We start from the raw sequence: 57012 nt of genomic DNA, 5'->3' as shown, positions 1-57012 counted from the left end.
CGCAGCTTCTGCAACCCGTCCGCCATGGCGGCGAGCGTCGCCGTCACCGCGAAGGCCCGGCCCCGCCAGTCCATATCCAGGCCAGAAACGGCCACATCGATGCCCCGGTGCAGCAGGGTGCGCACATCCTCCACCAGATCGCCCTCATAATGCGGGGTGACACAGAACTGCACCTCGTCGATGAAGACGGCCTTGATGCTGTCAGGCACGGCGGGCATGCGGGTAATGGGGATGGCGTCAAAGCCGATGCCGTCATGGTTGACCACGCGGCTTTCCGCATAGCGCACATCGAAGGCAGGCTTCAGCAACATGATGTGGGAGCCGGTGCCGTGCGTGTACCAGATGGCGCGCTTCAGGATCTCCGTCGATTTACCCGAAAACATCGGTCCGCAGATCACTTCCAGCTTTCCGTACCGCATGCCTGTTCCTTGCCGCTTGAACCCGTCCGGGGTCGCTTTCCATAGCCGAGATCACATGATCGTGCCATGAAAACACCATTGCGTGGGATGGGGTTTGGGACGATGCGCGGCTGGACCGACGGCTATGTGACTGAAATCGGCTATACGCACGGCTTTCATGCCGAGATGCAGCCATGGACCATCGCAGCCGCCCTGGACGACCGCAGCCCCATCCGACCCGGCCAGCCCTTTGACTATTGCGAACTGGGATTCGGCCAGGGCTTCCATCTGGCCTTGATGGCCGCCGCCAATCCGCAGGGGCGCTTCTGGGGCAACGACATCAACCCCGTCCATGTCGCCCATGTGCGGGGACTGGCCGCCCAGGCCGGCCTGACCAACCTGACGCTCAGCGGTCTGGGCTTTGCCGATTATGGGCGCAGTGACGTGCCACTGTTCGACATCATCGCCCTGCATGGCGTCTGGTCCTGGGTCGGGCCGCAGCAGCGGGCGGAGATCGTGGCGTTCCTGAAGGCCCGGCTGAAGCCCGGCGGCGTTGTCTATCTGGGCTATAATGTCCTGCCCGGCTGGGCTGCCCATATGCCGCTGCGGGAACTGATGCTGGCATCGGCACGGCGGGGGGAGGGGGACCTGGCCGACCGTATCCCCGCTGCACTGGAACTGGCGGACCGGCTGCGTGATCAGGGGGCGGCCTATTTCACGGCCAATCCTGTGACGGGCCCCCGTCTGGATCGGCTGATGGGGCGGCCCGTCTCCTACCTGGCCCATGAATATTTCAATGAGAGCTGGTTTCCGACCTATTTCACCGACCTGTCCGCCGCTCTGGCGCCCGCCGGATTGACCTTTGCCGTCCAGGCGCGGGCGGCCGACCGCTGGGAGGAGCCGGCCCGTCACGAGGCCATCCTTACCGCCGGGGGGAAGCTGGCGACCGACGATCCGGCCTTCGCCGAACTGCTGCGGGATTTTCTGAGCAACCGTCCCTTCCGTCGCGACCTGTTCATCCGCGATGCTGGAAAGGTGCCGTCACCCCGCGGGGAGCGGCCCTGGGTGGCCCTGGGCATGCCACGCGATCTTCCCCGCAGGGCCAAGCCCGCCACCCTGACCATCGAGCCCCCCTACGACGACTGCCACGCGCTGCTGACGCGCCTGCAGGGCGGTGCGCTGGGGGAGGGGGCGCTGCTGGCCGGTCTGGGCGAGCGGGGACCGGCGGCGTTGGCTGTGTTGTGGGCCCTGGCCCTGGTGGCGCCGGCCCTGCCGCCCGAGGGGCAGGAGACGCGACAGGCGGCCTGTGCGCGGCTGAACGAGGCCATCATGGCCGATGCGCTGACAGCCGATCGGATGGGCGCCCTGGCCTGCCCTGTCACAGGTGGTGCGGTTGATGCGACGCGTATCGAACAATTATTCCTGCTGGGGCAGCAGCGGCGGGAAGATCCGGCCGCCTTTGCCTGGTCGGTGCTGAAGGCAGCCGGCCAGCGCGTGTTGCGCGATGGCCGCCCCTTGCCGACGGATGACCAGAACCGGGCGGAATTGACGGAGCAGTGGGAAAGCTTTGCCCGGCGACGTCTGCCTGTGCTGCGAAATCTTGGTGCGGCGCAATAGTTTGCTGCCCGTCCAATGTCGGCATGCGTGAATTTTTGAGGTAATCCTTAGGAAGGCAGTGGCATTTCTTGCCAGTGCGATGCAACATGGCAGAGCGCTAGATTCAGCCTTCTCCCCCCACCAGATTGGAGAGACGCCGCCATGCCGCGCAAGTCTGCCAAGTCCGAAGCCCTGACTGTTATTGAAGCCGATCCGGTCCCGCCGCCGGCCAAGAAGCCGCGGGCACCCGCCAAGCCCCGCACCAAGAAGCTGTCGGTCGACACCACCCCGATCAGTGTCGAGCCGACCATCGCGCAGGTTGCTGAAGAGGCCTATCTGCTGTGGCTTTCCGAAGGCCAGCCAGAGGGCCGGGATGTCGAACATTGGTTGACGGCGGAACAGATCGTCCGCAGTCGCTTGTCACTGCTTTCGGCCGCCGTCCACGTCGCCTGACCCTTTCAGCAGCCAGGCTTGCAGCCAACCCCCGTCCCTGGCGGGGGTTTTTTCACGTCCAGCCCGGCCATCCTTGCCGTTTCCGGGAATTTCCGTCCGGCAGAAATTGCCGCCGGCCCGACCCCGACGGGTCAGCATTGCAGTGAATCCTTTAAAAACAACATATTAGGAAGTTGGCCCGTCCATTGCATTGGTGATGGCGGGCCGGTCATGGGGATCGGTCCTGACGCAATGTCGGCATTAAGGAACCGGTCCGATGACCAGCCTGTTTGGCGTCCTCAACAACTCTACCAGCTCGCTCCGGATGATCCAGGGGCAGTTGGAAGTTGTTGCCGACAATGTGGCCAAGGCCGACGATCCCAATCGTACCCGTCATTCACTGCAGCAGACCACCGACAGCATCGGCGGCGCCGGCATGGCGGAATACAAGCGTGAAGTCGATGTGGCGCTGCGTGTGCAGCTTGAACAGACGATTTCCGAAGAATCCGGCGCCACCACGCTGTCCAGCTATATGCAGAAGGTCACCGACCTGCTGGGCACGACGGGCGGAACGCCGGCCGTCTCCGACAGCCTGCAGAAGTTCGAGACAGCCTGGAAGGAACTGGCGGCCAACCCCGAGAACACCATCTCTGCCAATCAGGTCGTCATCTACGGTGAAGACCTGTCGCGGGAGATCCGTCAACTGAGCACCGGTGTCGCGGATCTGGAGCGGCAGCTCGACACCGATATCTCCAACGCGGTCACCAGCCTGAACTCCTCCCTCACGGAGATCGATCAGCTGAACGCCGATATCATCGCCAGCAAGGGTGCCGGCGACCCCACCATGTCGATGGAGGATCGCCGCGACCAGCTGGTGCGTGAAGTGGCCAGCATGATGAGCATCCGCACGGTGGAACGGGCTGACGGCAAGCTGTCGATCTTCACCACCGGCGGTGTCTCTCTGCTGGATGCCGCACCGGTCAAGTTCACTTACGAGAAGGGTGAACTGCGGTCCACTGCCTCTGAGTCCGCCTTGAACGGCCGGATCAGCGACGGCAAGCTGGGCGCGCTCATGGAATTGCGCTCCGACGGGTCAACTGCGAATCCTGCCCAGGCCGCATCGACCCTGGCCGGGGCCGAGATCATCCGCAAGCTGCGCTCGCAGATCAACGGCGTGGCCCAGGCCTTCCTGGGCACCACCAAGGCCGGGGAGCCGACCAGTTTTGCCGACGCCTATAACAACGCCAGCCCGGTTGGCGACGGCGAGCTGTCCAGCCGGTTCTTCATTGGCGACAGCGCCGGCAACATCAACATCAATCCCAGCCTGTTGAACGGCGATGCGCAGGTCAAGATTGCCGCCGCGGCCGGCGTTTCGGAAGCCATCGGGGCATCCGGCCGCACCCTGACGGCCGATGGTCTGCGGGTCACGGGTGCCACTTACGGCTCCATGGTCAACACCATGATCTCGCAGTGGAGCGCCAACGCCAAGGTCGTGTCCGAACAGGCGACCATCGCCACCGATTTCAAGGAGCAGCTGGACGGCCGGTACAAGAACAATACCGGCGTCAACATGGACGAGGAGATCGCCATGTTGCAGGTGCTTCAGCGCAACTATTCCGCCGCCGCCCGCGTGATGCAGACGGTCAACAACATGTTGGACGCCATCGAGGGGATCCTGCGATGACTAGGATCAGCAGCTACGGCAGTTATCTGAACACCATCCGCACTGTGTCGGGTGGCCAGAAGAACATCGACATGCTCTCCGAACAGCTGACGACCGGCAAGAAGGCGACGGATGTTGCCTTCTACGGCACGCAGAGTCAGCGTCTTCTGGATCTGAAGTCCGAGGTGGTACGTCGCCAGGCCTATTCGCAGACGATCGAGCAGACCTCCTCGCGGGTGCAGTCCTACAACACCATCATGCAGCGCATGTCCGACATGGCGACGGAACTGGCCAGCACGACGCGCATTCCGGAGGGCCCTGGCGCCGTCCGTGTCAGTTCGGTCAAGAACGCGACGTCGGGCGCCATGCAGGTGTCGGTCGACCAGACCAACAGCCGCTTCATGGCCGAGGCGACCTATACGGTTTCGGCCGTGCCCAGCGAGAAGGGGCCTGCCGGCAGCTTTGACGTCACCGTCACCGACGGGCTGGGCGGCAAGGCGACGCATACGATCAACCTGAAGCAGGTTCCCCCGCAGGTCGATGCCGACCGCTTTACCATCTCCGGCGGTCCGGGCGATGGCGCCGTGATCAAGCTGAACGTCGACAAGCTGGAAGGTCCCGGCACGTCCAGTTTCGACGTGTCCTGGCCGGAAATGGCATCGACCAAGGAAATCATCCGTGGGATGACGGAAGAGCTGAAGTCGCTGCTGAACGAGCGGGTGGGCGACCGCTACATCTTTGCGGGGTCGCGCTATGGCACCCGCCCGGTCAACGATCTGATCTCGGCCAAGCAGGTCAGCCGTGTGACGCTGGTGGGCCAGCGGGGCGACCCGGGCGAAACCTATGAGATGGTGCTGAACGGCAAGCGGTTCTCCTATACCACGACGGGCAAGGAGCAATCGCTGGACGAAGTGCTGAGCAACAGCAAGGGAACCGGCATTGTCGATCAGATCAAGGCCTACAACCCGCCCTTCAACGTCACGCCCTCCATCTCCAATGGCATTGTCACCTTCACGGCGACCGATCCCAAGGAGAAGTTCACACTGACCAGCGCCGTCTTCGATAACGGCACACATGCGAACACCATCGAGCCGGCTCCCCTGGCCCTGAGTGCGGGCACGGCACCCTATACCGTGCAGAACGCCGGCGAGACGACCAAGCAGGTCGACAATATCAAGCTGCATGGGCCGGAGGCCGACGTCGGCGATGTGTTCAACATCTCCATCGGCGCCCGCACCATCGTTCAGAACGAAGGGGCGCCCGAGCAGGTGATCATTGCCGGCCCCACGCCCTATTCCTACGTGATCAGCGCCACCGACGTCGACATCCTGAACGGCACCACGCCGGTGCCTACCGACGCGCCGGGCCAGACCCCGTCCTATACCACGCCGACATCGATGTCGAACTGGGTGGCCCAGCGCATGGCGGTGCAGATCAATGCCGACCCGGCCGGTACCGTCGTGGCGTCCATCGACCCGGCCGACGACACCAACATCATCCTGACGGCCAAGGAAAACAATTCCCAGTTCCAGACCGAAGCCAGCATCAACAATGCCGGCAACAAGCCGATGTTCATTACCAACACCGTGCCCGATCTGGCCGAACAGGATGATTTCGGCGGCATCGTCGACCCGCCGGGCCTTCCTTACTACGATACCGAATATTCCAAGCAGCAGGACAGCAGCGCCGCCAGCGACGTCGCCAACATCCAGGTCGATGACGGCATCACCGTCAAATATGGCGTGACCAGCACCGATCCCGCCATCCAGAAGCTGGTATCGGCGCTGCGTGACCTGACCGCCATTGTCACCCGTCCTGGCGAATACAGCACGCAGATGCGGGAAGTCCGTGACCAGTTGACGGACGCCACCGGCTCGCTGCGCGCGGTACAGGCCCGTGTGGCCAACGCCTATACGACGATCGAAACCGTCAAGACCCGCCATGAAGAGGCAATCACGAAGGCCAGCAACGAGTTGGGGGACATCCAGGGCATCGACGAGAACGAAGTCGCCGTGCGCCTGCAAGCCACCATGAACTCGCAGCAGACCGCCTACGCCGTGGCCGGAAAACTTCAGACCCTTTCCCTTATCAACTTCCTCAGCTGATCCACACCTCACTCAACAGGAGAACCGACATGAACGCCTATGTTTCGCAGAACGACGTCACCGCCGCCTTCGCCCCCGCCAGCAGCACCTCTCCCCAGGACGAGGCGATGCGGACCCGCCTGTTCGACCAGTTCAACAGCTTCTGGGTCAATGCCGTGCGTGACGGCGTGCCCTATGACATGGTTGGCACCATGGCGGTGACGGCGGCCATCTATGGCCTGCTGGCCAAGCACGGCGTCGAAACGACCGCTGAATTCCTGGAAGGCATGGCCGGAGACGTGCGCAGCGGTCTGTTCGCCCTGCCGGCCCGCACCAACTGATCGGGCTTTCTACGATCCATATCGTACCAAGGGCCATAATTTGTGACCCCTGGTACGGCGGCGACCGCCGCCGCGCGGCACATGCCGCGTAGCCCAAGCCAACGGATGTTGGCGCCGGCGATTGAGGGGCGGGAAATATTGACCATCGGTCGAGATTTCCCGCCGCTGGTATCAGTCATGTTCAGCGAAGGCCGCTCCCCTCCGGGGGGCGGCCTTCGGCCTGTTCAGTGCCCCGGCAAAAGCCGCTGGTCGGGGGCGGCAATTTCCGCCGGGCAGTCCCGGCCCTGTTGAGGGGACGGGCAGGCCGTGCCCAGTGGGAATGCCCGCTGGATTTCATTGAAAACAATGACTTAGGTTGTTTTTGGTGGTTGGCACGGAAACTGCTTAATAGGCTGCGACACGCCATTACTCCAACGGGAGCCGTTCCATGAGCATCTTCGGATCCTTGACCACCGCGATTTCGGGCCTGCAAGCGCAGTCGTCCGCGCTGGGTCATATCTCGGACAATATCGCCAATTCGCAGACTACCGGTTACAAGCGCGTCGACACCTCTTTCAGCAGCCTGGTTCTGCAGTCGAACGCGACCGTCCACAATCCCGGTGGCGTGGTGGCCCGTCCCAGTTATGCCAACAGCGTCGCTGGCAATATCCAGACCGTGGACCGGACGACCAACCTGGCCATTCGCGGTCAGGGCTTTTTCAGCGTCAGCCGCCTGAACGAAGTGAATGGTTCATCGGTTCCGACCGACGAACGGTTCTATACCCGTGATGGCAGCTTCGAGCTGAACAAGGAACGCATCCTGGTCAACAATGCCGGCTTCGCGCTGAACGGCTATATCTATAACGAGGCGACGGGGTCCTTCTCCACGGCGGCCACCCCCATCCAGGTGACGGCCGATATCGACAGCCCGGTGCCGACCAAGACCATCGAACTGCGCGCCAACCTGCCGACCAATCCCAAGGAAGGCCAGGCCATCCCGCCGACGACGATCCAGGTCTATGATGCCACCGGCACGCCGCGCAACATCACCCTGGGCTGGCGTCCCGGCCAGACGGATGGTGCCTGGCGTCTGACCGTGGATACGCCCGACGCCGTCGGCAGCAAGCCGCTGGCCGGCGACCTGGAAGGCTTCGACGTCACCGCGCAGTCGACCAGCCTGACCCAGGGGCAGACCCCCCGGCAGCAGATCGAGGAAGTGCAGTTCACGTCCCCCAATGGCGATGGTGCCTTCAAGGTTGGTGATACCTACCAGGTTACCGTGAACGGCCAGACGTTCAGCGAGTCCGTCAGTCCCGCCAACGCCTCGCAGCTGTCCAATCTGTCCGGTGTGGCCCAGTCGCTGGCCGACAAGATCAATGCCTCCGTTCCCCCGTCCGGTGTGACAGCTACCGTCGCCAATGGCCGGCTGCGCATCGCCGCCACCACGGCGGGCAAGGAATTCACACTCGCCACCTCGGTCATCAACGCGACGCCGACGACCAATACGGCCAATGCGCCGGTGACCACCGCCGCGACGGCCAATCAGCAGCAGCAGTCGGTCGTTACCTTCGCCGGCACCTCCATCGATATCGGCGATGAATTCACGCTGAATGTCGATAACAACACAGCCAAGACCTACACGATCAACGTCACGGCGGCCAATATCGGCCAGTTGAAGGATCTGAACGGTGTCGTGCAGGCACTGGCGGCGCAGGTGAATGCCAACTCCGCCACGGAAAAGGTCATCGCCTCCGTCACCGGCAACACCCTGACGCTGCGCGGCACCACGGTCGGCGACAGCTTCAGCGTGGGTGAGCAGTCGGGCACCACCACCACGGCACCGTCGCTGACCGACGCCCAGGTGACCGAGATCAGCTATCCCAACCGCAACGTCACCGAGACGGACAGCAATATGTCGGTGACCATCAATGGCACCACCATTAGCTATACGCCCACCGTCGGCCAGACCATGTCGGATGAACTGAACCTGTTCATCAACGACATCAATGCCCAGGCCCTGGGCGTAACCGCCAGCGTTTCCGGCAACCGCCTGGTCCTGACCGCCGACGCCGTGAATACCGCGTTCACGGTCAGCGGCCGTGACCGGTATATGCAGGCCAACGTGTCCAACGCCCCGCCCGCCGATAACACCACCTATGTCAGCCCGGTTCAGGGCAACATTGCCGGGTCCCGTCAGGACCAGCGCATCTCTATCACCGGCGTGCCGGGCGATGTTGGCGCCACCTACTCGGTCACGCTGCGCAGCCCCACCACCGTGCAGGTTGATCCGATCGCGCTGCGCGGCACCACCACGCAGGCGGCGTCCGCCAGTGCCTCGCAGATCACCGAGGTGTCCTATCCGAACACGGCCCCCGAAGTGGGTGACGTGCTGAGCGTCACCATCAATGGCGCCGCCTACAGCTATGGTCCGCTGACCCAGGCCGACCTGGACGGCCTGCCGACGCAGCCGCCGACGCGTGAAGAGGCGTTGACCAACCTGTTCCTGCCCGCCATCACCAGCCCCGATGTCTCTGCCTCGATCACGCCGGGTACGACCACCATCACCCTGACGGGCGCCACCGACACGCCCTTCCGCGTCACGGCAACGGACAGCGCGGTCACGGACCCGTCGTCCCAGTTCTTCGACTTCTCCTCCACCACGGCCACGCCGGTCGTTGGCAACCGCTATGCGGTGACCATGAATGGCACGACCTATGCCATTCAGATCACGGAGCAGAACAAGGGCGACTTCCCGGATGTCGCCAGCGTCATGAACGGCCTGATCACCAAGGTCGGCAATGATTTCGGTGCGCCGTTCACGGCATCCGCCGTGAAGACCGACGGTGTGACCACGGGTATCCTGCTGACGGCCAAGGACAAGAACATTGCCCTGGACGGCGCGCAGGAAGTGGCGGCCAACTTCAACCGGACCATCACCTACACCACGACGGGCGAGGAAGTGTCGCTGGACGAGATCGCGGCCAATCTGGCGGCGAAGGTCAATCAGGAAAGCGGCATTCCCGTGCAGGCGACCTCGGTCGGTGGCGTCATCACCATGACGGGCAATCAGGATGGCGTGGCCTTCCTGGGTGAGCCGACCTCCACCGCAGGCACCACGCCGGCCCATATCCTGCTGAATTTTGGCGGTACGCTGCCGGATGGTTCGGCCGCGAAGGCCGGCACGCTCTCCTCTCTCAGCTCCGCCAATGTCGGCAGTGGCAATGCCACGGTGAGTGCGGTGACCGAAGCCGGCCAGCCGGCCCAGATCACCTTCACCGTCGATTATGGCAATGGCCCGCAGCGTATCACGCTGGATATCGGCACCTTCGGCGAGGCCACCGGCCTGACCGAGTACGAGGGCAACACCATCAACGTGACCTCGCTGCTTCAGGACGGCAGCCCGCAGGGTACCTTCAAGGAGGTGGAGGTGCGGGAGAATGGCGATGTCGTGGCCAACTACGACAATGGCCGGCGCCGCGTGATCGCCCAGGTACCCCTGGTACTGTTCAACAACGCCAATGCCCTGTCGCGTGAAAGCGGCGGTACCTTCCAGGAAACGGCGGAAAGCGGTCGCGCCCGCTTCACCTCCACCGGGGTGAACGGCGCCGGCAACATCGCCGCCAGTTCCATCGAAGGGTCCAACGTCGATATCGCCCAGGAATTCACCAAGCTGATCGTGGCCCAGCGTTCCTATACGGCCAATACCCGCGTCATCACGACCACCGACGAAATGCTGACGGAGACGATCAACCTGAAGCGGTAACCCTATGGGCGGCAGCGGCCCCTTACCCCCGCTGCACGGCGTGTCGATCCCGGCCCCCCTCCCGAGGGGCCGGGATTTCGCATTTTGGGATGATAACGGCGCGCTGGTCTGTTGCCGCGACGCCGGATACACTGGAGCCTTGTCCACCCGGGTCCACTGTTCGACACCATCATGGCCAGCCTGTCCGGCATCAGCAGCGGGTTTCACACGACATCGCTTTACGCGAAGCCGCGCACGGCCGCCGCGGGGGCTGGTGCCTCCGCCGCGGGGGCCGCTGGGGCAGCGGCCGGCGGGACAGAACTGACGCAAGACCAGCAAGCGCAAGTGCGCGAGCTGCAAAAGACCGACGCCCAGGTCAAAGCGCACGAACAGGCGCACAAGGCTGCCGGTGGCCCCTATGCGGGGGGCATTCAATATGAATATACGACCGGCCCTGATGGGCGGCGCTATGCCACCGCGGGCGAGGTGCCGATCGACACGGCGGCTGTTCGTGGCAATCCTGACGCCACCATCGCCAAGATGGAGGTGGTGAAGCGCGCGGCACTGTCACCCCAGGATCCCTCGCCTCAGGACCGGGCCGTTGCAGCCAAGGCCGATGCCGTCAAAGCCCAGGCGCAAAACGAACGTAACCAGGGTGCCGGCGCGTCAGCCGAAGCGGCATCTGACAGTGAAACCGGCTTGGGCCTCCTGCAGCAGCAGGAAGCCGCCAATGCGGAGCAGACCCAATCCGTCCCCGCCGACATCTCGCAGTACCGCCAGGCCACAAAAAATTATGCCCGGGCGGGCAATAATGTCCGTCCGGGCCTGTCTGTAACCGCGTAACGGGCGGTTTTCCGCGTCTGATGCGTGCCGGTGCCGGTCAGCCGAACAACGCACCCGACAGCTTGGATGTACCCGACGCGCCGATCTGGTAATCGGCGGATGCGGTCAGCATGCTTTGCAGTTCCAACTGGGCGGCCGACTGCTGCGGCACCCCGTCGCCCGCCTTCGGCTGCTGGGCGATTGTATCGAAGTCCTTGCGATAGACGCCCTGCGACAGCTGCACCGCATAGTTCTTGGCGGGCACGGCCTTGCCGCTGCTGTCCTTTGTGGGGGTAAAACCATCGTTGGTGACCTTCACATAATAGTCACCAGAGGTCATCTTCAAATCACCCTTCTGCATGGCCGCAAAATTGCTGCTGGCCTTGCCCTGTCCCTGCTTGCTGTCGGCGATGACCGAGCCATAGCGTGTCAGGACCTGGAAACGCAGTCCCTTGTCACCCAGGGTACCGATCTGCACCTCGCCTGCCGACTGCACCTTGAACTTGAACACATCGCCTTTGTCATCGGCCTTCAGGGCGCTGTAGACATTCAGGCGGGATGTGTCCTTGACCAGCGTGCCCATGTCTGTGGCGGCGCCATTGGTGGAATAGGGCGACTTGCGGACCTGCTTCTGGAAGCTCTCGACCTGAATCTGTGACTGTGCCGCGGCCTGCTTCTGCTGCTTGGCCGTGGCGGCGGCATAATCCGCCAACTGCTGTTCAATGTCGGAAAGCTTTTTTGTCGTGCTGCTGGCGGCGGAACTGGCCGTGCTGGCGGAGGAGGTCGTGGCAGTGCTGCCCGTCGAATAGAGCGACGAACTGTTGGCGGTAAGGACCGAACTGCTGCTCACGGACGAGACCATGACCCGTCTCCTTCTCACTGCCGCGTCAACCGCCCCACGGTTGACAACAATAACCCCTTATTCTGCGAACTCTACCGCAGAATTCCATAAAATGCAAACTATCTCGAAGCCATCCAGCGCCCGGGGCCGGGCGAAAAATGGGCTGCCCTGTCGACCCCGTCTGACCCGGTCGCGGGTCAGATCGAGATGCTGACCCGGCCGGCACCCGCCGGTGCGGCTGCCGGTTTCGGAGCCTGGGCTGGTGCGGGCGCCGGATTGGCAGTGGCGGCTACCGGAGCGGGTGCCCCCGCGGAACCCGGACGCTGCGACAAGCCGGCCGCAACGGCCCGGTTGATGTCGATCAGGCGATCCAGCTTGTCGACATCAAGATCGACCAGACGATCAAAGGTCTGACGGTCGACAATGATGGACAGGGCCAGGATATTTTCCCGAACATCCTTGGGAAGCGGGCATTCCGGATCCACCATGGAGGTCTGGAAGATGGTCCACAGACGCTGATTCAAGGACAGTGCCTGCCGCAGCATCTCCGGATTTTCCGGAGTCTGGCGGGCATGGATCAGACGCCGCGCCGCTTCGGTGAGGCCCCAGGCCTCAACATCGCGGGGGTCGTCGGAAGTGGGGCGATTGCTGTAACCCGTCGCAGGCTTCATAACGCTTGCCGTGCCTTTAGAACGGTGGGGACATGGGAGGCATTATTCCACATCGGCCTACGCCGAACAAGGATAATGGCCTACACTGACGTGGGATCGCCGACGCATCGGGATAGTAAAGGGGCAGAAACAATGGGGGAAAATGCCAGGCCGTTGACGCCGGAGGAAGCTGTCCGGCTTCACCAGGCGGGGCAGGTGGCTGCGGCGGCGGCGGCTTACCGCTCCCTTCTGGCGCGTGACCCGCGCAATGCACAGCTTCTGAACCTGCTGGGCGTGGCAACTTTGCAGCTGGGCCAGCCGGCCGATGCGGTAAGCCTGCTGCGTGACGCTGTGCGCCGTCAGCCGACGATGGCGGACTTCCATGACAACCTGGGAAGCGCGCTGCGGGCGACGGGGGAGATGGCCAAGGCGGTGACCGCGCACCGCCAGGCATTGAAGCTGAAACCCGATCACGGGCCGTTCCGGTATAATCTGGCAAATGCGCTGGCAGCCATGGGGGCCCATCGTCAGGCGGTGGAGGAATACCGCCATGCGCTGGTCCAGCGACCCCAGCATGCCGGCATCCGGTTCAATCTCGCCAACAGCCTGCGGGCGCTGGGCGAAATGCCGGCGGCCGTTGGCGCCTTCCGCGATCTTCTGGCCCAGGACCCTACCCATGCGCAGGCCTGGAACAATCTGGGCTCGACCTTGAGCCAGATGGGGGAGCTGGCGGCGGCGGAGGAGGCCTACCGCGCGGCGCTGGCCCTGCGTCCCGACCATGCGGAGACCTTGTCCAACCTGGGAAACATCCTGGTCGAACGCGGAAAGCTGGGTGAGGCGGTGGCGGTCCATCGTGCAGCCGTGACCGCTGCTCCCGGCAGTGCCGAGGCCCATATCTTCCTGGGCGTCGCCTTGCAGGAGGTGGATCAGCTGGACGCCGCCATTTCCGCCTATCGGGAGGGGTTGCGGCTGGAACCGGACAATGTGCGGGGCCTGTGCAACCTGGGTGGCGCGCTGGAATTGAAGGGTGACTTGCCGCAGGCGGACAAGGTGCTGTCACGGGCCCTGACGCTGGAGCCGTCGCTGGCCGACATCTGGGGCAATCTCGGCCTCTGCCGGCTGGCACAGCAGGACGAGGCGCGGGCCATGGCGGCATTCGACCGGGCCCTGGAACTGGACCCGGGACTGGCCCGCGTACACCTCGCCCGGGCACAGCGCCGGTTGTTGGCGGGCGACCTGGCCGGCGGGTGGGAGGATTATGCCTGGCGCTTTGCTGCCGGCGAGGCCTTGCCGGACCGGCGCTTCGCCATACCGGTTTGGGCAGGAGAGGATATCCAGAATGATCATCTGCTGATCTGGCGCGAACAGGGGCTGGGTGATGAACTGATGTTCGCGACCCTGTACCAGGATGTGATGGGCCGGGCACGGCGGGTGACCATTGAATGCGATCCGCGCCTGGTGGGGTTGTTCACCCGCAGCTTTCCAAGGGCGGCCGTGCGTGCGGCCCCTACCAGCCTGATCGCCCTCACGGCGGAACCTGAACGGCCGCAGGCGGACCGGCATGTGCCGGCCGGTGATCTCTGCCGTATTCTGCGCCCGATGCCGGGTGATTTCCCAGGCAGCCCCTATCTGGTGCCCGACCGTCAGCGGCGGGCCGCGGCCGTCGACTGGCTTGCCGGGCTTCCACCCGGGCTGCGGGTCGGGGTCTGCTGGCGGTCGGGTCTGATCACGCATCGGCGCCGCGCCAATTATCTTGATATCAACCAGTGGTCGGTATTGCTGGCGCAGCCGGGCCTGGTGCCCATATCCCTGCAATATGGGGCCGAACCGGGCGAAGTGCAGGAACTGGCGCGTCTGGCCGGCAAGCCGGTGCATGTCATGCCGGACCTGGACCTGCGGGACGATCTGGAAGGGCTGGCGGCGTTGATCGCGCCTCTGGATCTGGTGATTACCGCGCCGACAGCCGTCGGCGAGATGGCTGGTGCGCTGGGCACCCCGGTGTGGCGGGTCAGCGGCCCTGGCGACTGGTCGACGTTGGGTGCGGCGGTCCGCCCCTGGTTCGGCTCCATGCGGACCTTCATGATGCTGGGGAGCGACAGCAACAAATTGGTGCCTGTGATCCAGCACTTTCGCCAGATTCTGACCGCACATGGCTGATCCAGCTTTCATGGGCTGTTTGCAGGGCGCTGTGGTGGTGCTATTGTATGACCTCATAATAGAGCGTAGCGCTAAAGTAGTGCTGCTGCCGGCTGTAAAACTCTTCCAGAATGGTTGTTGGCTTTGACGGGCGTGCGAAATGTCGATGGCGGGAGGTCTGGGCGGCAGTTTGGCGCATGACGGCTTGACCGCCGTCATGGGGCGAGGCGTGACCGGTATGATCGGGCGCCACAAGGACCGCCGTACCATCACCGTTCTGTTCTGCGACATCGTCAATTCCACCCAGATGGTGATTCCGCAGGACCCGGAAGACGCCTATGACCAGCTTTCCGGCCTGATCGACATCATGAACCGCCATGTGCTGCGGTTCGGTGGTACGATCTGCCAGACGCTGGGGGACGGTATCTACGCCGTGTTCGGCGCACCTGTTTCCCAAGAAAACCATGCGGTCCGCGCTTGTTTCGCTGCCGATGCCATTGTGCGCGAAGTGGCCCGGGGCAACCACGCCGTCCGTATCGGGCTCTGTTCGGGCGAGGTGCTGTGGGATCGTGGCCGCGATGTGACGCAGGCGCATAATCCCGCCATCGGGGCCGCCGTCCATCTGGCCGCCAAACAGCAGCAGGTGGCCCGGCCAAACGGTGTGCGGCTGGCCGACAGTACGGCCATGCTGGCGCTGGAATGGATCGATATCCGACCGGCGGAGGAATTGTGCGTCGCCACCGGTGACAGGCTGATATCGCACGAACTGTTGGGTGTGCGCCGTCGCCGCCGGCAGGGTGATGACCAGCTGCCCATGGTTGGGCGGGACGCCATCCGCACCATGCTGGTGGAAAAGCTTGGCGCTGTTGTCGATGGTCCGGGCCATGATCACGCGCATCTGGTCAGTGCCGAGCCCGGCCTGGGCAAGACGCGCCTGCTGTCGGCGGTCGGGGATCAGCTGCGCCTGAAGCATGTGCGCATCCTGGAGTGGCAGATTCCCGTCATGCAACCGGTCGGGGCTCCTGGTCCCTTGCAGGAACTGGTGGTGGAACTGCTGGACCGGCCCCTGCCTGGCACGATGGACGGCACCAGGGCCCTGCTGCGCGCTGCCGGTGCAGCAACGGAAGAGGCGGACGCACTTTCCCATATCCTGCACCCGTGCAAGACCTGTGATCTGAAGGGAGGGGAACGGGCGACCGGTACCACCGTCGGTCAGGCGACAGCGGCCGTCATGGCCCTGGTCCGTACCGTGGCAACGCACCGTCCCCTGGCCATGCTGGTGGAGGATGTGCAATGGGCTGACCCCGTTGTCCTCTCCGTGCTTCAGGGGCTGCTGGATCTGCCGCGGCAGGTGCCCGTGGCCTTGTTCATCACCAGCCGCAATGACGGGTTGCCGGCCGGGCTGGCGGGTCATCCGGGCCTGACCCACCATCAGCTGCCGCCGCTGCACCGGCAGGACATGCATCATCTGCTGGATCTGTGGCTGGGCGACGCGCCGACCCTGGACGGGCTGAAGACCGACCTGATTCTGCGGGCGGCCGGCAATCCGTTTTTCCTGGTCGAATGTGTCCGCGTGCTGATCGCCAATGACAGCTTGACGGGCCCGGTCGGGGCCATGCGCGCCGGATCCAACAGCCGCCACAGCCTGCCGGAATCGGTACAGGCCTTGCTGATCGCGCGGACCGATCTGCTGGGTGAGGAGGCGCGATCGCTGTTGCGCATCGCGGCCATTGTCGGGCCGACCTTTGATGCCAGCCTGCTGTCGGCCATGGCCGGAAAGGAATTGCTGGCGCGGTGCCGCCAGGAACTGCTGGACGGCGGTTTCCTTGAGGAGACGCGTCTGCTGCCGCGGTTGGAATACAGCTTCAACCACGCGCTGCTGCATGAGGCGGTCTATGCCGGCATCACCCGGCGTGATCGACAGGAGCAGCATGGGCGTGTCGCCATGCTGCTGGATGAGCCGGACTTTCTGCCGCTGCCCGGCCGCCTGGGCGCACAGGCCCGCCATGCGTCGCTGGGGCAATTGTGGAATCTGGCCGTCCGTTCCGGACGTGAGGCAGGATGCGAGGCGCTGCATCGGTCGCAGGCGGCGGAAGCTGTGTCCCTGTTCGGCATCGCCGTAGAGGCCAATGACAAATTGCCGGCCAATGACGTGGTCAAGGTTGCGGCCATTGATCTTCGTCTTCTGCTGGCGCGGGCCGCGATGCCGTCGGGGCAGGGGGATCGGGCTGTTGCCGAACTTGACCGGGCGGTCAAGCTTGCCCATGCGGCAGGGGACCAGGATCGCGCTCTGGCGGGACTAGCCCAGCAGGTCAATGCCGAATGGGTGTTCGGGCAGCTGGAGCGTGCGGTCGAACTTGCGGAAATTGCGATATCGCACGCAGGCGGCATGGACAAGGCCCATCCCGATCTGCTGGTCATCGCGGCGGGCTGCCGTTTCGATTACGGCGATGTCGGCCAGGCGCTGGACCTGTTGGATCGCGCCGACCGGATGCGCGCGACGAGCCAGATGCCCGCCCGTTTCCTGACCCTGGATGTGCCGACCGTGATTGCCAGCCGGCGTGCCCGCTGCTTGTCCTATCTGGGGCGCCACCAGGAAGCGGAAACTCAGGTACGAAAGGCGATCCGGTGTGCCGACGGCACGACGCATCCGTTCAACCGCATCCTGGCCAGAACCGACGCCGGCGAAATCCTGATCCGTCAGGGACGGTTCGGAGAGGCGCTGGCCCATTGTTCAGAAAGTCTTGCCCTGTCGCGGTCGACCGGCTCGACCTTGCTGGATACGCTCAGCTTGTCGCGGCGGGGCTATGCCCTGGTCAATATGGGGCGGGCAGACGACGGGATGGCGGAGATCGAGCGCGCGATCCGCATGGCCGACGCACGGGGTGCGTTGCTTCATGGTGCCTGGGCGAAATATTACCAGATGCTGGGTCTGGCCATCCTGAACAAGGTCGCCAGCGCCCAGCTGAAACTGGAGCGCCTGACGCAACTGGCTCAGGAACGGGGCTATGGATTGCTGGCAGGGCAATTGCCGTCGCCGGTCGACCTTTCCCAGATGGCGGACCAGCACGCACCGTTGCCGCGCATCTTCGACTTGGCGTGACACGACGCGGAATCCGGGAAGCTCTTCGCCCGCCTGACTTTCCGGTCGGCCAAGCATCAGCCGCGACAAGCACCGGACGCCAAAGGCATCGGACCATATCGCGCGTGCCGAAGGACCAACCCGATCCCAAGAGACGCTGAGCCGGGCTTGCCGGCTGGCCCATGTGCGGCTCAGCCATGGCGCCCCAGGCCCGGACGTCAGAACTTCATGTCCAACGGCAATTCCGACAGTTCCCGCAGCAAGAGCGTGGAAACACCCTTGGAGACGGCGCGGTAATAGGCAACCAGGAAAGCCCGGATCGTCGCCGTCAGCGAAGCGTTCTGATGCTGACGACGGGAGACGATCGTGATCACCTGATGGATCGACAGGCTTTCGCGTTCGGCGATCTCGTGCAGGGCCTGCCACATCACGGCTTCCAGGCGTACGCTGGTGCGATGCCCGTCGACCCAGACATTATGGCTGATCAACTGCCCGTCGACCTCAAGGTCGTGGGGTTCGTAAACCGGAATATCGGTGCGGGCTTGCGGAGCATTCATTGCCGACCTCGCGTGTTCAGCCTTTTAAGAGGGCGTTGCTGTTTCCCGGTGCGACCCGTGATCCGGCCCTGCGCCCTTCTCGTCAGGAAGATAGCCCGGGTGCTGCATACAATGCTGTGAAGCACTTCACACTTCAAAATGATTGGACCGCATTACCGTCGCGGTCGGAAGGGCGATGCGTCGCTTCCGGTACAGATGAAAACCCCTGTGGAGGCAAGAATATGCTGATCCGTGGTGCTGATGGCCGTCTCTATCGCGTTTCCACCAACGGTGCCGTTGTGGTGAATGAAGAAGGTCAGTCCAACTCCCGCGCCCGTGTCGCCGTGCGGGCCCCGGCCGAAGCCGGTGCGAGCGCCGAATATTATGGTGCCAGTGCCGAGTACTACACCGCGACCGTTTAAGGGGTTTGATCGCTGTTGCGCCCCTTCTGCATGGGTGCAGCCGATCGGACGGCTTGAAGGTAAGTTCGGACAAAGGGAGCAGGGTATGGAACGGGTTCGTTCAGCCGACTGGGACACTATCGAAACGCGCCAGTGGCGCCGGTTGGTCTCGGCGGAGGAAACGTTGGCGCGTGTCAAACCTCTGTTTCCCTTGTTCGGCATTACCCGCGTCGCCAATGTGACCGGCCTGGATACGATCGGCATTCCGGTTGTCATGGTCAACCGTCCCAATTCCCGCGCCCTGGCCGTTTCCCAGGGCAAGGGGCCGACATTGGCCGCTGCCAAGGCGTCGGCCGTGATGGAATCAATCGAAAGCTGGCACGCCGAACGGGCCACGCATCTGGCGCTGCGCATCGGCTCCTACGAGGACCTGCGCTATTCGTTGCCCGTCGTCGATCCGGAATTGCTGCCCAGCCATATGGACAGCGCCTATAGCCCCTATCACCAGCTTCTGTGGGCGGAGGGAACCAATCTCAAGGATGGGGACAGCCTTTGGATCCCCTATGAGATGGTCCATACCAACTATACCCTGCCGCTGCCGACGGGCCATGGCTGTTTCCAGGCCACGTCCAACGGTCTGGCGTCGGGCAACCACTGGGTGGAAGCCGTTGTCCATGGTCTGAGCGAGGTGGTGGAGCGGGATGCCCGCACCTTGTGGAACCTGCTGCCTGAGGAGGCCCAGGAAGAGACGCGCCTCGATCTGGAAACGGTGGCCGATCCGACCTGCCGCCAGCTGCTGGCACAGTTCGCCCGTGCCGGTGTCGCCGTTGGTGTCTGGGACCAGACTGCCGATACCGGCATCCCCACCTTCATGGCCCGCATCGTCCAGGCCAATGGCGGTCCGGGTGCGACCGTCCGGCCCGCCGCCGGTTACGGCACCCATCTGGTGCCGGAGATTGCCCTTTCCCGCGCCCTGACGGAGGCAGCGCAGAGCCGCCTGACCTTCATTTCCGGCGCGCGCGACGATATGCGCCGCGAGGAGTATGACCACTTCCTGGCGGAGGAGCAGCAGGCGCTGTGGCTGAAGCGTCTGCGTCTGGGCGCCACCGTCCGCGATTTCAACAGTGTCGCTGGCTGGCAGGGGCAGTCCCTGCGTGGTGACCTGGAGGAAATGCGCAGCCGGCTGGCCAGGGTCGGGGTGGAGGACATCATCGTCGTCGACCTGACCCGCGCCGAAATCGGCATCCCGGTGGTTCGCGTCGTGGTGCCCGGTCTGGAGGGCATCGACACCATGCCGAATTATTGCCTGGGCGCCCGTGCCCGCCGCGTGGCTGGCCTTTGAGCCGCCATCCAATTCCCTCCTTTTCCGAGGTCCCGGCCATGAGCAGTCCCGTCATCGTCTTCCTGGGTCCCTCCCTGCCCGTCAGTGAAGCCCGCCGCGCGCTGTCCGCCGATTTCCGGCCGCCCGTGGCGCAAGGTGACGTGCTGCGCGCCGTGGCGGACCGCCCGGCAGCCATTGCCATCATTGACGGTTATTTCGAGAATATGCCCGCCGTCTGGCATAAGGAGATCCTGTTTGCCCTGTCGCGCGGGATTCCGGTGCTGGGGGCGGCCAGCATGGGGGCGCTGCGGGCCGCGGAGCTGCATGCGTTCGGCATGGAAGGGGTGGGAGCCATCTTCGACGCTTTCGCCGACGGCCGGCTGGAGGATGATGATGAAGTGGCGGTAACCCATGGGCCCGCCGAACTGGGCTATCCCGTTCTGTCGGAAGCCATGGTCAATATCCGCCGCACCTTGTCGGATGCCTTTGCCCAGAACATTCTGTCCGGCACGACGCGCAATCTTCTCCAGGACCTCGCCAAGGACCTGCCCTACCGGGAGCGCAACTATGGCCGCGTCCTGCGGGAGGCGGAGGAGGAAGGTGCTGATCGGGCTGAGCTCTGCGCCTTCCGGGAGTGGTTGCCGATGGGCCGTGCCGATCAGAAGCGGGAGGATGCGCTTCTGCTGCTGACCACGCTGCGGACCAAGGCCGCGGCGGGCACGCTCAGCGTCCGTCCCAGCTTCGCCTTCGAGCACACCACCATGTGGGAACGCGTTGCCCGTCCGGTCATGCCGATGCTCGTTTGACTTGCATTTTTTATTGTCACCATCAATCCTTTCATCCCGCTGTCGGCGATGGTCGCTTCGACGGGGATGATGGGAGGGGGTGTTTTGCCACCAGCCGTCGATCTCGGCCTGCTTCGGCGCAACAGCCTGTTTGGCGTGTTGAACGATGCAGAGATGGATGCGGTGATGGGGATGGCGCGCCACCGCAAGGCGGTGGCGGAAGAGCGCATCTTCACCAAAGGCGATCCGGGTGACAGCCTGTATGTCATCCTGCGGGGACGGGTCGCGGTGCAGACCGAATCGCAGGATGCCAAGGTCATGCTGCTGAACATCCTGGACAGCGGCTCCGTCTTCGGCGAAATCGCCATGCTGGACGGCGGGGAGCGCACGGCTACGGTCGTCGCACAGGAGCCGACCGACCTGCTGCGTATTGACCGGCGCGATTTCCTGCCCTTCCTGGAACAGCGGGGGGATTTGTGCATCCGGCTGATGTCCGTGCTTTGCGAACGTGTGCGCTGGACCAGCGCCATCATCGAGGACACGGTATTTCTCAACGTCACGCGCCGGTTGGCTAAACGCATTCTGATGCTGGCGCAGAATTACGGGCGGTCGTCGGAAGCCGGCACGCGCATCGCCACCTTCATCAGCCAGGAGGATCTGGCCAATATGCTGGGCGTCTCACGCGAGATCGTGAACAAGACACTGCGCAGCTTCCAGAACGCCGGCGCGATCAGCTATCGCAACGGCTATCTGATCCTCCACGATGAAAGCTTTCTGGAACAGATTTCGCGCTAGGCGTAGGCTGGGTACCGACCCTGGCTATTTATGGATGCGCGTTGAAATGAGACGGATCAGCGGTGGTCTGGCCCTTGCCGGGCTGTGCCTGTGCATGACGGCGTGCGCCAGCCATGAGTCGCAGGTGAACGACAATTATATGTATGTGCCGTCGCGGCCATCTGCTCCAGCCCCGCGTGAGCCGGTGGCGTCAACCGTTCCCCCGCCGCCCGCCGCGCCGGCCCCGGCGGCTGCTCCCGTCGCCGCACCCATGCCGCCACCGCCGCCGGCCGGCAGCCTGCCGGGCCCGCCCACGCCGATAACCCCGGCCAAGCCCGCCAACGGCGTAAAGTCGGGCGGCTGAGCCCATGGATATCAACGCGTCGATCGACCAGGCCCTGGCCCTGCATCAGGCCGGCCAGCTGGCGGAGGCCGCCGGCCTTTATCGTCGGATCCTGGTGGCGGCCCCGGTGCTGGCCGATGTCCATTATCTGCTTGGCATGGCCTGTCTGGGACAGGGGGATGCGGCAGCGGGTGCGAAGTCGCTGCGCCATGCCGTGCGCATGAAGCCGGAGCGCGGCGACTGGTGGTTCAATCTCGGGGTGGCACTGCGGCAGGCCGGTGACATTGATGCCGCCATGGAAGCCTTTGCCTCCGCTGCCGCCCGGCATGAGGGGCAGCCCCAGGCCCAGGCCGATGCCATGGCGGAACGCGGCGCCCTGCTGATTCAGGCGGGCGATGCGGAGGGGGGGGAAACGATCCTGCGCCGGGCCCTGACCCTGTATCCCGGTCACGCAGCGGCTGGCCGCAATCTGGCGGCGCTGCTGGTGAACCGCTTCGCTGAACCGGCCAGTCTGACGCGCGACGATGCCGTGCGTGTGCTGTCGGAAGCGACGCAGCTGGCGCCCGCCCTGACGGAGGCCTGGATCCGGCTGGGACAGGCGCTGTTTGCCGCTGAACGCCTGACAGAGGCGCTGTCGGCCTTTGAGAAGGCCTTGACGCTGGAGGAGGACAGCCTGCCGGCCCTGCTTGGGTGTGCCGATCTCCTGACGGCGCTGGGTCGGCTGGAGGCGGCGGATGCGGCCGCGTGCAGGGCTGCGCAGAAATACCCGGACGTCGCATCGGCGCACGTGGCGTTAGCCGGTGCGGCACATGCCAGCGGCCGGCTGAAGGAAGCAGCGGACGCCCTGTCCCGTGCCTTGCTGCTGGAGCCTGACAATCTGGCTGCCATCGTCAATCTTGGGACTGTGCTGCGTGACCTGGGCGATGATGCCGGGGCCGAGGCGCAATATCGCCGGGCCCTGAGCCTGGCGCCCGACATGGCCCTGATCCATTGGCAGCGGGCGCAGGCACGCCTGCTGGCGGGCGATCTTGCCGAGGGCTGGCGGGAATATGAATGGCGATGGCACGTTCCCGGCTTTCCGCTGTCCGACGCGCTGAAGGCGCTGCCGGTCTGGGATGGTGGAACATTGGCCGCAGAAGCAGGCCCTTTGCTTATCCATGCCGAGCAGGGCCACGGTGACAGCCTTCAGTTCATCCGCTATGTGCCGATGCTGGCGGCGCGCGGGATGCCGCTGCTGCTGCAGGTGCAACCGGCCCTGGTCAGGTTGTTCAGGGACAGCCTGCCCGCGGGGGTGGCGGTGGCGGCGCTGGGCAGCCCGATACCAGCAACGGTGCGGCAGCGCTGTCCGCTGCTGGGCTTGCCGCTGCGTCTGGGAACCCTGTCGGTGGCAGCAATTCCGGTACCCATTCCCTATCTGACCGCTGACCAGCAGAGCCGCAGCGTGTGGCGGGAGCGGCTGCGGGGCGTGCCGGGGCGGCATGTCGGTCTGGTTTGGGCCGGTGATGCCCGCACCAATGACCCCCGGGCCGCCGCGACCAACAGACGCCGCAGCCTGCCGCTGGCGCAGCTCGCTCTGCTGGGCACGATACCGGGCATCAGCTTCATCAGCCTGCAGAAGGGGCCGGGTGCGGCGGAGTTGGCCGACGCCCCGTTCCCGATCACCGACTGGACGGCCGATCTGGGGGATTTCGCGGACACGGCGGCGCTGGTTGCGGAGCTGGATCTGGTGATCACTGTCGACACCGCCGTGGCCCATCTGGCGGGCGGGCTCGGGTGTCCGGTCTGGGTCCTGTCCCGCTTCGATGGCTGCTGGCGCTGGTTGCGGGGGCGATCGGACAACCCCTGGTACCGCGACCTGCGCCTGTTTCGACAGATGACCTGGGGCGATTGGCGATTAGAAATTGCAAATTTGTCAGACGAACTCGCGAGATGGTCTGGTGAAAGAATAGAGTAAGTTCCCATCAAGAATTGGCGCCCAGTACTTTTGGACAGGTTGGAGTCGACGGGGGGTGGGGGGAGTAAGGTGGACTATCGGCTTGTTGCCTCGATTCATTGTTGATTCTGGCGATTCATCTCGGCTGTCCAGAATCCGTTTGCGGGCCGTTCCATCTTGCGATATCGTGAGATTGATCTGAAATAGGCGCACCGCCATGAATATCGAGGGGATCAGAGGTATTGGGAGTAGCTATGCCCCGGCATTGACGCAGAGCAGCGCCGTGCCGGCTGGGGTCCGTACGCCCGAAGAAGCCTCCCCTCGCAGCGTCGTCATTCCTTATCTCAGTCCTGCACTGCGCTACGACAGCGACGCCGGTGTCGCTATCCTGTTGTTCCGCGACGGGAATAGTGGCGAGGTGGAACTGCAATATCCCTCCCGCCAAGTTGTCCGGGAATATCAATTGCGTGGCCGTGAATCCGCGCAGTCCTCGGTTGGCCAGTCTGCGGACGACGGAAAGCAGGGCAGACAGGGCAATTCTCTGCTCACCTTGGCCCGGGCGGGTGTTGCCTCACTGACGTCAACGGCGCCCACTGTGGCCCCTGGTGAGTCGGCTTCGACCGGCTCCTCCGCGGGTGTTGCGGCTGGAAGCGCAGTACCCGCCGCGGGTACGACGGGCGGTTCCGTCAATTTTGTTGCCTGACATATGCATTATGGACAGGTATGCCGGCCCACCGTAAGGTGGGCTGTTTGCTTTGACATATTCCCCACCGTTATCAGACATTTTATTTAAACGTGTGGTGATATTCTGACTCTATACAGCCATACTGGTATTACCGGATGCCGGGGCCCGCGTCTTTTGATCTGACCTGGCCCGATATTCTCCGGTAGGCCGCAGCAATCCTTGGCGGCTGCGGCGGGCAGGCAGGGGTGGCGATGGCGGAACGGGCGGCGGCAGGGTTGGCGGCAAGGGCCCGCCAGTCGGCCTTGCAGGCGCAGAGGGTACTGGCCGCGGGTGATGCCGCCACGGCTCTGCGTCTGGCCGATGAGGCGCTGGCCTTGTCGGGCGCCGATATTTTCGCCCGGATCATCCGCGGTCAGGCTCTGATGGCTCTGGGACGCCTGCGGGAGGCCGCGACAGCGTTCAGCCATGTTTCAAAGGTGGTGCCGAAGGATGCCGGCGTCCAGATATTGCTGGGCAATGCCCGTCGCGGCCTGGGTGAACATGCGGCGGCAGCCGACGCCTATCGTGCTGCGATCGGTGCGCAGCCCGATATGGCCGGAGCGTGGCACAATCTGGGGCTGGCATTGATCGCATTGGATCGGCCGGTGGAGGCCTCGAAGGCCTTGCGGCATGCGTGCGCGCTGGAACCCGACGCCGCCGCCCATTGGAACAGTCTTGGTGCGGCGCTTTATGATCGCGGCGCGGTGGAGCCGGCGATCTGTGCCTTCACGCGGGCAGGGCATGTCGCGACGCCGGGTGGACGCGAAGCGCGGCGTGCCGCCTGGAACGAAGGTCTGCTGCGTCTGTCGCGGGGCGAGATGAGGCGCGGCTGGGCGCTTTATGATCACCGGGCCGGCGGACCGGAAGGAGAAGGCCCCCCACCATTCGGCCTGCCATTTGTCCGGGGCATGCCACGGCCGGGTCTGCGCGTCCTGATCACCGTCGAGCAGGGATTGGGCGACATCATCATGGTGTTGCGCTTCATTCCACTGCTGGCAGCCCAGGGCGTGCAGGTCTATCTGCAGCGGCCCGAGCCGCTGAGGCGGCTGCTGGCCGGGTTTCCCGGTGTTACCGGATTCGTCGATGACGGGGCGGCGCTTCCCGATCTGGATGGCGTCCTGCCCTGCATGAGCCTGCCGCGCCTGTTCATTGAGGATGCCGGGCACATCCCCGGCACGATCCCCTATCTCAGGCCGGACCCGGCCCTGGTGGAACAGTGGCGCCCTGCTTTGGCGCCGGCCACGGGCTTACGAGTCGGCTTCGTCTGGGCCGGCAATCCCGACCACAGCCGCGACCGGCACCGCTCCGTGCCATTGGCGGCGATGCTGCCGGTCATGCAGTTGCCGGGCATCACCCCTGTCATCCTGCAAAAGGGCGGCGGCCGATCGACGATGGGGATGGGGGATGGGCTTCCCGCGAATGCCATCGATCTTGGTCCAGCGCTGACGGATGTGGCGGATACGCTGGCGGTTCTGGCCCACCTGGACCTGCTGGTGACCTGCTGTACCATGCCGGCCCATCTGGCCGGGGCGGCCGGGGTCCCGGCATATGTACTTTTGGACCGGGCACCGGATTGGCGATGGGGGCTGGATTGCAGCACCAGCCCCTGGTACTATTCCATTCGGCTGTACCGTCAAGAGCAGGCATCTGATTGGAGCAGCCCGGTAGGTCGGATCGCAGCTGACCTGTCCCGAAGGTGAGGTAAGCACTTCAGGCGCTCAAACCGCTTGACTCTCTTATGGGGAGGGTGTTTTCTGATCCAGACCCGAAAAATTCGGGACTCCATGCCTCCAAAGGAGAGACCCAGATGGCTGAATCCGTTAATCTCACGTCCAGCATGCGCAGCAACCTGCTGCTCCTGCAGAAGACCAACAAGCAGGTCGAATCGATCCAGCAGAAGCTGGCGACTGGCAACAAGGTCAATTCTGCTCTGGACGGCCCCAATTCATTCTTCGCGGCGAAGGGCCTGAACACCCAGTCCGCTGACCTGTCGGGCCTCAAGGAGTCCATGGGTCAGGCGATCAGCACGATCCAGGCGGGCAACAAGGGTATCACGGCGATCGAAGATCTGGTCGAGCAGGCCAAGGGCCTGACCACCAGCGCCTATTCCAACCTCGGCAACGACGCTGCCTCCATCGCCACGCGCAAGTCGCTGGCCGATCAGTTCAACCGCATCAAGGAGCAGATCGACAAGATCGCTGGCGATAGCGGTTACGGCGGCAAGAACCTGCTCAAGGGTAATGGGCTGAGCCTGGACAGCACGTCCGACAGCCGCTCCAGCGTCAATTCCATCGAAGGTCTGTCGAACAGCCGCGTCACCAACGTGACCAGCGCCGACACCTATAGCGTCAATGTATCCGGCACCGGCGCCATCAGCGGCGACCTGCAGGATATCTCCAGCGCCGAGGACAAGCGCGGTCTGGTTTCGTTCAAGGTTTCCGGAACGATCTCCGCGACGGCCGGCAACTTCTCCGACCTGTCCGTTGAAATGCGCGGTAATGTCGGCCGTGAGCGTACGGTCGTCGTCTCCGAAGGCGGCGAATCGCGTACGATCAAGTTCTTCGACAATACCCAGAACGCGACGGCCAGCACGACCACCGCAGGCGTGTCTGGCACCAGCCAGCAGTCGAAGATCACGATCAGCGGCGCTGTTGAAGTGGGCGACACCTTCACCGCCACGGTGAATGGTACGTCCTACACCTACACGGTCGACCAGGACGATCTGGATGCGTACGACTCCGGCAACGGCACGGACGATGATCCGGTGAAGCGCCGCAAGGTCGTCGCCGAGCAGCTGTACAACGCCATCAAGGCCGATACGACGAACTTCACCGATGCCGGCACCGCCCTGTCGAATGGTGATGACAGCGGCACGCGCTTCAACGTTGCCTATGATGCCACCGGCGATGGTGAATCGATCTCGATCGGTTCCGACGTCACCACCGGCACGGGCGTCAGCTTCACGGTTGGTGCCTCGGCCAGCAATGCCAAGACGAAGGACATTTCGGTGACCTTCTCCTCCGGCACCACGATCAGCTTCACGGTTGATCGCACGGCGCTGGAAGCTCTGGGCACGGCCGCCAATGGCTCGTCGTCGATTGAAAAGAATGTCGACATCACCCTGTCGGCCACCAACCTGAATGGCGTGACGGTGGAGCGCTCGGGCAACAATGCCCGTGGCAGCGCCAAGCTGTCAGACGGTGAAAACGCCCTGGCGTTTGAAAGCGGCACGGTTCGCGTGACGGTCGATGCAAAGACCGTTCGTACCGCCGCCTCCTCGCAGGCGAATGCCAACCTGACGACGGTGCAGCGTTCGGACGCCAACACGGAGAACGATCTGTCGGTGCAGTTCAACGCCGACAACACCTCCAACATCTCGGTGTTCAGCCGCAATGTCACGACGGATGGTCAGGGCCTGCGTATCGACTATGCGTCGAACGACTTCCTGGACCGTGCCGACATCGACAAGGCGGTGGAAAGCCTGAACTTCGCCACGACCACGCTGCGTAGTGCTTCGCAGAGCCTGTCGACGAACCTGAACGTCATCCAGACCCGCGAAGACTTCACCAGCGAGTTCTCCAACGTCCTCCAGGACGGTGCGAACAAGCTGACGCAGGCTGATCAGAACCAGGAAGGTGCGAACCTGCTGCTGTTGCAGACGCGCCAGCAGTTGGGCACGATCTCGCTGTCGCTGGCCAACCAGTCTCAGCAGTCGATCCTGCGTCTGTTCTAAGACACGGGACCGTAGCGTACGGGGACGGCGGGCCAACAGGTCCGCCGTTCTTGATTCCGGGCACCTCGTTGCCTTGAGAGCCATCGGCATGTGTCGGGTCCGTCCGGTAAAAAATGCCGGTCATTTGATGCGTATTTTGCGTGACCTGCCGTGGTCGGTGGCTTACTTCCTTGGGGCGCTGATTGATTGATCAGCCGAACCCATTTCCGTCTGCCTCATGCGGGGACCACAGCCGTGCCATTGAAGCTTGTCTTGCGTCCAGGGGAAAAGCTGATCGTCAATGGCGCTGTGCTTGGCGTCGGTGACCATCCGGTCTCGCTGTTCTTCTACAACAAGGTCAACTTCCTGCGTGGTCGCGAGATCATGAAGGAAGAGAACTGCGACACGATTGAGAAGAAGCTCTATTTCATTATCCAGCTGATCTACATCTTCCCCGAGGATGCGGAGCTGAATCTGGTGAAATTCGGCATCATCCTGGACGAGGCGCGCCTGGCCCTGCCGGATGAAAGGGTCCTGTTCGACGAGGTCCAGCAACTGGTCCTTGCCGGCAATTACTATCGGGCCCTGAAGATCTGCCGGAAGCTGTTCCCAGCAGATGGGGGCGCCGCGCCGGCGAAAGCAGCGGATCAGCCCAGCAAGGCGCCGCTTGTGGTCACCAAGGTTCGCCGCCGGCCGGCATCGCCGGTGGAGTGATCAGCGGCCGCAGCCGTCGCCACCAACCAGGATGGTGCGGCAAACGCGCATGCCGGGGACTTCCACGATCGCTGTCCCCCATGACCAGCCGACACCGAAGCCGCAGAGCAGCAGCCGGTGTCGGCCTGACAGCAATTGCGCTCCCAACCCGTCGCTGATGGCCAGCGGAATGGAGGCGGAACTGGTATTGCCGCGGTCCGCCAGCGCCAGAAGCAATTGACCCTCCCTGGCGCCGATTTTCTGTCCCAGCCGCCGCACCATCATCTCATTGGCCTGATGCAGCACGACATGGTCGATATCGGCGATGGTGGTGCCGGCCGCGGCCAATGTGGCGGCAATGGCCCGGGGCACCTCGCGCAGCGTGAAGGCGAAAACCTGGGTTCCGTCCATGAACAGCAGGGGCCCGTCCGGTTGTCGCGCCCCACCGCCAGCCTGGATCAGATAGGGTGCGCCGGTCCCGTCGGTGCCGACATCAATAGTCATGGTTGGGGCATCCGCATCGAATTCCAGCGCGGTCACCGCGGCGGCGTCGCCGAACAGCGGGGCGACGGCCCGATCCTGCGGGTTCAGGGTCGTGCTGGTGGTATCGCCGGCCACCAGCAGGCAGCGACCCCGCCCCATGCCCGCCAGCAGCGACGCCGCCAGCCACAGGCCGTAGACGTAGCCTGAGCAGCCCAGCCCGACATCGAAGGCGGCGCAGTGCCGGGCGAGCCCCAGCCGGCTTTGCAGCAGGCAGGCCGTCGCCGGCAGCGGATGGTCGGGTGTCTGGGTGACGGTGATCAGCAGATCCACGCTGTCGGTTGCCCAGTCGAGCTCCGCCAGCAGCTCCTTGGCCGCGGGCAGGGCCAGATCGGACATGCATTGCCCGGGGGCGACAATGTGCCGGCGGCGGATGCCCGTGGCTGCGGCGACGCGCTCCGCCGCCTCGGCCCCGAAACGTCGAGCCATGTCGGCAACATCCTCCACCCGTTCGGGAAGGGCGGCAACGATGCCGCGCAGCGCAATACCGTTGATGCGGGCCTGGGCCATGGGAACCTCAGCAGGTGATGCCGCCATCGATGGTCAATGTCTGGCCGGTAATGAACCGGCCACCATCACCCAGCAGGAACAGGACCGCGGGTGCCACATCGGCGGCGGTGCCCAGGCGGGCCATGGGGGTGCGTCGGATGATCTGGTCCCGCTGTCCGGCCGACAGGGTACCCGACATTTCCGTATCCAGGTAACCCGGTGCGACGGAATTCACCGTAATCTGGCGCCGACCCACCTCCCGCGCCAGGGCGCGGGTCAACCCGTCCAGTCCGGCCTTTGTCGCCGCATAGGCAGACAGGCCCGTATAGCCGCGCTGCCCGATGATCGAGGAGATGTTGATGATCCGCCCGCCGCCCGGCCGCGCCAGCATGTGCCGCAGGGCTGCGCGTGCAACCTGGATGGCCCCCGTCAGGTTGGTCTGGATCAGCGTCTCCACCTCGACCAGCGGCAGGGTCGCCAGGATGCCTTCCCGCGCAATCCCGGCATTGTTGACCAAACCCCAGGGAGGGCCAAAGCGGGAAATGGCGGCATCAATGAAGGCACCGGTCGATTCGGGCACCCCGACCTCGGCCTGCTGCCAGAACAGCCGGTCGGCATGGGCGTCCAACAGGGACGGCAGGGCATCACCGATGGTGCGGCTGCAGGTCGACACGCAATAGCCGGCGGCCAGCAACGCCTCAATCAGGGCCAACCCAAGGCCACGGCTGCCACCGGTGACGATGACATGGCGCGTCATGCTACCTCCGCAATGCGTTGTTTCTTGCCGGCTGCCGAAAGAGGCAGGGCGTCCACCAGCCGCAGCCGGCGGGGCCGTGCCGGGGCCGGCAGGTCGATAAGGAGGGGCGTCACCCGATCCCGCCAATGCGGGTCATCCGTCCAGGCCGGAGCCACAATGTCGGCCGCCAGGATCGCCCCGGTGATGGGGCTGGGGATGCCGTAGACCAGCACGTCCATGATGCCAGGGACGGTCAGCAATCTGGACTCGACCGGGGCCGGGTTGACCTTTGCGCCGCCAACATTGACGATCAGATCATTTCGACCACGGAACAATACTCGATTATCAACGACTTCCACCAGATCGCCGGTGTCGTGCCAGCTGCCGCCAAGGCCCACCTGCAACATATCGTTACAGATACGGAATGAGGTGGCGTCCGGCGGCTGGGAGAGCCAGGTGGCGGGAAAGCCCTCCCGCCCATCGGACACGCTGAACAGGCGGCCCAGTTCGGTGCTGGCATAGATGCAGCGGATGGGCACGTCGGGGAAGCGCTGTGCCAACGCATCCAGCAAGGGCTGATCCGCCGCCTCTCCGCCCAGGGTGATGCGGGCCAGCGGGGGCGTGGCGCCGGACAACAGCAGCAGGCGCCAGAAGCTGGGCGTGGCGCTGATGTGGGTGGCGCCGGCCGTGGCGGCCAACCGAACCAGGGCGGTCGCATCGGCGCCCGGATCGGCCAGCAGGGTGCCGCCCCCTACCAGGGCTGTCAGCAGCACCTGCAATCCGGCAAAGCCGCAAGGGTCGTAGGCCAGCAGCCATCGCCCCGCGGGCCCGCGCGCCGGCTCGATCCCGGCCAGCACAGCCTCGAAAGGACGGGCGATGCGCTTGGGTGTACCTGTGGTTCCGGATGTCTCCAGCAACAGCAGCCGGCCCTGTTCCCCGATCCGGTCGGGTGCGGGCAGCCCCCCGCGCAGCAGGGTCACGGGTTGCTGTCGGGACCAGCCGGCGGCCAGGGTGGCAATCAACCGGGCAAGGTCATGACCATCCGTGACCAGCGTGCCGTCGTGAGGCTGGCGTTCCGCGATCTCCGCCCATGTCCATTCCCGGCCGCCGGTCAGCAAGCGGAAAGCAGGATGAATCCAGGAAGGGGCGGGCAGCGGTGACATGCGGCCATCATGCGGCAGGACGGGGGAACATTCTACGGGCTTCAGGCGCCGCTCAGGCTGATCCACGCCCAGATGATGCCGCCGATGGTGGCGATCAGACCGACGACAATGACAATGCCCCAGAGGAACTGTTTGAATTCCCCCTGCTTCCAGGCGCTGCGGGCCAGCAGCAGCAGATAGAGGGCGACCCCGCCGACGACCAGTTGTCCGGTGATGCTCATCGGATCAGGCTGCCGCGTAAAGGGCGGCCAGTTCACCGGCCGTCGCGAACTGGCGGAAGCCCTGGCGGAACGGGTCCTTGCCCGTGATCCCTTCCAGCGCCACGATCAGGGTCGCCAGATCCAGCGAGTCGAACGGCATCGGCCCATCCAGGAACGGGGTGTCGGCGGTCAGCGGCACCGGCGCCTCCCCCTTCTCCGTCAGAATACGGGCGACCTCCTGGTTGATCAGCGAGAGCAGGTCGTTCAGATCGGTCAATGGAAGCTCCGGATCAGGGCGTTGACGCGGCTGGCCGCTTCCACATGCGGCATGTGGCCGGCGCCGGGCAGAAGATGAAAGGGCATGCCGACGGGGATCAGGTCGGCATCGGGTGGCGGCACGATGCGGTCATCGGCGCCCCAGATCAGTTGCACAGGCATGGCGGGGGCCCAGTCCGCCTCCACCAGTGCCTGTGACAGTTCCGACCGATTGGCGGCCAGCAGCGCCTGGATGGCGGCGCGGTTGTCGGGTGTGGACAGGCGCAGCGCCAGCGCACGGGCCAGCGGTTCGACCAGCGGTCCAGGTGTGGCGAACAGGGCCGTGGCTGCCGCCCGCGCCCGGTCCAGGTCGGCGGCGACGGCCAGATTGTCCAGGAAGGCATGGTCCAGGTCGCTGCCCAGGCCCGCACAGGCGATCAGGCTGAGGCGGGCGACAAGGTCCGGCCGCTGATGGGCCAGCGCCAGGGCCACACGGGCGCCCAGCGAATGGCCGACCAGATCCACCCGGGGACAGCCCCAGGCATCGATCAGGCGTCCCAGCCAGCGGGCCAGATCATCGACATGGCCAGGCCCCACATCCAGCGTACTGGAACCATGGCCCGGCAGGTCGGGGGCCAGGACGGTGCGGTCGGTGCCAAGCGCTGTCAGGTTGAACTGCCAGGTCAGGGCGTCGCCACCCAGCCCGTGCAGAAGGATCATGGGTGTGGGACCCGCATCCCCCAGGCCCAGCCGGCCACCCGACAGCCAGGCCGCGGGGCGCCCGTCCAGGTCGAGCATCTGCCGCCGCGTGCGGCCGATGGGGATCGCGGGTCTGGGAAGGGCGGACATCGGCAGGGATCAACCCAGATCGGCGCCGGTCAGGGCCAGCAGATCAGCGATGGTCTTGGCCTTGGCCAGATCTTCGCCGGCGACGATACGGTCGAAATGTTCATCGACCAGGGCGATGAAACTGATGACTGCCAGACTGTCCCAGGCGTCCAGGCTGTCCAGCGTGGCATCCGGGGCCAGGGTGCCGACATCCAGTTCCAGCATCTCTTCCAGGGCGGCCAGGAATTCCGCACGGGTCATGTCATCTACTCCTATAAAGGCGGAAGGGTCTTTTGCACCACATCCCGGTTGATCGATGCCCAGTCGGGATGGGAGCGCATGGCGGCATCCGCATCCCGCCAGCCAAAGGCTGGATTAACGGGCAACAGGCTTTCCAGCAAGTGCCGTACCAGCGTCAGGTCCTGTTCCGTATCGACGCACCAGCGCCATGGGGCGTTCAGCGTCGCATCCGTCAGGTAGGACAGACGGAACCGGTCCGGCCGGCGCCAGAGGAAGGGCATGACATGTTCACGCTCAAACGGCTCCACCGCCTCTTTCCAGGCCTTGTGCAGGGTTTCCATGCGGACGATTTCCGCATCCAGCCCGCGCGGATAGCGGGCGACGTCGATGGCGGCATAATCGGGGACGGGGGTGGTGCCGGTGAACAGATCGACCAGCGCGTCAGTCAATCCCGGATCGATCAGGGGACAATCGCCGGTGAAGCGCAGCACGATATCGGCCCGCTGGGCAAGGGCTGCCCGGTAGAAACGATCCAGCACATCGGTTTCGCTGCCGCGGAAAACGGGCACACCCAGTCCCTCGACATGGGCCGCCAGCACATTGTCGCCGGGCAGGTCGCTGGTCGCCACGCCCAGCCCGTTCAGCCGGTGGCTGCGGCGCAACCGGTCGATCTGGTGCGCGATCAGCGATTTCCCGGCTGCCGGCATCATCACCTTGCCCGGCAGGCGGGTGGAGCCCATGCGGGCCTGGATGATGCCGACGATGCGGGGCGCCACCCTCATGATGCCTTGCCCAGCATGGTCCAGTCCACCGGTTCACCCCGTGTCAGGTCGCGCGCCGCAACGCGCCCCAGCACGTCGGGCAGATGCTTGGGTGCCAGCCCCAGGCCCGGCCGGATGGACCGCACATCGCCTTCCGTCAGCACCGTGCCCGCCGGCACGGCGCGATTGACATAGAGAGAGCGGCGGAAGGTGCGCCCGCCGGCCTCCGATGGTTTCAGGGCATAGGAGATTTCGCCCAGTGCGGCATGGGCGGTGCGGCACGCCTCCGCCATGGCCTTGAATTCCGCCGGTTCCAGGGAGAAGGCACAGTCCGGCCCGCCATCGGCGCGGGCCAGGGTGAAATGCTTTTCCACGATGACGGCACCCAGGGCGACGGCGGCCACGGGCACAGCCACCCCCATCGTATGATCCGACAGCCCGACGGGCAGGCCGAAGGCTTGGGCCATGTGGGGGATGGTGCGCAGGTCGCAATCCTCCACCGGGGTTGGGTATCCCGACACACAATGCAGCAGGGCGATGTTGGAATTGCCGGTCCCTTGCGCCGCCGCCACGGCATCCGCGATTTCCCCCAGGGACGCCATGCCCGTGGACATGATCAGCGGCTTGCCGGTGGCGGCCGCCCTGGCGATCAGCGGCAGGTCGATCAGTTCGAAGCTGGCGATCTTGTAGGCTGGTGCGCCCAGGCTTTCCAGCAGGTCGATGGCCGTGGGATCGAAGGGGCTGCTGAACAGGGCAATACCGGCGTCGCGCGCATGGGCGAACAGGGCCGCGTGCCATTCCCAGGGCGTGTGCGCCTCCTGGTACAGTTCATAAAGCGTCTTGCCGGCCCACAGCCCACCTTCCAGCCGGAATTCCGGCCGGTCGACATCCATGGTGATGGTGTCGGCAGTATAGGTCTGGATCTTCACGGCATCGGCCCCGGCTGCCTTGGCCGCATCGATCAGCCGGCGGGCGCGGTCGATATCACCATTATGATTGCCGGACATCTCCGCAATCAGGAATGGCGGCTGGCCGGGCAGGAAACGGTCGGGAAAGCAGGTCATGGCGGATGCCGATATGATGAAGCCGGAATGATGGTAGCATTCCGGCATGTCCCGGCGGAAGCCTGGGCCGGCGGAGGGAGAAAAGATGCGGTTCCTGGGCCTGATACTCGGCTTCATGCTGCTGGCGGTCCCCTGCCGGGCGGGCGACTGGTCGGCGCTGGAACGGGCCATGGATGGACTGGTGGCCGGGCCCACGGCGTCCGTCAGCGGGGTTGCGGTGATTGTGGTGCGCGACGGCCAGACGGTCTTTGCCCGTGCCGCGGGCCGCGCCGTCATCGACCCGGCGGAGCCGGCGCGAGAAAGGGCGCTGACCCTGGATACGCCGGTGCGGGTGGCTTCCATCTCCAAGCTGCCGGTGGGCATTGCGGTGATGCAACTGGTGGCTGACGGCCGGCTGGACCTGGATGCTGATCTGTCGCCCCTGCTGGGCTTCACCTTCCGCAACCCGCATCATCCCGATCGGCCCATCACCACGCGCATGCTGCTGTCCCACACCTCTTCGCTGCGCGATGCGGAGGTCTATGGTCTGCCGCCGCCCTACAGTCTGGAAGACCTGGTGCGGCCGGGCGGCGCCTTCGATCCGGGCGGTGCGCGCTGGGCGGACGAGGTGCCGGGCAGCCGCTTCACCTATACCAACCTGAATTACGGGGTGATGGCGACTCTGATCGAGCGGCTGACCGGTCAGCGATTTGACGAGGTGGTGACCCAGCGGGTGCTGCGCCCCCTGGGCATGCGCGCCGCCTATGACGTGCGCCGCCTGGATGGGGCGTCGTTCCAGGCGCTGGCCCCCGTCTATCAGCGGCTGGCGGATGGGCGCTGGGCCGCGCAGGTCGATGATTACCGTGGCGCGCGTCCGGATGACCGGCCCAGCATCTTCGGCGTAAAGGCCGGGGCGCCGTTGGGTGCCATCATTCCCGGGCGCAACGGCACCACCCTGTCACCCCAGGGCGGCTTGCGCGCCTCTGCCCATGACCTGGAAAGGTTACTGCGCCTGATTCTGGGCCATGGCGCCGTGGAGGGTGCCACCCTGCTGCCGCGGCCCGTGTTCGACGCCATGCTGGCCCCGCAATGGACCTTCGATCCCATCCGGTCGAATGGAGACACCGATGGCGGCTTGCTGCGGCAATGGGGATTGGGCATTCAATGCACCACCCATGGCGGCGGGGCGGGGGATGGCGACCGCTGGTCGGCCGGCGGCGATGATCCCCGCCTCTGCGGTCATTTCGGCGATGCCTATGGCTTGCTGGGGGCCGTCATGGCCGATCCGTCGGGACGCTGGGGGTTCGTCTATATGCTGACTGGCACTGATGTGGACCGCAAGGCCGCCAGCGGCCCCGTCTCCTCCTTGACCCGATGGGAGCAGGCGCTGGTCGATGGAATCCTGGCGGGCCGGGACTGATATCAGGTCCGGCGACGGGGCGGGGCGGGCTTCTTGGGTGCCGACAGGTCCGTTTCATCCAGATAGACGATCAGGTTCAAGCTGCCGCCGATCACCTCCACGAACTTGCGGGAGGAGGAGGGCAGGCGGATCTTGCGTTCCAGGCAGTAATTCACCAGCGATGCTGCCAGCTCGGCCGCCGAACGATGGACATGGGTGCGCTTGCCGTCATCATCCTCGATGATCAGGTCCGCCCCGACCGGGTCCTCGCTCAGGTGAAGCCCCACGACCTGCCCGACCGGCAGCGGCACGCGCATTTTGCGCATCAGGTCGACGGTCGCCATGATCGCTTCACGTTCCGTGAAGCTGAGTGAGCGCATTTCCTTCATGCACTGCCTCCCGTTTTTACAATGTCAGCTTGTAAGCCTACGCCCAACACTCAAGGTCAGTCCCTCCGATTTTCGGGGCGCAGCCCTGCGTGTCGGCTGGTGGGACGTTCAAAAGCGGCGATGGGTCAGAATCGTCTCATGGAAGTGCCGGATGCGAATTTCATTGGCGCCCAGAAGCGCGGCCCCTGTTGCATGGCGCAGGCCGGCGCCAACGGCTGCGCAGATGGCCCGATCCTCCGACAGCAGCGTCTCGTTCAGGGCGGCCAGATGCGCCGTCAGGGCAGCCAGCCCGGCCTTGCTGGCGCCGTCCGCGGTGCGGGCCAGACAGAGCCGGTAGCGCAAGGTGAAGGTGTCCGGACTGGTCGGTTCAAGTGTCTGCACGCTCATCATCCGGCCGGCCGTGATGCCGATCGCCAGATTGGGGAAGGCCAGCAGATGCACATATCCTTCCATGCCGGCCACGGCATCCACGGGGATGATGCCCAGGCGCCGGCCGGCCTTCTGCCACCAATCCATGGCTTCCGGCCGGACCCCCGCATAGCCGATCGAATGCATGCCGGAGGGAACCACGCGCCAGGAACCGTCGACAACGGCCCGGAAACTGTCCGGATGCACGGCATCGACATGATAGACCTCCAGCACATTTTCCACCCCCACCTTCCAATTGGCGTGCCAGGGCTGTGCTGCCTGCGCGAAGGGGGGCTGCATCCCGTCGGACAGGGCCTGCAACAAGGCGGTGTGCGGGCCCAGCCAGTCGGCCAGCGCCGGTCCGCCCGGTGTCACGCGTACGAACAGGAAGCGGCCGATACGATCCAGTTCATAGCGCCTCAGGGCCAGTGCGCGCTTTTCCGCCTTGTCCAGGCCAAAACAATCGGCATTGCCCGGGATGCCCACCGGCACGCCGTCACGATCGAAGGTCCAGCCATGATAGGGACAGCGCAGGGGGCCCCCCGCCACCCCCTGTTCGCCTGGACGCAGCCGTGCGAACCGGTGGGTGCAGACATTGCGCAGGGCCCTGATCTCACCGTCAAAATCCTGGATCAGCACCGGCTCGCCCGCGATTTCCCGCGCCAGCCAGGAACCGGCTTCGGCCAATTCATCGGTAAAGCCGACGAATTGCCATGACCGTGCGAATAAATCCCGTTGTTCGGCGATGAAGATGCCCGGGGCGCGGTAATCGGTGGCGGGCAGGGCGGCGGGACGGGCCAGCATGGCGGGTTCCTGAAATGGGACGATCCACAGCCTGCACCGGGGGCGGCCGGCAAGGCAAGACGACAGGCCGTCGCTATCCCGACAGCCGGCCTGGCAACCGGTCCCGCAGGGCGGCCGCCAGCCGGGGCGCCCCCAGACCATCAATGCCATCCATGGTAATGGCCCTTGCCAGCCGCGCGCGCTCCGCCGGATCGGCCCACAGTGACAGGGTGCGGGCGGCGATGGCGTCGGCGGCATCCGTCCGATCGCCACGCGCGTCGATGACCGCGGCCCAGCCGCGCCGGTCGGCATCGGCCGCCGCCGGTGCCTGATTGTCGGCAACGATGGTCAGCAGGCAGGGCGTGGCCAGAACCGCCAGTTCGGCCACCGTGCCGCCGCCGGCGGTCACGGCCAGGCCACAGCCCGCCATCAGTTGCCCCATCTCCCGGCTGTCTATATGCAGCCGCACGGTACTGGGGAAGCGGGCACAGGCGGCCCGGACGCAGTCCAGTGCGGGATTGCTGCCGCCCGCCACCACATCCAGATGCAGGCCGGGCGGCAGGGCAGGACCCAGCCGCTTCACCACGGGCACTGTCAGCCCCGCAGGGTCCGACCCGCCGAAGGTCAGCAGGATACGGTCGCGTTCGGTCAACGGCGTACGGGCGGCGGCCGCGACCGATCTGATCTCCCGCCGCAGCAGCAGATAGCGGGGTCCGGATAACAATGTCGCCCCGGGCGCGATCCGATCATAGGGCAGGGTGGCGCCACCGCTGGACGGGTTCCAGACCAGATCGGCGTGAAGATCGGTGTCTGCCAGATCATCCAGCGCCAGAATGGGGCCATCGATGCCGACCCTGACCTGTCGTCGCCATTCCGCATCCAGCCAGTAGCTGTCGACCACAAGGGCGACGGCGCGCAACCGTCGGACCAGATCAAGCGTCGCATCGGCGTCGTCCGTGCCCAGCCGATGCAGGACAAAGCCATCATCGGCCAGCCGCGCGGCCACGGCGTCCGTCATCTCTGCCGCTGCGAAGGCCGGGTCCGCCCCCTGCTCACGCAAGGCCTCCGCCAGTGCCAGACAGCGCATGACATGCCCCGTGCCCTTGGCAGGGCTGGCATCGGCACGGATCAGGATCAGGGACATGCAGATTCCCATGCAACATTGTGCAACATCAATGCAATGCCTGTTGCACGGGGGCTAAATCACTGGAATTATTGTGTGAATCTAGCATGATGGCGGCCCGCCCCGCAAGCTGGGCCGGTCCGTCGGTCAATTCTGGTCCTTGTCCCCTTCTCCATCCCCGGAGCGTCATGGCCTTCAAGATCCGCAACCGCACCCTGGCACAGATCGTGAGGCGCGCCCGTCGGGACAGCCGCAATTTGCCCTACGATCTGCTGCCGTTGACGGGCGGGCCGGGGCGACGGCGCTGGCTGGCCCGGCTGGCGGCGCTGGGCCGGCCGCGGATGCGGGCGGCAAGCACTGAAGCCCGGGAGTTGCTGGCGCAGCTTCTGGGCTCCGGCTATACGAAGACGTTACCCCTGATGACGTCGGATCAGGCGGTGGCATTGCGCGATTGGTTCCGGTCGCAGCCCTGTCACGATCCGTACCGGCCGCATCTGGGGCGGTTCCTGCCCGATCAGGTTCCGTCGGCGGAAACCAATATGGGCTATTACACCCCGCAGCAGATTCTGGCGGCGCCCGGTGTGTGGGAGCTGTTCAACCATCCGCTGGTGCTGGAAACGGCCGGCCTGTTCCTGGGTTGTAAGCCCACCATCGACAATATCGGCACCTGGTGGTCCTTCGCCGACCGTGCGGAGGCCAAGGGAACGCAATGGTTCCACCGCGACTGGGACAATATCCGCAGCTTCAAGCTGTTCCTTTATCTGACCGATGTCGGAGAGGAGGACGGGGCGTTCGAGTTTGTTGCGACCTCGCAATCCGATGAACGGCTGGTGGAGATCGAACGGATTTCCGATGACCGGCTGGCAGCCGTGATGGGGGACCTGCCCGTCAAGCGTATGGTTGGAGCGGCGGGGACTTTATTCATGGCCGATACGTTCGGTATCCACCGGGGCCGGTTGCCAGGTGCCAATCCCCGCCTGCTGCTGACGGCGCAATATGGGATCTGGCGCACGCCGCATGCGCCGCCCCGGCCCTTCCTGCCCCGTCGTGACGGCTTTGACCCCTATATCAACCGCGTCATCATGGAATGAGCGTCCGGCTTGGAGCCGAGGGGCCGTTTGTGTTCTAGTGAGGCAGGACATAAAGGTCGGGAAAGCCAAGCATGAAGGCCATCATCGAAGGGGTGCGGATCGCCGGGGTGCGGGCCGTGGTGCCGCGTCAGCGCCATTCCTTTGTCGAGACGCCGGGCATCTTCACCGAAGAGGAGGCGCGCAAGCTGCACGTCGGCATCGGCGTCTATGAACGCCGTGTGCTGCCGCCGCCCTATTGCGCGTCCGACATGTGCCGGGCCGCAGCGGAAGGGCTGTTGCAGCAGCTGGGCTGGGACCCGGCCAGCGTCGATGTGCTGATCTTTGTCAGCCAGGATGCCGATTATGTGCTGCCCGTCACCTCGGCGGTGCTGCAACGCCATCTGGGCCTGCCGACATCGGCCGCCTGTTTCGATGTGACGCTGGGCTGTTCTGGCTTCGTCTACGGGCTGTGGATGGCATCGCGCCTGCTGGGCGGATCGACGGCGCGGCGGGCGCTGGTCCTGTGCGGGGACAATTCCACGCGCTGGCTGCACCCGGAAGACAAGGCGACCATCCCCCTGTTCGGTGATGCCGGATCGGCCACGGCGCTGGAGATCGAACCGGCCGCCCCGCCCATCCGCGTCAGCCTGGGCACCGACGGTGCCGGTGCCAAGAACATCTTCGTCAAGGCCGGCGGCAAGCGCGATTGCCTGATCCCTACCGACCCGCCCCGGTCCGAAGCGGAGATGGCGCGGCTTTACCGCGATGCCCGCCTGTATCTGAATGGGGCGGAGGTCTTCACCTTCACGCTGCGCGCCGTGCCCGGTCTGCTGAAGGAAGCGATTGCCGATGCCGGCCTGACGGTGGACGATCTGGATTTCGTCGTGCCGCATCAGGCCAACAAGATGATGTTGGACCATATCCGCAAGAAGATCGGCTGCGACCCGGCCAAATACATCATCGACATGGAAAAATACGGCAATACCAGCAGCGCGTCGGTGCCGCTGGCTCTTTGCTCGCGGCTGGGCGATGAACTGGCGGCGGGGCCGAAGAAGCTGCTGCTGGCCGGGTTTGGTGTCGGCTGGTCCTGGGGCACGGTTCTGGCCGATATCGGCCCCATCCCGGCGCCGACCGTGGCGGAACTGCCGGAAGGCTATACGGTCATGGAAGTGTAGTTCCACCGGTCATCAAGAGCAGCGGCCGCTGGCATCAGCTTGGTGTCGGCACAAAAATGGGGCGGGTCCCACAAGGAACCCGCCCCGCTTTGCGTCTTGGCTGTTCGCAGGGCTCAGACCTGCTTCAAAGCCTCGGCCGCGTGCTTCTTGCGCATTTCATAAATGACGATGCCGATGGCCAGCCAGATGCCCAGCCGCAGATAGGCGTGTTCGCCCAGCACGGAGATCAGGTAGCCGCAGACAACGATCGACACGATGGGCACCAGCGGCACCCAGGGCACGCGGAAGGGCCGGGGGGCGTCGGGGCGCTTGCGACGCAGCCAGATGACGCTGAAGGATACGGCCATGAAGGCCAGCAGCGTCCCCGACGACACCAGTTCCGCCAGGAAGTCGATGGGGAACAGGCTGGCCAGGGCGGCGGCGGCCGTACCGGTAATGATGGTGCTGACATGCGGCGTGCGGAACTTCGGATGCACCCGGGCGAAGGCCGATGGCAGGATGCGGTGCTGCGCCATGGCGAAGAACACGCGCGGCTGGGCGACCAGCAGCACCAGGATGACCGAAGTCAGGCCGGCGATGGCCCCCAGTGAGACCAGGGGCAGTATCCAGGACACGCCCTCGCCCATATTCGCCACGGCCAGCGCCACGGGCGACGGCACCGACAATTGCGTGTAGGGAACGGTGCCGGTCAGGACCAGCGACATGGCGATGTAAAGCACGGTGCAGACCAGCAGCGAGCCCAGGATGCCGATGGGCACGTCCCGCTGCGGCTTGCGGGCCTCCAGGGCCGTGGTGGCGACGGCGTCGAAGCCGATATAGGCGATGAACACCACGCCCGCTGCCTTCATCACGCCGCTGATGCCGTACTGGCCGAAATTGCCGGTGTTTTCCGGTATGAACGGAACCCACAGGTCCGGGTTTACATGAAAGGCGCCCACGGCGATCACCACCAGGATGACCGTCACCTTGATCAGCACCACCACCATGTTTGCGGCCGATGATCGTTTCACCCCGATGACGGCCAGCACCGTCGCCAGGCCGATGATCAGGGCCGCCGGCAGGTTGATGATGGCGCCCGTCGCCTCCAGATGCCCATTCTTCAAGGCGAAGGGGGCAGAGGTGAAGGCCTTGGGCAGCGACAGGCCGACACTGTCGCACAAGGCTGACAGGTAACCCGACCAGCCGACGGCGACGAAACTGGCCGCCACCAGATATTCCATGATCAGGTTCCAGCCGACCAGCCAGCCGATGCGGGGTCCTAGCGCATCGCGGGTGTAGCTGTAGGCCCCACCCGATTCTTTCGATGTCGCTGCCAGTTCCGAATAGCACAGACCCGCGCAAGCGCAGGCGAAGCCCGCCAGAAGGAAGGAGAGCGACACGGCCGGCCCGGCATAGTCTGCAGCCGCCGAGCCCGTGATGACAAAGATGCCGGCGCCGATGATGCAGCCCACACCCAGAAGCACCAGTTGCACCGGCCCCAAGGCCGGCAACAGACCGCTGCGTGAATCTCCGCTGTCTTGCATTATGACCCCAAGGTCTGTCGTTTATGCACGCTTTCTATGTGTTAGCTGCATCGGCCGCAAGAGGATATGGTTTCATTTGAAACGGTTTGGGCGGGTGACAAAAAGTCCACCGGTGTCATTGCAATTGACACCGGTTTCCATTAGGGTCGAGGCCAGGATCAAGGCTCCGCAGAGAGCCGTTTGACGCAACATCTCCAACACCGGGGGGAAAAGATGGGTAGTGAAACGGCCGGGGCCGGCGATGTGAAGGTTGGCCGGGTCCGCTGGGTCGTGGTGGCCTTGCTGTTCTCCGCCATGGTCATCAACTATGTCGACCGGCAGATGATCGGCGTGCTGAAGCCGACCCTGTCGGCGGAGTTCGGCTGGACCGAGGCTGATTACGCCAACATCATCTTCTGGTTCCAGGCGACCTATGCGCTGGCCTATGTCGCCTTCGGGCGCATTGTCGACCGGCTGGGCGCGCGCTGGGGTTATGCGCTGGCCTTCACCATCTGGACCATCGGCCATTTCGCCCATGCGGGTGCCAAGTCGCTGGGCGGCTTCATCATGGCCCGCATGGTTCTGGGCGTGGGTGAGGGCGGTGGCTTCCCCGGCGGCGTGAAGGCCGTGGCGGAATGGTTCCCCAAGAAGGAACGCGCCTTTGCCACGGGCCTGTTCAATGCCGGCACCAATATCGGCGCCATCGTCACCCCGCTGGTCGTGCCGGCCATCACCATCGCCTATGGCTGGGAGATGGCCTTTATCGTCACGGGCCTGGCCAGCCTGGTCTGGCTGCCGCTGTGGCTGCTGGTCTACCGCCGCCCGCGCGAGAACAAGTTTGTGAGTGCCGCCGAGCTGGCCCATATCGAAAGCGATCCGCCGGACAGCACGGAAAAGATCGGCTGGCTGCGTCTGCTGACGGTGCGGGAAACCTGGGCCTATGCGCTGGGCAAGTTCCTGATTGACCCGATCTGGTGGATGTTCCTGTTCTGGCTGCCCGATTTCCTGGGCAAGCGCCATGGGCTGGACCTGAAAAGTTTCGGTATTCCGCTGGTGGCAATCTATCTGATGTCCGACGTGGGGTCGGTGGCCGGCGGTTGGCTGTCGTCGAAGATGATGCAGAAGGGCGCCACCCTGAACCGGGCCCGCAAGACGGCCATGCTGATCTGTGCTCTGTTTGCCGTGCCCGTGGGTCTGGCGGCCTTTGCCGACCAGCTTTGGGTGGCGGTCCTGATCATCGGCATTGCCACAGCGGCACACCAGGGCTTCTCCGCCAACCTCTATACCCTGCCGTCGGACGTATTCCCCCGTGCGGCCGTGGGCTCGGTCGTGGGTATCGGCGGCATGATCGGCGCCTTTGGCGGCATGGCCATGGCGAAATATGCCGGCTATGTGCTGGACAAGATCGGCAGCTACACGCCGATCTTCGTGGTGGCCGCATCTGCCTATCTGCTGGCGCTGGGCGTCGTCCACCTGCTGTCGCCGCGCCTGGACCCGGTGCAGATCAAGGACTGACAAGGGAGCGGCATTGAACAAGTATGCGGCCGGTGTCCTTGGGGGCGCCGGCCGTTTCGTTTTCACTGGGTCAGAACCCCGCCTCGCTGCCCAGCAGCACCGACAATTTCGGGGTCACGCCCCATTCCCCGACCAGGGATGCGTATTCCGCCACCACCTTGGGCTCGGCCTTGGCGCCCGTGCGGACGGCGCGCAGCAGGGTGTTGCGGGGTGTGTGTTCGGACGGCACGAACTCGATAATCTCCGTCCGGTATCCCGCCTGCCGCATCAGGCTGGCACGCAGCGCGTCGGTCAGGACATCGGCGAAACGTTCGCGCAGGATGCCGTGGCGGGTCAGCAGGCCATAGGCGCCCGGCGTTTCTCCGTCGCGTAACTGCCGTTGCAGATCATGGTGACAGCAGGGGGCGGCCAGCACGAATTTGGCGCCCCAGGCGACGGCGCGGGCCAGGGCATCATCCGTGGCCGTGTCGCATGCATGCAGGGCCAGCACCACATCGGCCCCGTCCACAGGGGCGTCGGCGATGGTGCCTTCAATGAAATGCAGCCCGTCCCAGCCCAGGCTGCGGGCCAGATCGGTATTGCGCTCCCGCGCCTGACGCTTGGTGTCGACGCCGGTGAATTCCACCTCCAGCCCGCGCACCTGGGTCAGGAAGCGATAGGCGGCGAAGGTCAGATAGGCATTGCCGCAGCCCAGATCGACCACGCGCAGGGGCCGCCCTTCCGGCAGGTCGCCGCCTTTCAGCACGGCATCCAGGGCGCGGATGAATTCTTCCACCTGCCGATACTTGTCCTGGCGGGTAGGCTTGATGCGGCCATCGGCATCGGCAATGCCCAGCGCCCGCCAGAAGGGATCGGCCGGGTCCAGCATGCGTGGTTTGGCCCGGTCATGGTCCAGCGCGCGTTCCTTGGGCGTGGCACTGGCCGTGCGGCTGATCATCGCCTCGCCCTTCTTGGTGATGCGCAGCTGTACCGTGGCGTCCAGCGTTTCCACATGCCAGTTGCCCATACCCAGGGCCAGCAACGCGTCGACCGCCTGTTCGGCGGCGGGGCCGAAGGCGGCGTTGCTGGTATGGGCCTGGCGGTCGTCATAGGCCACGGTCTGCAGATGCGCGCCCGATTTCAGGGCCACGGGCCGAAGCTCGATCCGCCGCCAGGGCGGGGACATGTTGCGCATGCGCCCGCTGGCCACGGCACGCACCAGCCGGTCCCCGTCCAGCAGCAGGGCGCGGATATCGGCAAGGGCGGGGGCAAGCGGGCTGGCCATGGGGATAACTTCGGTCAAGGACGGGAAAGAGGCCGCATCCTAACGGCCCCGTCCGCAAAGCGGTATCCCCATGCCCCGCATTGTAGCCGTGTCAGCCCATCCTGACTTGTCAGGATGGGCTGCCGCCGCGCCAGTCGGCGCGGACATCAAGGTCCAAGAAATCTTGACCTTGATGTTACAGGCAGGCGGCCAGGGCCTTGGCGAAGATGCCCGCCGTTTCCACCGACAGGCCGGCGACATTGATGCGGCCGGAACCGGCCATATAGACGGCATGTTCTTCACGCAGGCGCTTCACCACATCCGGGGACAGCGGCAGCAGGGAGAACATGCCGCGCTGTTCGGCGACACGGGCGAGCACGCCGCCATGGCTGGCCAGGGCGGCGCGGATGCCCAACAGCCGGTCGCGCATCGTGTCCAGTTCCAGCTTCCAGTCGGCGGCCAGCACGGGATCATCCAGCAGCGTGGCGACGACGGCCCCGCCATGGTCGGGCGGCATGGACCAGTTGGCCCGCGCCAGGGCCAGCATGTTGGAGGCGACGCGGTCGGTATCGGCGGCATTGGCCGTCTGCACGATCAGGGCGCCGACACGGTCACGATAGACGCCGAAATTCTTGTCGCAGGAATAGGCCAGCAGCGCCTCCGGACAGGCATCCATGACCAGGCGCACGCCGGCCGCATCCTGGTCCATGCCCAGCCCCAGCCCCAGCCCCTGATAGGCCAGATCCAGGAAGGGCACGATACCCCGCGCCGACAGGGTTTCGGCGATGGCCCGCCACTGATCCAGGCTGAAATCCGCACCCGTCGGGTTGTGGCAGCAGCCGTGCAGCAGGGCGATGTCGCCAGGCTGGGCCTTGGTCGACAGGGCGTCCATGACGGCATCGAAGGTGATGGCCTGGGTGGCCGTGTCGAAATGCTTGTAGGTCTGGGCCTTCAGCCCGGCGGCGGCCAGGATCGGCGGATGGTTGGGCCAGGTGGGCGTGCCGACCCAGACATTGGCGTCGGGCTTCGTCGCGCCGATCAGTTCGGCGGCCAGACGCAGGGCACCCGTGCCGCCCGGCGCCTGCACGCCCGTCAACCGGCCCGACAGTTCCACATCACCCAGGGCCAGCCGCGCCATGTGGCGGGCGAAGACGACATTGCCTTCCGGCCCCAGATAGGACTTGCTGTCCTGCGTTTCCCACAGCTTGCGCTCGGCGGCCTTCACGCTGCGCATCACCGGCGTGTTGCCGGCATCGTCACGGAACACGCCCACGCCCAGGTCGATCTTGCCGGGGCGCGGGTCATTGCGGAACAGGCCGATCAGGGCCAGAAGGGCGTCGGCGGGCTGCTGATTCAGGGGCGCGAAGAAGGACATGGGGGTCTGCCTGTCTTGGGGCGGCGGGGAAAGGGAAGGACAGAATAGGCCGGACGACGCGCAATTACTGTGCGAAGTGGGGCGCTGTCCGCGTGGTAAATCCCTTTTGCGGGCCGTCGTCATGCCTTAATATTGCGTGGCCGCTGTGATCACAGCCAGCCCTGGCTTCGGGCGATACGGGCGGCCTCGATCCGGTTGCCCGCCCCCAATTTCTGCACGGCGTCGGACAGATAATTGCGGACCGTGCCGGGTGACAGGCCCATGATCTCCGCAATCTCCTTATTGGTCCGCCCTTCCTCTGCCAGCCGGATCAGGGTCCGGTCCCGGTCGTTCAAGGGATCGACCGGGCCGTCCCAGACGGAAGCGGCCAGTTCGGGGGCGATGGCCCGGCCACCGGCCGCCACCTGACGTAGTGCCGCCGTCAACTGGTCCGGCGGGGCATCCTTCAGCAGATAGCCGCGTACGCCCGCATCCAGCGCCCGCCGGAGATAACCGGCCCGGCCGAAGGTGGTGACGATGACGACCTGTGTCCGCAATCCCTCCCGCCGGATGGCGGCGGCGACGTCCAGGCCTGTCATGCCCGGCATTTCAATATCGGACAGCAACAGATCCGGCTGGTGCCGCCGGACAGCGTCCAGCGCCAGGGTGCCGTCCCGCGCCTGAGACACAACCTGGATGTCCGTTTCCAGGGAGATCAGGGCCGCCAGCGCCGCCAATACCAGGGACTGGTCTTCGGCCACCACCACCCGGATCATGATCGTCCCCTGTCCGGCATGGTGATGAAAAGACGGGTACCGCCCCCGTCGCTGTCCAGATGGACGGTCCCGCCGGCGGCCGCGACACGGGCGCGCAGGCCGGTCAGGCCGGCCCCTTCCTGCCGGATGCCGCCCTTTCCGTCATCGGCCAGCCCCAGCCGCACGGATCCCGATTGGGTTTCGATGCTGATCGTACAGTGTCTGGCGCCTGAATGGCGAACGATGTTGGTAACGCCTTCGCGCAGGGCCATGGCCAACACGGCCGCTGTCCCGGCCTCGATCCCGTCCGCCGATCCTGCCAGGGTGCAATCAATGCCCGCGGCGGCACAGGCATCCTTTGCGGCGACCAGTTCGCGCGGCAGATGGGCCGTCATGCCGGTCACGGCCCCCCTGACCTCGGCCAGGGCGTCGCGGGCGGTCTGGGCGACGTCCCGCATCTCCTGCTGTGCCCGCTGCGGCTCCTGTTCGATCAGCCGCGCCGCCAGTTCCGCCTTGATCGATATCAGCGTCAGGGTGCGGCCCAGCAGATCGTGCAGATCACGGCCGATCCGCTCGCGCTCTGCCGTCGCGGCCAACTGGCGGGTCGTGTCCTGGGTGGCCAGCAGCGCGCGGTTCTTGTCCCTCAGCGTCTGGTTGAACAGTCCCCCCGCACCAACCAGCACCATCATGGCGACGCCTGGTGCCCAGTAAATCAGCGGCTGGGCGCTGTGCAGGCCGACAAGGGCCGACAATCCGGCGAACAAGGCGATCAGGCCGATTGATTGCCGCCGCGGCAGCGTCTCCGCCAGCATGGCGGCGGCGTAGATGGAGAAAACCGACCAGATCGCCGCCGTCGTGGAAAGACCGAATGAAAGCAGCAGCACGCCCAGCGCCGACCAGCGCTTGCGCCGGTCTTCCAGGGCCGACCCGACAAGATAGAGCGGCAGGAAGAGGATGATGGCTGCCGCAACCACCGGCCATTGCCCCGGGGGCGGGTTGGACCAGAGCCAGGGGCCCACCAGCAGGGGAAGATAGATCAGCCAGGGCCACCGCGCCGACGCCAAGCGTGCCCACAGGGTGGCCGGTGCCGATATCCTACCCACGGTAATGCTCTCCCGGCCGTTGCGGGCAACAGGATGTCAGGGCGCAACCATGCCGCAAAGTGACAAATGTCATCCCCTTTTCCTGATCCGGGCCACTGTTCCAGCCCTGCTGTTCAGGGCGATGCTTCACCATCATGGAAAACGGATGGAGATCGCAGTGGATGATCTGACGGCTTTGGTTCGTGCCGACCGACGGGCAAGCTATCTGCGCCTGCGGGGTGGCTTTCCCGTGCCGCTGGCCGGCATGGTCTATTGGGGCGCACTGGCCGGGGTCGGCCAGGTGCTGGACGCGGCAGACTGGCTGATGGCGGCGATGGTGGGCAGCGGCCTGATCTTTCCGCTGGCGCTGCTTCTGGCCCGGTTGTTCGACTGCCGCTTCATGGGGGATCGGACCGCTGTCACCAGCGTGCTGTTCCCGGCCTTCGCCGGAATGTTGCTGTTCTGGCCCATGCTGGTGGCCGCGCTGTCGGTGGCGCCGGCGCTGGCGCCGCTGATGCTGGCCATCGGCATGTCGGCCCATTGGCCGGTCATTGGCTGGGGATATGACCGCACCGCCTTGTTTACGGCGCATGCCGTCATCCGGGCCGTGGCCGTGTTCGTCCTCTGGACCTGGATGCCGGAAGGCCGGATGACGCTGCTGCCCCTGGCCGTGGCCGTGATTTATGGGGCGACGGTGCTGGCCATTCTGATCGATGTGCGTCGTCTAAGGGCGGGGGCCTGACGCCTATACCCGCCGCCGCGTTGCCAGCCAGATGCCGGGAAGGACCAGGGCGGCCCCCGCCAGATGATAGGGCTGGGGCTGTTCGCCCAGGAACAAGGCCGCCAGGACGGCATTGTAAAGGGGCACGAGGTAGAGCGTCATGCCGGCGCGGTCAGGACCGAACACGCCCACCAGCCGCCCATAGACAAGGTAGGAGGCCAGGCCCGGCAGCAGGGCCAGGAAGACCAGCGTGCCAACCGTGCGGCCCGTCAACGGGGCGATCTGGCCCATCGCCATTTCCAGCCCGTAGAAGGGCAGCATCATCACCACACCACCCGCACAGATGCCGGCAAAGCGGGCGAAGGCGGGCATGTCGGCTGGCCGGTGCCGCAGCAATTGCGAATAGAAGGCCCAGCCCGTGGCCGCCATCACCACCCACAGGTCACCGGGCGTGAAGTCCAGATGGCTGAGAAAGGCCGGGTCGCCCTTGGCGATGACGGTGACGACGCCGGCCAGACTGACGGCCACACCCAACGCCTGCACCGACCCCACCCGTTCCCGCCAGAACAGCCGGCCGAACAGCACGATCAGAACCGGGGCGGCGGCATAGATCAGGGTGATGTTGGTGGCCGTCGTTGTCTGTCCTGCCAGATAGACGGGCGCGCCGCAGACACCCATGCCCAGTGAACCCAGCAGCAGAAATCCCCGCCAATCAGCCCGGAGCGCCGGCAATGCTGCCCGCAATTCATGGCGGATGAACGGCGCCAGGAACAGCAGGGCCAGCGTCCAGCGCCAGAACGCCATGGCCACACCCGGTATTTCGCCGGCCATCAGGCGGGAGATGATGACGTTGGAGCCAAACAGCAGCGGCTGTCCCGCCAGCAGCAGGAACCAGGAGAAGGCGGATGCGCGCAGGGCCGGAGCGGCGGGCGCCATGGGCGGGGCCTGACGGTGGTGGGTCCGGCCCCGCTGATAGGCTCAGTGCAGCGTTCCTTCAAGCTGGTCCAGCAAGGTACGCACGCGGGTCTGCGCCGCTTCGTCATCATTGCTGGTGCGGCCGCGCAGATACCAGACCTCCCCCGAGGTCAGGCCGCAGACGCGGATGATGTAGGTGGTGCCGGGTTCGGTTTCGGCATCGCCCGGCGTCGTGCCCTCGGCGCAGGTGGGCTGGCCGTCCTTGGGCTCGCTGGGCGCGCGCGTCACCGCCTCCTTCACCTGTTCGTCCAGGTAATGGCGGGCGAAGATGGTGAAGGAACCGGTGATGAAGTCGCGCTGGATCATGGCTGCACCGCTGTCGGTCTGCGACCAGAACCAGTGGACGGTGCCGCCGCTGTCCAGCTTCTCCTGCTCCATATCCCAGCCCGCCTCCACGGTGGCGGCGCGATGGGTGACAGGGTTTTCCCAGCTCTGGGCCGGGTTGGGCGGGGTGGGTTCCTGCCTGGCTTCTTCCTCCTGCTGCGGGATCCAGTGCTCGGTCAGCAAGGTGATGACCGGTATCGCACTGCACAGAAGCACATAGACGATGAGGCCGGCCCAGACGCGGCCCCGCTGCGGACCGGGCTGGCGCACCACCAGACCCAATGGCAGGTCCCATGCGGTGGGTTGTCCGCGTCCGACACGCGTATAGGACAGGAAAAGGGTGAACAGCGAGAAAAGCGGCATGCCCAATGCGTAGCCCATCACCCATAGCCGACCCTGGCGATTGATCAGCTCCGTCAGGCTGGGCCGACGGCCATCGGCATGGCGAAGGTGCAGACGCAGCAAGGCCTTGCCCGGGGTCGTCCCCACCGTGGACAGCAGAATGGCCTGAAGCTGCAGCGAGATGGGGATAAACGCCAGGCCCAGCAGCAGTTCATCGACCTTGTCGCCCCAGCCGGTGCCCATGCTGATGCCAGCCATGGCGATGACCAGGCCACCCAGAAAGCCGCCAATCAAAGCGGTCAGATACTGGTCGATGCCTTGCGCCAGCAAGCGGGACCATGGGCCCGCCGTGCGCCAGCCCTTGGGGTCGGGCAGCGGAATCTCGGACGCCGTAGATGGTTCCTGATCCTGGGTGGCCGGACGCGGCGGGAATATCTCAAACACCTTGAACTGGTATGATCGTGTCCAAGCGGGAAGCGACGGGTTCCATACCCATTCCGACCCCTTCAGGGTGCCGTCGGAGAACATTCCCACCATCGCCCGCTGCGTCACAGGGCCAAAGGTTGTTCCGTCCTTAATATACCACCATTCAATTGCCATGATACCCCGGCCGCTGCACGTTCATGGCAGAACTGTCTCTTAAGTGGACAACCTTCGCAACGATGGCCTTCACCCCTGGAACAGCCGTGCATGGCGTCGCACTTCGTCCGCGATGAATTCCGCCGTGACGCGGATGCGCGACAGGTGGCGGACATCGGAATGCATGACCAGCCAGAAGCTGCGGATCAGCTTCACCTCTTCCGGCAGCAGGCGGACCAGATCCTTTTCCCCCGCCACCATGAAACAGGGCAGGATGGCGATGCCGCTGCCCGCCTGCACGGCCCGGAACTGCGCCACCAGACTGGCGCTTTTCAGGTACGGCCGGATATCGCGCGACACGGCGGGGACATAATCCAGTTCCGGCGTATAGAGAAGGTCGTCGATATAGGAGATGAAGCGGTGCGCGGCCAGATCGGCCGTGCCCGTCACCGGCGGGGCGGTTTCCAGGTACGAGCGGGCGGCATAAAGGCCCAGCTCATAATCCGTCAGCTTGCGGGCATGCAGGCGGCCGGCCTCCGGCTGGGCCACGGTGATGGCGATGTCGGCCTCCCGCTTGGACAGGCTGAACAGGCGCGGCTGGGCCACCAGCTGCACCTCCAGATCGGGATGCAGCGCGCCCAGCCGGCCGATGCGCGGGGCCAGGAAGAAGCTGCCGAATCCGTCGGGCGTGCCGATGCGCACGGCGCCCGACAGTTTAGCCCCGGAGCCGGCCAGTTCCTCCATGATGGTCAGCGCCATGCCTTCCATCGCCTCGGCATTCTGAAGCAGGGTTTCGCCGGCCTGGGTCAGGCTGTAACCCGTGGCGTGGCGTTCGAACAGGGTGGCGCCCAGCGCCTGTTCCAGCGATGTCAGGCGGCGGCCCAGGGTCGTGTGATCCACCCCCATGCGCTTGGCCGCCAGCGTCAGCCGGCCCGACCGGGCCACGGCCAGGAAGGATTGCAGATCGTCCCAGTCGAAGCCCTTGGCCATCGCCCACCCATGGGAAAGCACGCACAGCAATGGCGAGGAACTTCGCATGGATGTGCGCATCCCCGCAATGATACTGGTTTGGTCGCGGCATTCATCGCATTGGCGTTATAGGATGGCGCCCCAAGCCATTGCGATTGAAAGGGAGGATGGGTTTTGAGCGAGGACGTGCTCTGCACCGTGCGTGGTGCCATCGGCCATATCCTGTTGAACCGGCCCAAGGCGCTGAACGCGCTGACGCTGGGCATGGTGGAGGTGATCTCCCCGGCGCTGGACGCCTGGGCCGCCGATCCCGCCATCAAGGCCGTGGTTATCCGTGGGGCCGGTGACCGCGCCTTCTGTGCCGGCGGCGATGTGCGCGCCGTCTGGGATGCCGGCTGGCAGAAGAAGCGCGGAGAGGGGGATGGCGCCTTGTCGGCTGCCTTCTTCGCGGGCGAATATCGGCTGAACCGGCAGATCAAGCGCTTCCCCAAGCCTTATGTCGCCCTGATCGACGGCATCACCATGGGCGGCGGTGTCGGCCTGTCGGTGCATGGCAGCCACCGGGTGGTGACGGAAAAGACCCTGCTGGCCATGCCGGAAACGGGCATCGGCCTGTTCCCCGATGTCGGCGGCACCTGGTTCCTGCCGCGCCTGCCGGGCAAGCTGGGCCTGTATCTGGGCCTGACGGGCGCGCGGGTGACGGGCGGCGATCTGCTTTACACCGGCATCGGCACGCATGGCGTCGCGTCCGCATCGCTGGACACGATCGAGGCGGCGCTGGCCGAGGGGCAGGATGTGGAGGCCGTTCTGGCCGCCTATGCCGCCCTGGTGGGGGAGGCCACGCTGCCGGCCGTGCGCGAGGCCATCGACGCCGCGTTTGAAGCGCCCGACGTGGAAGGCATCGTCGCCGGCCTGATCTCCCAGGGCACGGACTGGGCCGACAAGCTGGCGCAGACCATCCTCGCCATGTCGCCCACCAGCCTGAAGGTAACGTTCGAACAGTTACGCCGTGGGGCCGACCTGGAATTCGACGATTGCATGCGCCTGGAATACCGCATGACCCAGGCGGTCATGGACGGCAACGACTTCTATGAAGGCATCCGCGCCGTCCTGGTCGACAAGGACAAGAACCCGAAATGGAACCCGTCGCGGCTGGAGAATGTCTCCGCCGATCTGGTGGCGCGGCATTTCGCGGTGCCGGCGGGCGGGGATCTGGTGTTTTGACGCGTAAAGGGCCGGCACAAGCCGGCCCGACATCCAAACGGAGGAAACGACCATGGCGACCATTGCGTTCATCGGGCTGGGCAATATGGGTTTGCCCATGGCCAAGAACCTGTTGAAGGGTGGGCATACTGTGCTGGGCGTCGATCTGGCCCCGGCCAATATCGCCGCCGCCAATGAGGCGGGGATCGACACGTCCAAGTCGGCCGGTGACGCGGCTGCGCTGGCCGATGTTGTCGTCTCCATGCTGCCCGCCGGTCCGCATGTGCGCGCCGTCTATGGCAATGCGGGCGGGGTGATTGAGCGGGCGCGGCCCGGCACCATCTTCATCGACAGTTCCACCATCGACGTGGACAGCGCCCGCGCCGTCATTGCGCAGGCTGAGAAGGCCGGGCATCTGATGGTGGATGCGCCCGTGTCCGGCGGCACGGGCGGGGCGGCGGCCGGCACCCTGACCTTCATGGTCGGCGGGGCCGATGCCGCCTTCGATGCCGCCAAGCCCTATCTGGCCCTGATGGGCAAGAATATCGTGCATGCCGGCGGACCGGGCACGGGGCAGGCGGCCAAGATCTGCAACAACATGGTCCTGGGCATTTCCATGATCGCCGTGTCGGAGGCCTTTGCGCTCGCCGACAAGCTGGGCCTGGAACGGCAGAAGCTGTTCGATATTGCCAGTACGTCATCGGGTCAGTGCTGGTCCTTGACCAGCTATTGCCCCGTGCCGGGGCCGGTGCCGACCTCGCCCGCCAACCGCGACTATGCGCCGGGCTTTGCCGTCGACATGATGCTGAAGGACCTGAAGCTGGCGCAGCAGGCGGCCAGCAGCAGCGGGGCCAGCACCCCCCTTGGCGCGCAGGCTGCGGCACTGTATCAGCTATTCTCAAGCGCGGGGAATGGCGGTCTCGACTTCTCCGCCATCGTGAAGATGCTACAGGGGAAATGACATGAGCGGCGGGAAAAGCGGCAATCTCTACCACCTGTTCGAAAGCCGCTTTCCCGCCGACCCCCAGGCCCGGTTCCTGACCATCAAGGACGGGCCGCGCGATGGTGTCTGGTATACCTATGCCGATGTCGCCTCCATCAGCGCCCGCTTCGCCCATGCCATGGTGCAACTGGGCGTGAAGCGGGGCGATCGGGTGGCGGTGCAGGTGGAGAAAAGCCCGGAAAACCTGTTCCTTTATCTGGCGGCTTTGCGCCTGGGCGCCGTCTATCTGCCGCTGAATACCGCCTATCAGAAGGGCGAGATCCGCTATTTCCTGGAAGATGCCGCGCCCGCCCTGTTCGTCTGCCGGCCGGAGGATGAGGAGGGGATGCGCGCCCTGGCGGCGGAATGCCGGGTGCCGCAGGTGGCGACGCTGGGCATCCAGGGCGATGGCAGCCTGGCCGACCGGGCCATCGACCTGCCGCATCATTTCGATACCGTAATGATGGCCGAGGATGATCTGGCCGCCATTCTTTACACATCCGGAACGACCGGCCGTTCCAAAGGCGCCATGACCAGCCATGGCAATCTGGCCTCCAACGCCCAGGCCCTGCATCAGCTTTGGGGCTTTGTGCCGGGCGACGTGCTGCTGCATGCCTTGCCCATCTTCCATGTGCATGGGCTGTTCGTGGCGACCAACACCACCCTGCTGAATGGCGGGTCGATGCTGTTCCTGTCCAAGTTCGACGCCGACCGGGTGGTGGAGCTGCTGCCGCAGGCCAGCGTGCTGATGGGCGTGCCCACCTTCTATACCCGCCTGCTGACCCATCCCGGCTTCACCCGCGATCTGGTGGCGCATATGCGCCTGTTCATCAGCGGGTCGGCCCCGCTGCTGGCCGATACGCACACGGAATTTTCCGCCCTGACCGGCCACGCCATCCTGGAACGCTATGGCATGACGGAAGCCGGCATGATCACGTCCAACCCGCTGGATGGCGACCGGGTGCCGGGCACGGTGGGTTTCCCCCTGCCGGGCGTATCGCTGCGCATCGCGGATGAGAAGGGCGTGCAGCTGGGCGTGGATCAGATCGGGCAGATCGAGATCAAGGGGCCGAACCTGTTCAAGGGCTATTGGAACAAGCCCGAAAAGACGGCCGAGGATATGCGCTCCGACGGGTTCTTCATCACCGGCGATGTGGGCAAGATCGATGCGCGCGGCTATGTGCATATCGTCGGCCGGGCCAAGGATCTGGTGATCTGCGGCGGCTTCAACGTCTATCCCAAGGAAGTGGAGACGGTGCTGGATGCCATCGACGGTGTCGTCGAAAGTGCGGTCATCGGCCTGCCTCACCCCGATTTCGGGGAGGCTGTGGCCGCCATCATCCAGAAGAAGCCGGGCCGCGAGGATGTGACGGAGGCGTCGATCATCGCCCTGATGAAGGGCGAACTGGCCAATTTCAAGGTGCCCAAGCGCGTCTGGTTCGTGGACGAGTTGCCGCGCAATCAGATGGGCAAGGTGCAGAAGGCGGCGCTGCGCGACCAGCACAAGACGGCCTTCACGGCCTGACCCGGGCGGTGCATCGGGGCGATGCTGCGTTCACGGCACGTCCCGATGCGGGGACGCGCCGTTGAAAGCAATGACCTGTCAGGCAAGGGCGCAATTTGCGCTTAAAAAGGGAAATGGTGCCCCGAGTCGGATTTGAACCAACGGCCTACCGCTTACGAAGCGGTTGCTCTACCGCTGAGCTATCAGGGCTCCCTTTCCACCCTGGCATCCGGCTGTTGCCGAAGGCTTCAGGCGCCACATTCACCATACGCGCCATCCAACCGTTCAAAATCCCAAAGGATTTCATCAGGTTGAAGATGGTGCCCCGAGTCGGATTTGAACCAACGGCCTACCGCTTACGAAGCGGTTGCT

At 65.1% G+C, this 57012-nt stretch carries 50 protein-coding genes and 1 tRNA gene (1 of these 51 only partly in view); 26 read left to right on the top strand and 25 right to left on the bottom strand.

The window, feature by feature from the left end; all coding sequences use genetic code 11:
* Positions 1-419 carry the 5' portion of a thymidine kinase gene (locus tag ACODTW_RS00255; protein ID WP_488943853.1) on the bottom strand. Its footprint begins 166 nt before the window's first position, so only the first 419 of its 585 coding nucleotides appear in the window; its start codon is at positions 417-419; its stop codon lies off the left edge, out of view.
* Positions 420-521: 102 nt separating this feature from the next.
* Here ACODTW_RS00255 and ACODTW_RS00250 point away from each other — a divergent pair, with 102 nt between their 5' ends.
* From ACODTW_RS00250 to ACODTW_RS00220, 7 genes are all read left to right on the top strand, one after another.
* Positions 522-2015, top strand: coding sequence for a class I SAM-dependent methyltransferase (locus tag ACODTW_RS00250; RefSeq protein ID WP_488943852.1), 1494 nt, complete (start codon positions 522-524; stop codon positions 2013-2015).
* A 141-nt stretch (positions 2016-2156) separates the two neighbouring features.
* Positions 2157-2447: a DUF2934 domain-containing protein gene (locus ACODTW_RS00245; protein ID WP_488943851.1), complete on the top strand. Its 291-nt coding sequence runs from the start codon at positions 2157-2159 to the stop codon at positions 2445-2447.
* A gap of 256 nt (positions 2448-2703) precedes the next feature.
* Positions 2704-4110: a flagellar hook-associated protein FlgK gene (gene flgK / locus ACODTW_RS00240; protein ID WP_488943850.1), complete on the top strand. Its 1407-nt coding sequence runs from the start codon at positions 2704-2706 to the stop codon at positions 4108-4110.
* On the top strand, positions 4107-6194 hold the full coding sequence (locus ACODTW_RS00235) for a hypothetical protein (RefSeq protein ID WP_488943849.1): 2088 nt from the start codon (positions 4107-4109) through the stop codon (positions 6192-6194). Before flgK ends, ACODTW_RS00235 begins: the two co-directional genes overlap by 4 nt.
* Positions 6195-6223: 29 nt before the next feature.
* Positions 6224-6514, top strand: a complete 291-nt coding sequence (locus tag ACODTW_RS00230) for a hypothetical protein (protein WP_488943848.1) — start codon at positions 6224-6226, stop codon at positions 6512-6514.
* Positions 6515-6941: 427 nt separating this feature from the next.
* Entirely contained in the window at positions 6942-10256 is a 3315-nt protein-coding gene (locus ACODTW_RS00225; RefSeq protein ID WP_488943847.1) for a flagellar hook-basal body complex protein, read from the top strand.
* Positions 10257-10427: 171 nt separating this feature from the next.
* Entirely contained in the window at positions 10428-11078 is a 651-nt protein-coding gene (locus ACODTW_RS00220) for a putative metalloprotease CJM1_0395 family protein (RefSeq protein ID WP_488943846.1), read from the top strand.
* Positions 11079-11115: 37 nt separating this feature from the next.
* Here ACODTW_RS00220 and ACODTW_RS00215 read toward each other — a convergent pair whose 3' ends face one another.
* Together ACODTW_RS00215 and ACODTW_RS00210 are read right to left on the bottom strand one after the other, a co-directional pair.
* The gene (locus ACODTW_RS00215; RefSeq protein WP_488943845.1) at positions 11116-11919 is read right to left on the bottom strand and encodes a hypothetical protein; all 804 of its coding nucleotides are present in this window, start codon (positions 11917-11919) and stop codon (positions 11116-11118) included.
* Between the two features lie 176 nt (positions 11920-12095).
* On the bottom strand, positions 12096-12569 hold the full coding sequence (locus tag ACODTW_RS00210) for a flagellar biosynthesis regulator FlaF (RefSeq protein ID WP_488943844.1): 474 nt from the start codon (positions 12567-12569) through the stop codon (positions 12096-12098).
* 132 nt (positions 12570-12701) lie between these two features.
* Between ACODTW_RS00210 and ACODTW_RS00205 the strand changes: the two genes are divergently transcribed.
* On the top strand, positions 12702-14705 hold the full coding sequence (locus ACODTW_RS00205) for a tetratricopeptide repeat protein (protein WP_488943843.1): 2004 nt from the start codon (positions 12702-12704) through the stop codon (positions 14703-14705).
* Between the two features lie 217 nt (positions 14706-14922).
* Positions 14923-17787, top strand: a complete 2865-nt coding sequence (locus ACODTW_RS00200; protein WP_488944181.1) for an ATP-binding protein — start codon at positions 14923-14925, stop codon at positions 17785-17787.
* A gap of 197 nt (positions 17788-17984) precedes the next feature.
* Here ACODTW_RS00200 and ACODTW_RS00195 read toward each other — a convergent pair whose 3' ends face one another.
* Positions 17985-18323: a ribbon-helix-helix domain-containing protein gene (locus ACODTW_RS00195; RefSeq protein WP_488943842.1), complete on the bottom strand. Its 339-nt coding sequence runs from the start codon at positions 18321-18323 to the stop codon at positions 17985-17987.
* Between the two features lie 221 nt (positions 18324-18544).
* Here ACODTW_RS00195 and ACODTW_RS00190 point away from each other — a divergent pair, with 221 nt between their 5' ends.
* The 9 genes from ACODTW_RS00190 to ACODTW_RS00150 all read left to right on the top strand — a co-directional run bounded on the left by ACODTW_RS00190 (position 18545) and on the right by ACODTW_RS00150 (position 29009).
* Positions 18545-18724 (top strand): hypothetical protein, encoded by a 180-nt coding sequence (locus ACODTW_RS00190; RefSeq protein WP_488943841.1) that lies wholly within the window; start codon positions 18545-18547, stop codon positions 18722-18724.
* An 85-nt stretch (positions 18725-18809) separates the two neighbouring features.
* Positions 18810-20045, top strand: coding sequence for a YcaO-like family protein (locus ACODTW_RS00185; protein ID WP_488943840.1), 1236 nt, complete (start codon positions 18810-18812; stop codon positions 20043-20045).
* A 38-nt stretch (positions 20046-20083) separates the two neighbouring features.
* Positions 20084-20830, top strand: coding sequence for a TfuA-like protein (locus ACODTW_RS00180; protein WP_488943839.1), 747 nt, complete (start codon positions 20084-20086; stop codon positions 20828-20830).
* A gap of 84 nt (positions 20831-20914) precedes the next feature.
* Entirely contained in the window at positions 20915-21604 is a 690-nt protein-coding gene (locus tag ACODTW_RS00175; protein WP_488943838.1) for a Crp/Fnr family transcriptional regulator, read from the top strand.
* Positions 21605-21650: 46 nt separating this feature from the next.
* Complete coding sequence (locus ACODTW_RS00170) at positions 21651-21947, top strand: hypothetical protein (protein ID WP_488943837.1); 297 nt, start codon at positions 21651-21653, stop codon at positions 21945-21947.
* 4 nt (positions 21948-21951) lie between these two features.
* On the top strand, positions 21952-23880 hold the full coding sequence (locus ACODTW_RS00165; RefSeq protein WP_488943836.1) for a glycosyltransferase family 9 protein: 1929 nt from the start codon (positions 21952-21954) through the stop codon (positions 23878-23880).
* 915 nt (positions 23881-24795) lie between these two features.
* Entirely contained in the window at positions 24796-26283 is a 1488-nt protein-coding gene (locus ACODTW_RS00160; protein WP_488943835.1) for a tetratricopeptide repeat protein, read from the top strand.
* 107 nt (positions 26284-26390) lie between these two features.
* Positions 26391-28316: a flagellin N-terminal helical domain-containing protein gene (locus ACODTW_RS00155; RefSeq protein ID WP_488943834.1), complete on the top strand. Its 1926-nt coding sequence runs from the start codon at positions 26391-26393 to the stop codon at positions 28314-28316.
* A 234-nt stretch (positions 28317-28550) separates the two neighbouring features.
* On the top strand, positions 28551-29009 hold the full coding sequence (locus ACODTW_RS00150) for a flagellar biosynthesis repressor FlbT (RefSeq protein ID WP_488943833.1): 459 nt from the start codon (positions 28551-28553) through the stop codon (positions 29007-29009).
* Here the strand turns inward: ACODTW_RS00150 and ACODTW_RS00145 are convergent, their stop codons facing one another.
* The 9 genes from ACODTW_RS00145 to pseI are packed head-to-tail and all read right to left on the bottom strand — an operon-like array spanning position 29010 to position 35312.
* The gene (locus tag ACODTW_RS00145; RefSeq protein WP_488943832.1) at positions 29010-30038 is read right to left on the bottom strand and encodes a ketoacyl-ACP synthase III; all 1029 of its coding nucleotides are present in this window, start codon (positions 30036-30038) and stop codon (positions 29010-29012) included.
* A 7-nt stretch (positions 30039-30045) separates the two neighbouring features.
* Positions 30046-30774, bottom strand: coding sequence for an SDR family NAD(P)-dependent oxidoreductase (locus ACODTW_RS00140; RefSeq protein WP_488943831.1), 729 nt, complete (start codon positions 30772-30774; stop codon positions 30046-30048).
* Positions 30771-31916: an AMP-binding protein gene (locus tag ACODTW_RS00135; protein ID WP_488943830.1), complete on the bottom strand. Its 1146-nt coding sequence runs from the start codon at positions 31914-31916 to the stop codon at positions 30771-30773. Before ACODTW_RS00135 ends, ACODTW_RS00140 begins: the two co-directional genes overlap by 4 nt.
* 41 nt (positions 31917-31957) lie before the next feature.
* Positions 31958-32137 (bottom strand): hypothetical protein, encoded by a 180-nt coding sequence (locus ACODTW_RS00130; RefSeq protein WP_488943829.1) that lies wholly within the window; start codon positions 32135-32137, stop codon positions 31958-31960.
* 4 nt (positions 32138-32141) lie between these two features.
* Positions 32142-32393: an acyl carrier protein gene (locus ACODTW_RS00125; protein ID WP_488943828.1), complete on the bottom strand. Its 252-nt coding sequence runs from the start codon at positions 32391-32393 to the stop codon at positions 32142-32144.
* Positions 32390-33220 carry an alpha/beta fold hydrolase gene (locus tag ACODTW_RS00120; RefSeq protein WP_488943827.1) on the bottom strand — a complete coding sequence of 277 codons (831 nt, stop codon included), beginning with the start codon at positions 33218-33220 and terminating at the stop codon, positions 32390-32392. Before ACODTW_RS00120 ends, ACODTW_RS00125 begins: the two co-directional genes overlap by 4 nt.
* Positions 33221-33229: 9 nt before the next feature.
* A complete protein-coding gene (locus tag ACODTW_RS00115) occupies positions 33230-33460 on the bottom strand; it encodes an acyl carrier protein (RefSeq protein WP_488943826.1) in 231 nt (76 codons plus the stop codon).
* An 11-nt stretch (positions 33461-33471) separates the two neighbouring features.
* Positions 33472-34221, bottom strand: coding sequence for a cytidylyltransferase domain-containing protein (locus ACODTW_RS00110; protein ID WP_488943825.1), 750 nt, complete (start codon positions 34219-34221; stop codon positions 33472-33474).
* A complete protein-coding gene (gene pseI / locus ACODTW_RS00105) occupies positions 34218-35312 on the bottom strand; it encodes a pseudaminic acid synthase (RefSeq protein WP_488943824.1) in 1095 nt (364 codons plus the stop codon). Before pseI ends, ACODTW_RS00110 begins: the two co-directional genes overlap by 4 nt.
* A 37-nt stretch (positions 35313-35349) precedes the next feature.
* Between pseI and ACODTW_RS00100 the strand changes: the two genes are divergently transcribed.
* Entirely contained in the window at positions 35350-36663 is a 1314-nt protein-coding gene (locus ACODTW_RS00100) for a serine hydrolase domain-containing protein (protein WP_488943823.1), read from the top strand.
* A gap of 2 nt (positions 36664-36665) precedes the next feature.
* Here the strand turns inward: ACODTW_RS00100 and ACODTW_RS00095 are convergent, their stop codons facing one another.
* The 3 genes from ACODTW_RS00095 to pseG all read right to left on the bottom strand — a co-directional run bounded on the left by ACODTW_RS00095 (position 36666) and on the right by pseG (position 39366).
* Positions 36666-37031, bottom strand: a complete 366-nt coding sequence (locus ACODTW_RS00095; RefSeq protein WP_488943822.1) for a hypothetical protein — start codon at positions 37029-37031, stop codon at positions 36666-36668.
* Between the two features lie 108 nt (positions 37032-37139).
* Entirely contained in the window at positions 37140-38243 is a 1104-nt protein-coding gene (locus tag ACODTW_RS00090; protein WP_488943821.1) for an aromatic ring-hydroxylating oxygenase subunit alpha, read from the bottom strand.
* A 73-nt stretch (positions 38244-38316) separates the two neighbouring features.
* Complete coding sequence (gene pseG / locus ACODTW_RS00085; protein ID WP_488943820.1) at positions 38317-39366, bottom strand: UDP-2,4-diacetamido-2,4,6-trideoxy-beta-L-altropyranose hydrolase; 1050 nt, start codon at positions 39364-39366, stop codon at positions 38317-38319.
* A 167-nt stretch (positions 39367-39533) separates the two neighbouring features.
* Between pseG and ACODTW_RS00080 the strand changes: the two genes are divergently transcribed.
* The gene (locus ACODTW_RS00080) at positions 39534-40436 is read left to right on the top strand and encodes a hypothetical protein (protein WP_488943819.1); all 903 of its coding nucleotides are present in this window, start codon (positions 39534-39536) and stop codon (positions 40434-40436) included.
* Positions 40437-40507: 71 nt separating this feature from the next.
* On the top strand, positions 40508-41590 hold the full coding sequence (locus ACODTW_RS00075; protein WP_488943818.1) for a 3-oxoacyl-ACP synthase III family protein: 1083 nt from the start codon (positions 40508-40510) through the stop codon (positions 41588-41590).
* A gap of 113 nt (positions 41591-41703) precedes the next feature.
* On the opposite strand, the gene ACODTW_RS00070 is transcribed toward ACODTW_RS00075, so the two are convergent.
* Positions 41704-43113 (bottom strand): amino acid permease, encoded by a 1410-nt coding sequence (locus ACODTW_RS00070; RefSeq protein ID WP_488943817.1) that lies wholly within the window; start codon positions 43111-43113, stop codon positions 41704-41706.
* A gap of 213 nt (positions 43114-43326) precedes the next feature.
* Here ACODTW_RS00070 and ACODTW_RS00065 point away from each other — a divergent pair, with 213 nt between their 5' ends.
* Positions 43327-44607, top strand: a complete 1281-nt coding sequence (locus tag ACODTW_RS00065) for an MFS transporter (RefSeq protein ID WP_488943816.1) — start codon at positions 43327-43329, stop codon at positions 44605-44607.
* Between the two features lie 70 nt (positions 44608-44677).
* Here ACODTW_RS00065 and ACODTW_RS00060 read toward each other — a convergent pair whose 3' ends face one another.
* The 4 genes from ACODTW_RS00060 to ACODTW_RS00045 all read right to left on the bottom strand — a co-directional run bounded on the left by ACODTW_RS00060 (position 44678) and on the right by ACODTW_RS00045 (position 49062).
* Positions 44678-45871 carry a class I SAM-dependent methyltransferase gene (locus ACODTW_RS00060; RefSeq protein WP_488943815.1) on the bottom strand — a complete coding sequence of 398 codons (1194 nt, stop codon included), beginning with the start codon at positions 45869-45871 and terminating at the stop codon, positions 44678-44680.
* A 175-nt stretch (positions 45872-46046) separates the two neighbouring features.
* Positions 46047-47225 (bottom strand): amino acid aminotransferase, encoded by a 1179-nt coding sequence (locus tag ACODTW_RS00055; protein ID WP_488943814.1) that lies wholly within the window; start codon positions 47223-47225, stop codon positions 46047-46049.
* 149 nt (positions 47226-47374) lie between these two features.
* Positions 47375-47980 (bottom strand): response regulator transcription factor, encoded by a 606-nt coding sequence (locus tag ACODTW_RS00050; protein WP_488943813.1) that lies wholly within the window; start codon positions 47978-47980, stop codon positions 47375-47377.
* A complete protein-coding gene (locus tag ACODTW_RS00045; protein ID WP_488943812.1) occupies positions 47977-49062 on the bottom strand; it encodes a sensor histidine kinase in 1086 nt (361 codons plus the stop codon). Before ACODTW_RS00045 ends, ACODTW_RS00050 begins: the two co-directional genes overlap by 4 nt.
* Before the next feature lie 145 nt (positions 49063-49207).
* Here ACODTW_RS00045 and ACODTW_RS00040 point away from each other — a divergent pair, with 145 nt between their 5' ends.
* Positions 49208-49783: a DUF7010 family protein gene (locus ACODTW_RS00040; RefSeq protein ID WP_488943811.1), complete on the top strand. Its 576-nt coding sequence runs from the start codon at positions 49208-49210 to the stop codon at positions 49781-49783.
* A gap of 3 nt (positions 49784-49786) precedes the next feature.
* On the opposite strand, the gene ACODTW_RS00035 is transcribed toward ACODTW_RS00040, so the two are convergent.
* The 3 genes from ACODTW_RS00035 to ACODTW_RS00025 form a co-directional block, all read right to left on the bottom strand.
* Positions 49787-50698, bottom strand: coding sequence for a DMT family transporter (locus ACODTW_RS00035; RefSeq protein ID WP_488943810.1), 912 nt, complete (start codon positions 50696-50698; stop codon positions 49787-49789).
* Positions 50699-50740: 42 nt separating this feature from the next.
* The gene (locus tag ACODTW_RS00030; protein WP_488943809.1) at positions 50741-52003 is read right to left on the bottom strand and encodes an RDD family protein; all 1263 of its coding nucleotides are present in this window, start codon (positions 52001-52003) and stop codon (positions 50741-50743) included.
* A gap of 69 nt (positions 52004-52072) precedes the next feature.
* Positions 52073-52972 carry a LysR family transcriptional regulator gene (locus ACODTW_RS00025; protein WP_488943808.1) on the bottom strand — a complete coding sequence of 300 codons (900 nt, stop codon included), beginning with the start codon at positions 52970-52972 and terminating at the stop codon, positions 52073-52075.
* Between the two features lie 153 nt (positions 52973-53125).
* Here ACODTW_RS00025 and ACODTW_RS00020 point away from each other — a divergent pair, with 153 nt between their 5' ends.
* Genes ACODTW_RS00020 through ACODTW_RS00010 form a run of 3 tightly spaced genes read left to right on the top strand, consistent with a single transcriptional unit; the run spans position 53126 to position 56661 of the window.
* A complete protein-coding gene (locus tag ACODTW_RS00020; RefSeq protein WP_488943807.1) occupies positions 53126-54175 on the top strand; it encodes an enoyl-CoA hydratase/isomerase family protein in 1050 nt (349 codons plus the stop codon).
* A gap of 31 nt (positions 54176-54206) precedes the next feature.
* A complete protein-coding gene (gene mmsB, locus ACODTW_RS00015; protein WP_488944180.1) occupies positions 54207-55115 on the top strand; it encodes a 3-hydroxyisobutyrate dehydrogenase in 909 nt (302 codons plus the stop codon).
* Between the two features lies 1 nt (position 55116).
* Positions 55117-56661, top strand: a complete 1545-nt coding sequence (locus ACODTW_RS00010; protein ID WP_488943806.1) for a malonate--CoA ligase — start codon at positions 55117-55119, stop codon at positions 56659-56661.
* Positions 56662-56775: 114 nt separating this feature from the next.
* Here ACODTW_RS00010 and ACODTW_RS00005 read toward each other — a convergent pair.
* Positions 56776-56850 (bottom strand) — tRNA-Thr (locus ACODTW_RS00005).
* Positions 56851-57012 lie beyond the last annotated feature (162 nt).

This window comes from Niveispirillum sp. FG148 (assembly GCF_057809655.1).
The sequence above is the reverse complement of the archived record's forward strand: the minus strand, read 5'-3'. Positions and strand labels throughout refer to the sequence as shown.

Excerpts from the sequence above, each read along its gene's own strand:
- ACODTW_RS00250 (WP_488943852.1), top strand. The coding sequence starts at position 522 with ATGCGCGGCTGGACCGACGGCTATGTGACTGAAATCGGCTATACGCAC.
- ACODTW_RS00245 (WP_488943851.1), top strand. The coding sequence starts at position 2,157 with ATGCCGCGCAAGTCTGCCAAGTCCGAAGCCCTGACTGTTATTGAAGCC.
- flgK (WP_488943850.1), top strand. The coding sequence starts at position 2,704 with ATGACCAGCCTGTTTGGCGTCCTCAACAACTCTACCAGCTCGCTCCGG.
- ACODTW_RS00235 (WP_488943849.1), top strand. The coding sequence starts at position 4,107 with ATGACTAGGATCAGCAGCTACGGCAGTTATCTGAACACCATCCGCACT.
- ACODTW_RS00230 (WP_488943848.1), top strand. The coding sequence starts at position 6,224 with ATGAACGCCTATGTTTCGCAGAACGACGTCACCGCCGCCTTCGCCCCC.
- ACODTW_RS00225 (WP_488943847.1), top strand. The coding sequence starts at position 6,942 with ATGAGCATCTTCGGATCCTTGACCACCGCGATTTCGGGCCTGCAAGCG.
- ACODTW_RS00220 (WP_488943846.1), top strand. The coding sequence starts at position 10,428 with ATGGCCAGCCTGTCCGGCATCAGCAGCGGGTTTCACACGACATCGCTT.
- ACODTW_RS00215 (WP_488943845.1), bottom strand. The coding sequence starts at position 11,919 with ATGGTCTCGTCCGTGAGCAGCAGTTCGGTCCTTACCGCCAACAGTTCG.
- ACODTW_RS00210 (WP_488943844.1), bottom strand. The coding sequence starts at position 12,569 with ATGAAGCCTGCGACGGGTTACAGCAATCGCCCCACTTCCGACGACCCC.
- ACODTW_RS00205 (WP_488943843.1), top strand. The coding sequence starts at position 12,702 with ATGGGGGAAAATGCCAGGCCGTTGACGCCGGAGGAAGCTGTCCGGCTT.
- ACODTW_RS00200 (WP_488944181.1), top strand. The coding sequence starts at position 14,923 with ATGATCGGGCGCCACAAGGACCGCCGTACCATCACCGTTCTGTTCTGC.
- ACODTW_RS00195 (WP_488943842.1), bottom strand. The coding sequence starts at position 18,323 with ATGAATGCTCCGCAAGCCCGCACCGATATTCCGGTTTACGAACCCCAC.
- ACODTW_RS00190 (WP_488943841.1), top strand. The coding sequence starts at position 18,545 with ATGCTGATCCGTGGTGCTGATGGCCGTCTCTATCGCGTTTCCACCAAC.
- ACODTW_RS00185 (WP_488943840.1), top strand. The coding sequence starts at position 18,810 with ATGGAACGGGTTCGTTCAGCCGACTGGGACACTATCGAAACGCGCCAG.
- ACODTW_RS00180 (WP_488943839.1), top strand. The coding sequence starts at position 20,084 with ATGAGCAGTCCCGTCATCGTCTTCCTGGGTCCCTCCCTGCCCGTCAGT.
- ACODTW_RS00170 (WP_488943837.1), top strand. The coding sequence starts at position 21,651 with ATGAGACGGATCAGCGGTGGTCTGGCCCTTGCCGGGCTGTGCCTGTGC.
- ACODTW_RS00165 (WP_488943836.1), top strand. The coding sequence starts at position 21,952 with ATGGATATCAACGCGTCGATCGACCAGGCCCTGGCCCTGCATCAGGCC.
- ACODTW_RS00160 (WP_488943835.1), top strand. The coding sequence starts at position 24,796 with ATGGCGGAACGGGCGGCGGCAGGGTTGGCGGCAAGGGCCCGCCAGTCG.
- ACODTW_RS00155 (WP_488943834.1), top strand. The coding sequence starts at position 26,391 with ATGGCTGAATCCGTTAATCTCACGTCCAGCATGCGCAGCAACCTGCTG.
- ACODTW_RS00145 (WP_488943832.1), bottom strand. The coding sequence starts at position 30,038 with ATGGCCCAGGCCCGCATCAACGGTATTGCGCTGCGCGGCATCGTTGCC.
- ACODTW_RS00140 (WP_488943831.1), bottom strand. The coding sequence starts at position 30,774 with ATGACGCGCCATGTCATCGTCACCGGTGGCAGCCGTGGCCTTGGGTTG.
- ACODTW_RS00135 (WP_488943830.1), bottom strand. The coding sequence starts at position 31,916 with ATGTCACCGCTGCCCGCCCCTTCCTGGATTCATCCTGCTTTCCGCTTG.
- ACODTW_RS00130 (WP_488943829.1), bottom strand. The coding sequence starts at position 32,137 with ATGAGCATCACCGGACAACTGGTCGTCGGCGGGGTCGCCCTCTATCTG.
- ACODTW_RS00120 (WP_488943827.1), bottom strand. The coding sequence starts at position 33,220 with ATGTCCGCCCTTCCCAGACCCGCGATCCCCATCGGCCGCACGCGGCGG.
- ACODTW_RS00115 (WP_488943826.1), bottom strand. The coding sequence starts at position 33,460 with ATGACCCGTGCGGAATTCCTGGCCGCCCTGGAAGAGATGCTGGAACTG.
- ACODTW_RS00110 (WP_488943825.1), bottom strand. The coding sequence starts at position 34,221 with ATGAGGGTGGCGCCCCGCATCGTCGGCATCATCCAGGCCCGCATGGGC.
- pseI (WP_488943824.1), bottom strand. The coding sequence starts at position 35,312 with ATGCCGGAATGCTACCATCATTCCGGCTTCATCATATCGGCATCCGCC.
- ACODTW_RS00100 (WP_488943823.1), top strand. The coding sequence starts at position 35,350 with ATGCGGTTCCTGGGCCTGATACTCGGCTTCATGCTGCTGGCGGTCCCC.
- ACODTW_RS00095 (WP_488943822.1), bottom strand. The coding sequence starts at position 37,031 with ATGAAGGAAATGCGCTCACTCAGCTTCACGGAACGTGAAGCGATCATG.
- ACODTW_RS00090 (WP_488943821.1), bottom strand. The coding sequence starts at position 38,243 with ATGCTGGCCCGTCCCGCCGCCCTGCCCGCCACCGATTACCGCGCCCCG.
- pseG (WP_488943820.1), bottom strand. The coding sequence starts at position 39,366 with ATGTCCCTGATCCTGATCCGTGCCGATGCCAGCCCTGCCAAGGGCACG.
- ACODTW_RS00080 (WP_488943819.1), top strand. The coding sequence starts at position 39,534 with ATGGCCTTCAAGATCCGCAACCGCACCCTGGCACAGATCGTGAGGCGC.
- ACODTW_RS00075 (WP_488943818.1), top strand. The coding sequence starts at position 40,508 with ATGAAGGCCATCATCGAAGGGGTGCGGATCGCCGGGGTGCGGGCCGTG.
- ACODTW_RS00070 (WP_488943817.1), bottom strand. The coding sequence starts at position 43,113 with ATGCAAGACAGCGGAGATTCACGCAGCGGTCTGTTGCCGGCCTTGGGG.
- ACODTW_RS00065 (WP_488943816.1), top strand. The coding sequence starts at position 43,327 with ATGGGTAGTGAAACGGCCGGGGCCGGCGATGTGAAGGTTGGCCGGGTC.
- ACODTW_RS00060 (WP_488943815.1), bottom strand. The coding sequence starts at position 45,871 with ATGGCCAGCCCGCTTGCCCCCGCCCTTGCCGATATCCGCGCCCTGCTG.
- ACODTW_RS00055 (WP_488943814.1), bottom strand. The coding sequence starts at position 47,225 with ATGTCCTTCTTCGCGCCCCTGAATCAGCAGCCCGCCGACGCCCTTCTG.
- ACODTW_RS00050 (WP_488943813.1), bottom strand. The coding sequence starts at position 47,980 with ATGATCCGGGTGGTGGTGGCCGAAGACCAGTCCCTGGTATTGGCGGCG.
- ACODTW_RS00040 (WP_488943811.1), top strand. The coding sequence starts at position 49,208 with ATGGAGATCGCAGTGGATGATCTGACGGCTTTGGTTCGTGCCGACCGA.
- ACODTW_RS00035 (WP_488943810.1), bottom strand. The coding sequence starts at position 50,698 with ATGGCGCCCGCCGCTCCGGCCCTGCGCGCATCCGCCTTCTCCTGGTTC.
- ACODTW_RS00030 (WP_488943809.1), bottom strand. The coding sequence starts at position 52,003 with ATGGCAATTGAATGGTGGTATATTAAGGACGGAACAACCTTTGGCCCT.
- ACODTW_RS00025 (WP_488943808.1), bottom strand. The coding sequence starts at position 52,972 with ATGGCCAAGGGCTTCGACTGGGACGATCTGCAATCCTTCCTGGCCGTG.
- ACODTW_RS00010 (WP_488943806.1), top strand. The coding sequence starts at position 55,117 with ATGAGCGGCGGGAAAAGCGGCAATCTCTACCACCTGTTCGAAAGCCGC.